The following is a 54,226-nucleotide window of genomic DNA, read 5'->3' on the forward strand; positions in this document are numbered from 1 at the left end:
GAACAGCATCACGCCGAGGAAACCGGCTTCGAGGAAGAAGGCGGTCAGCACTTCATAGGTCAGCAGCGGCCCGGTAATGCTGCCGGCGAACTCGGAGAAGAAGCTCCAATTGGTGCCGAACTGATAGGCCATCACCAGCCCGGACACCACGCCCATACCGAAGTTAACGGCGAAAATCTTTGACCAGAAGAGGTAAAGCTCACGGTAGGCTTCATTGTGCGTTTTCAACCATAACCCTTCCAGCACCGCCAGATAGCTGGCTAAACCGATGGTGATGGCGGGGAAGATGATATGGAAAGACACGGTGAAGGCGAACTGTATTCTGGCGAGTTCCAGTGCATCAAGACCCAGCATGGCGCCTCCTAGGGTTGAACATAAATTAACCTCTTGAGTATAGCTGTCATTTTTATGTGAAATACTTGGCGTTAAGTTAAGCACGGAGTACAGTGACTATAATAGTGACAGTTATTTTACTTTTTCATATAACAGTTAATGGTTATGACCCGATACGAGCAGCTTGCGCAGCAGATTAGAGAACAGATCCAGAACCGGGTGTGGCGGGCGGGCGACAAACTGCCTTCGCTGCGCGAGAGCGGCAAACGCGCCGGACTGAGCCTGATGACGGTGGTGCAGTCCTATCAACTGCTGGAGAGCCAGGGGTGGATCGTCGCCCGCCCGCAGTCGGGCTACTACGTGGCGGCGCGTCCGCAGCCGCTGCCCCAGCCTTCGCGTGGCGAGAAGCTGTTGCTGAGCGAGCAGGTAGACATCAACGCCTTTATTTTCGACGTGCTGCAGGCCTGCAAGGATCCGGATATCGTGCCTTTCGGTTCGGCCTTTCCCGACGCCACGCTGTTCGCCCAGCCGAAGCTGGCGCGGGCGCTGAGCAGCGTAGCGCGCAAGTTCACGCCGCACAGTTCGCTGGCCAACCTGCCGCCGGGCAACGACGCGCTGCGGCGGCACATCGCCCAACGCTATGCGCTGAGCGGCATGCAGGTTGCGCCGGACGAAATCGTCATCACCGCCGGGGCGATGGAGTCGCTCAGCCTCAGCCTGCAGGCGGTGACCCAGCCGGGCGACTATGTGGCGATCGAATCGCCGGCGTTTTACGGCGCGCTGCAGGCGCTGGAACGCCTGCGGTTAAAGGCGGTGGCGATCGCCACGCATCCGCAGGACGGTATCGATCTGGACGCGCTGCAGCAGGCGGTGGAACAGTATCCGATCAAAGCCTGCTGGCTGATGACTCACTTCCAAAACCCGCAGGGCGCCACCCTGCCGGAGGCCAACAAGCAGCGTCTGGTGACGCTGTTGCGCGACCGACAGATTTCGCTGATTGAAGATGACGTTTACGGTGAGCTGTACTTCAGCGCGGAACGGCCGCTGCCGGCCAAGGCGCTCGACAGCGGCGGCCAGATCCTGCACTGCTCGTCGTTTTCCAAATGCCTGGCGCCGGGTTTTCGCGTCGGCTGGGTGGCGGCGGGGCGTTATGCGCAGCAGATCCAGCGTTTGCAGCTGATGAGCACCGTTTCCACCAGCGTGCCGACCCAGATGGCGCTGGCGGATTATCTGCTGCACGGTGGCTACGATACCCATCTGCGGCGGCTGCGGCGCCTGCTGGCCCAGCGCCAAAGCGCGATGCGTCAGGCGATTGCCCATCATTTCCCGCCGACGGTGAAGGTCAGCCAGCCCGACGGCGGTTACTTCCTGTGGCTGGAGCTGGATCCGGCGCTGTCGTCGATGGAACTGTACCGGCGGGCCCTTTCCCGGGGCATCAGCATCGCGCCGGGGCGCATGTTCACCACCGGCGACCATTTCAACCACTGCTTCCGCCTCAACGCCTCTTTTGAATGGAACGACCGCTTTGAAGAGGCGATCAAAACCTTAGCCAAACTTATCCGGGGGCTGGCGGCGGCAGGCTGAACCGCGTTTTGCACGGCGCTTCGCCCCAGAAAAATTCATAATGCTTTTTTCGGCAATGGAATGCCGGTTTCGTTGTTAGACAGCCCTCCAGCCGCCCATTACTCTGCGATAAATTTTGTCACATTTTTATCAACGGGAAGACGAGGGGCTGTGGGTGAGCAGAATAAAAAATAGGTTAAACAAACTGTTGCGATATCGGCTGACGCCGCTGGCGTTGGTCTGCGCGCTGGGGCTGAGCGCCGGCGCGCAGGCGGAAACGCTGGGCGAAGGCATCACGCCGGCCAGCGACGCCGCTCAGGTACCGGCCGCCGCCAAGCTGCGCAAAGACACCGTGGTGGCAGGCATCTCGGAGCCGCAGGGGATTTTCAACCCGTATCTGTTCACCAACGGCTGGGACGAGAACGTGACCGACGTGATCTTCAGCCGCCTGATCGGCCTGGACAGCCAGGGCAAGCCGGAAGGGCGATTGGCGGAGTCCTGGCAGGTCAGCCCCGATAATCTGACCTACACCATCAAGCTGCGGCCGAATCTGGTCTACAGCGACGGCTCGCCGCTGAAGGCCGACGATATCGCCTTTACCCTGACGCTGCTGCACGATCCGGCCTATGACGGCGACACCGACATTACGCCGGCGCACATCCAGGGTGGAGCCGAGTATAAAAACGGCACCGCCGCCGGCATCAGCGGCCTGAAGGTGATCGACGATCGCACCATTCAGATCGTCACCACCCAACCGGGCGCGACTACGCTGCAGCTGATCGGCGGCCCGGTGCTGTCGCGGGCTTACTACGGCAAAGACTATCAGCGCGGCAAGCTTGACGGCGTACGCGCCTTCAACGGCAAGCCGCTCGGCAACGGCCCCTATATTTACGACAAGTACGTGCCGGGGCAGGAGATCCGCTTCCACGCCAACCCGAACTTCTACCTCGGTGCGCCGCCGATGGCGCGCTTTATCTACCGCGTCACCAACCCGGCCACCAACTTCCAGCTGTTCCAGACCGGTGAGACCGACTACGACGCTTTTACCGCCAAGCCGGACGATATCGAACAGCTCAAACTGCTCGGCTTCGCCAATATCAACCTTTACAGCTCAAGCGATTACAGCCGCATCGACTTCAACCTCAGACGTCCGGCGCTGCAGGACAAACGGGTGCGTCAGGCGCTGATCTACGGCCTGGATCGGCAAAGGCTGATCGCCGTGGTGTACCAGGGTTACGGCAAGGTCGCCAACCAACCGATCTCGCCGATCTCTTGGGCTTATGACGCGAACGGCATCAATCCCTACGCTTACGATCTCGACAAGGCCGGGAAGCTGTTGGACGAGGCCGGTTGGCGAGTGGGCGCGGACGGCATTCGGCAAAAAGACGGTAAAAAACTGGAGCTGACGCTGCTGGTGACCAAAAAGCTGATCAACGATGCACTGGTGCCGATCGCCAAGGATAACTATCGCCGACTCGGCGTGGTGCTCAAGCCACAGGTACTGGATTTCAATGCGCTGCTGGCGCAACGTAAGGCGAGCAATTACGACCTGGCGTCCCTCAGCACCAGTACGCTGAACGATCCGCACGATGGCGTGCGCGATTTCATCAGCAGCGAGAGCGAAACCGGTTATCACAACCCGCAGGTAGACGCGCTGATCGCCAGGGCCAACGCCACGCTGGATATCGCGCAGCGCAAGCCGCTGTACCACCAGCTGTATCAAGCGCTGGCGGACGATCCGCCGGTGATCCTGCTCGGCAACCGCGAGATTTTGAGCGCCAGCAGCGCGCGCGTCACCGGCTTTAAACCGGATATCTACAACGGCTTGGTCGGCAGCCTGCCGAACGTCAAACCGGCGCCGTAACGCCCTGACGCCGCCGCGCCACTCCGGGCGGCGGCGATGGAAATCGCGATGAGAAATTTTATCCTGCGCCGTCTGTTGCAGACTATCCCGATGCTGCTGTTGGCTTCCTTGCTGATTTTTTGCATCTTCGCCCTGGCGCCCGGCGACTTTATCGACGGCAACATCAACCTGACCGCGCAACGCGCTGCCGAGCTGCGGGCGCTGTACGGGTTGGATCAGCCGTTGTTCAGCCGCTACCTGCACTGGCTCGGCCGGCTGCTGCAGGGCGATCTCGGTTTTTCGCTGCAGTATCAGATCCCGGTCAGCACGCTGCTTAACCAATACATCTGGAACTCGTTCCTGCTGGCGGCGGTGGCGATGGTGCTGTATTGGGGCATTGCGCTGGCGGTGGGGGTGATCTCGGCGATGAAACCCTATTCGCTGTTCGATCATCTGATCACCGTGGCGGTGTTCGCCGCCATGTCGTTTCCGACGTTCTTTCTGTGTCTGCTGCTGATCAAATGGTTCGCCGTCGATCTGCACTGGTTACCGGCGGGCGGCATGCTGCGCACCGGCAGCGAGGCGAGCGGGCTGGCTTGGGCGCTGGAAGTGGCGGCGCATCTGCTGCTGCCGGTGCTGGCGCTGGTGATGTTGCAGGCCGGCAGCCTGACGCGCTATTTCCGCGCCAGCATGCTGGACGTGATCCGCATGGACTATATCCGCACCGCGCGCGCCAAGGGGCTCAGGGAGAAAACGGTGATCCTCAAACACGCGCTGCGCAATGCGCTGCTGCCGATCGTCACCCTGCTGGGGTTCGAGCTGCCGGGATTGTTCTCCGGCGCGCTGATCACCGAAAAAATCTTCAATTGGCCGGGCGCCGGGCATATCCATATCGATTCGCTGGCGGCGCGTGATTACCCGGTACTGATGGGGTTCACGCTGTTTCTGGCGGCCCTGACCATCCTCGGCAATCTGCTGGCGGACATTCTGTACGCCTACGCCGATCCGCGCATTCGCTTGAGGTAACGCTATGTTGGCCACGTTGTTTTTCGGTCGCCGTCGCCGCTGGCGCCAGGCGCAGCTGCCGGCACTGGCGCAACTGTCGCCGCCGCCCGCCGCGCAGGCCTGGCGACGGCTGCGCCGCCACCGGCCGGCGATGATATCGCTGGCATTGCTGATGCTGTTGGCGCTGCTGTGCCTGATTGGGCCGTCGCTGTCGCCGTGGCGCGACGACGCCGGCGATGTGCTGAATATCAATCAGGCACCGAGCGGCGCGCACTGGTTGGGCACCGATTTTCTCGGCCGCGATATCTGCACCCGGCTGCTGCTGGCGGGGCGGATATCGCTGACCATCGGCCTGGTGTCGATGCTGCTGTCGGTGACGCTGGGCTATGTGCTGGGTGCGCTTGCCGGTTATCTGGGCGGCGTGGCGGATCGGCTGATCATGCGCTTCGCCGATCTGCTGATGACCATTCCCGGCCTGCCGCTGCTGATCATCATGGGGGCGATGCTGACCGAGCTCGATGTCTCGCCGGACTACCGCATCTACATGGTGATGATCATGCTGAGCCTGCTGGGCTGGCCGTCGCTGGCGCGGCTGGTGCGCGGCCAGATCCTGTCGCTGCGCGAGCGGGATTTCATGCTGGCCACCGAGGTGCTGGGGCTCTCCACCCGTCGGCGTCTTTTCGGCCATCTGCTGCCCAACACCGTGCCGATTTTGGTAGTGGTGGCCACCATGGCGGTGGCTAACGCCATCCTCAGCGAATCGGCGTTGAGCTACCTCGGGCTGGGCGTGGTGCCGCCGACGCCATCGTGGGGCAACATGATGGATGCCGCCAACAGCCTGATCGACTTTCAGCGCCGCCCCTGGCTGTGGATGCCGCCGGGGCTGGCGATTTTCGTCACCGTGGTGGCGATCAATATCTTGGGCGACGGCCTGCGGGACGCGCTCGATCCGAAAATGAACGGGGTAACACGATGAGTCAACCGCTGGTGGCGTTCGATCGACTGTCGGTGTCGTTTCAGGGAGAGCAAGGGCCGGTGCGGGCGGTGCAGCAGGTCAGCCTGGAACTGCTGGCCGGGCAAACGCTGGGGATCGTCGGCGAGTCGGGCTGCGGCAAAAGCGTGACCGCCATGGCGCTGATGGGGCTGTTGCCGCAGCCGCTCGCGCAGGTAGACGGCGGTGAAATTCGCTTTGAAGGGCAGAACCTGCTGTCGCTGCGGGCATCAAAGATAGCCGATCTGCGCGGCAACCGGCTGGCGATGATCTTTCAGGAACCGATGAGCGCGCTCAATCCGGTGTTGACCCTCGGCGAACAGTTGGTGGAGCCGCTGATTCGCCACCTGGCCCTGTCGCCGAAAGCGGCCTGGGGTCAGGCGGTGCAACGGCTGGCGGAAGTGGGGTTGGCGCGTGCGGAGGCGCTGATGCGCTGCTACCCGCATCAACTGTCTGGTGGCATGCTGCAGCGTGTGATGATCGCCATGGCGATCGGATGCCGTCCGGCGCTGCTGATCGCCGATGAGCCGACCACGGCGCTCGACGTCACGGTACAGGCGCAGATCCTGGCGTTGCTGCGCGAGCAGAGCCGGCGACACAACATGGCGATGATTTTGATCACCCACGATCTTGGGGTGATCGCCCAGATGGCGGATCGGTTGGCGGTGATGTACGCCGGGCGCGTCGTCGAGCAGGGCACGACGCGGGAAGTGTTGGCCGAGCCGCGGCATCCTTATACTCAGGGGCTGATCGCCTCGCGGCCGGTGCCGGGCCAGCGGCTCCGCCGCCTGTATTCCATTCCCGGCCAGGTGCCGGATCTGGCGCGCTTGCCTGAACACTGTGCGTTTGCCGAGCGTTGTGCGCAGGCCTCCGCTCGCTGCCGCGATGGCATCCCGCCGCTGTACGGCACACCACAGCGCCAGTCCGCCTGTTTCCTCAACGCCGGAGGGCGCCCCCATGTCGACTGAACCTCTGGTGGAAGTGAAAGGATTAAAGAAATATTTCCCGCTGCGCGATGGGCTGTTCGGGCGAACCACCGGCCAGCTGAAGGCGGTGGACGACGTCAGCTTCAGCATTCGCAAGGGCCGCATTTTCGGGCTGGTGGGCGAGTCCGGTAGCGGCAAAACCACCGTCGGCCGCACGCTGCTTGGCCTGCACGACAAAACCGCCGGTGAGGTGATGTTCAAAGGGCAGGCGTTGGATAGCCTGAGCAAAGAGGCGTTGCGCGCCCTGCGGCAGAAAATGCAGCTGGTGTTTCAGGATCCGTACAGCTCGCTGAATCCGCGTCTGCGCGTGGGCGACGCCATCGGCGAAGCGCTGTTGCAGCACGGCCTGGCGAGCAAGGCGGAACTGCGCGAGCGGGTGCTCGATACCCTGTCGATCTGCGGGCTGTCTCCACAGCATTACGGGCGGTTTCCGCATGAGTTTTCCGGCGGCCAGCGCCAGCGTATCGGCATCGCACGCGCGCTGATCCTGCAGCCGGAGTTTATCGTCGCCGACGAACCGATATCGGCGCTCGACGTGTCGATTCAGGCGCAGATCATCAATCTGTTTTCCGATTTGCAGGAACGGCAGGGGGTGACGCTGCTGTTTATTTCGCACGATCTCGGCGTGGTAGAGCATCTGTGTCAGGACGTGGCGGTGATGTACCTGGGGCAAATCGTCGAGAGCGCCGACCGCGATGCGTTATTTCGCCGGCCGCTGCATCCCTACACGCAGGCCTTGCTGGCGGCGGTGCCGACGCTGGATGCGTATCGCTTGCCGCCGCGGGCGGCAAGCGGCGAACCGCCGAATCCCGCCAACCCGCCGCACGGCTGCCGTTTCCATCCTCGCTGCCCGCTGGCCACGGCGCAGTGCCGCGAACAGGCGCCACACCTGCGCAGCGTGGCGCCCGGTCATCAGGTGGCGTGCCATGTGGTCGGCTAGCGTCAGGACAGGTAATGCTTCAACGCGCGTCCGGCCTGATGGATCGCCGAATGCACCGCCGGGACGTGGGCGAGCGGATTCAACAGGCCGTAGTCGTGGATCAGCCCGTTATAGCGGGTGGCGGTGACCTCGACGCCGGCGGCATCGAGTAGACGCGCGTAGGCTTCGCCCTCATCGCGCAGCACGTCCAGCTCGGCGGTTTGCACCAGCGCCGGCGGCAAACCCCGCAGCTGTTCCGGCGTGGCGTTGAGCGGCGAAGCGTAGATGTCTTTGCGCTGCGCCTTATCGGGCGCGTAGCTGTCCCAAAACCACTTCATCATGTTGCGGGTCAGGAAATGGCCTTCGGCGAACTGATGATAGGAGTCGGTATCAAACTGGGCGCGGGTGACGGGCCACAGCAGGATCTGGCAACGCAGCGCCGGTACGCCTTTCTCTTTGGCCATCAGGCTGACCACCGCCGCCATATTGCCGCCGGCGCTGTTGCCGACCACTGCCAGCCGTGAACCATCGACGTTGATCTTCTCGCCGTACTCGGCCACCCATTCGGTGGCGGCGTAAGCCAGGTTAATCGCCTCAGGGTAGCGCACCTCCGGTGAGCGGGGATAGTTGACGAACACCGCCGCCGCGCCTGAACTGTGCACCAGATCGCGCACCAACCGTTCATGGGTGGGAAAATCGCCCAGCACCCAGCCACCGCCGTGGAAGAACATGAATACCGGCAGCGCCTCTTTGACCCTGGCCGGCCGCACCAGCTGCAGCAGAATATCCTGACCTTCTACGTGAATGCTCTTCTCGCTGATCTCGACCTCGCGCAGCGGCACCTCGACGCTGCGTTGCGCGTCCTCCAAAACCCGGCGCGCTTCTTTGGGCTTCATCTGCTCCATGGGTTTACCGCCGCCGGCATTCAGCGCGTCGAGAAACGCGCGGATGTCGTGCTGGGCGTGCGGCTGGCTGAGATCGACGGTTTTCTTGGGCATGGTGACTCCTTGTGCGCAGAAGAGAAGGGGCGGTCAGGATCACAGTGTAGTCGCTGGCGCACAAAGCAGGAGCCGCGGTTAGCGCGGTCCTTTTTCGGGAGCATGGCGGGGGAGATCTCTGCGTCGCTGCCGCGTTGCACCTTTCTGGCGCACCGCTGCACCCGATAGGGGCAAAAAGTGTGATAGCGAGCAAATGGGGTGAAATTTTTTTTGCGAGCCTGATCAGAAATCCTGAAGTTTTTCGTAATTGAATAGGATTTCGCGCGCAATGATGATTTTAGGCCTTATTTTTTAATTTATGCATTACCAATGCATAGAAAATGAATAAATATTCATTATAAGCCGTTGTTTTAACGAAAAAAATGGCAAAATCCGGCAAAAATCCCGTTTTGGCACGATAGCTGCTCTACACTCTTTATCAAACGACATGTATTTTAACTGCTCGTTAACATTTACTTCCCGCTCAGGGACCGGATATACGCCATAAATAGTGAAAAACCGATTTTATGTAACAGATTTGTTTCTAAATCAGCGGTAAGGGACAGCATTTTCTCCGCCGCAAAAGTCGGTTTTGAACAACGGTTTTTTTGCATTGTGGCGGCCTAACCGGGCTTGAACGGCCCTTACAGTCAAAATTCAGCCTTTGCTGAGATTATGAGGTCACTATGGAACAGCCAATCGCAGTTACCCGCCAGTCTTTCGATGACTGGATGGTCCCGGTTTATGCCCCTGCCGATTTTATTCTGGTGCGGGGAGAAGGCTCGCAGGTGTGGGATCAGCAGGGTAAGTCTTACATCGATTTCGCCGGCGGCATCGCGGTTAACGCGTTGGGGCATGCGCACCCGGCGGTCAAGGCGGCGCTGGTGGAGCAGGCGGGCAAACTGTGGCATCTGGGCAATGGCTATACCAACGAACCGGTGCTGCGCCTGGCTAAAAAGCTGATCGACGCCACCTTCGCCGACAAGGTGTTCTTCTGTAACTCGGGCGCTGAAGCCAACGAAGCGGCGCTGAAACTGGCGCGCAAACATGCGCACGACCAGCACGGCGCCGGTAAAGATCAGATTGTGGCGTTCAACAACGCGTTCCACGGCCGCACGCTGTTTACCGTGTCCGCCGGCGGCCAGCCAAAATATTCGCAGGATTTTGCGCCGCTGCCGGGCGGGATCACCCATACGCCGTATAACGATCTGGCCGCGGCGGCCGAGCTTATCAACGATCGCACCTGTGCGGTGATCGTCGAGCCGATCCAGGGCGAAGGCGGCGTGCTGCCGGCGGAAGCCAGTTTCCTGCAGGGGCTGCGTGAGCTGTGCGATCGTCATAATGCGCTGCTGATCTTCGATGAAGTGCAAACCGGCGTCGGCCGCACCGGCCATCTGTATGCCTACATGCAGTACGGCGTGGTGCCGGACGTGCTGACCACCGCCAAAGCGCTGGGCGGCGGCTTCCCTATCGGTGCCATGCTGACCACCGATGCGCTGGCGAAAACGCTGGGCGTCGGCACCCATGGCACTACCTACGGCGGCAACCCACTGGCGACGGCGGTGGCGGGGGAAGTGTTCTCCATCATCAACACCCCGGAAGTGCTGGAAGGCGTCAAACAGCGTCACCAGTGGTTTATCGACGGATTGAACGACATCAACCGCCAGTACCCGATCTTCGCCGAGATCCGCGGCGGCGGTTTGCTGATCGGCTGCCAATTGACGAAAGACTATGCCGGCAAAGCGAAGCAGATCACCCAACTGGCGAACGAAGAAGGCGTTATCGCGCTGATCGCCGGTCCGGACGTGGTGCGTTTCACGCCGTCGCTGATCATCCCTGAGCAGGATGTGAAAGAGGGGCTGGCGCGATTCGCGCGCGCCGTGGCGCGCATTTGCAGCTAATCAGCGGGCTGCGCCTTCACCGGCGCAGCCTGATTCAGAAGAGGTTCGCATTATGATGATTATTCGCCCTATAGAGCGTCGCGATCTGGCGGATTTATTGACGCTGGCCGGTAAATCCGGCATCGGTCTCACTTCACTGCCGCAAAATGAAGATACCCTGTCGGCACGCATTGAGCGGGCGTTAAAAACCTGGCAAGGCGAACTTCCGCAAAGTGACCAGTGTTATTTGTTCGTGTTGGAAGACAGCGAGCGCCGTCAGGTGGTCGGGGTCTGCGCGATCGAAGTGGCCGTCGGCCTGGCGGAACCCTGGTACAGTTTCCGCGTCGGCACGCAGGTGCACGCTTCCAAACAGCTGAACGTCTATAAATCGGTGCCGACGCTGTTCCTCAGCAACGACCACACCGGCCATTCGGAGCTGTGCACGCTGTTCCTCGATCCGGATTATCGTCACGGCGAGAACGGCAAGCTGCTGTCGAAAGTGCGTTTCCTGTTTATTGCCGCGTTCCGTGAGCGTTTCTCCCGGCGCCTGATCGCCGAGATGCGCGGTTTCTCCGATGAAAACGGCCGATCGCCGTTCTGGGAGAGCGTCGGGCGTCATTTCTTCTCCATCGAGTTCGCCAAGGCGGACTACCTGAGCGGCACCGGGCAAAAGGCGTTTATCGCCGAGCTGATGCCGAAACACCCGTTGTATGTCGATTTCCTGGCCGAAGACGCGCAGAAAGTGATCGGCGAGGTGCATCCGCAAACCCTGCCGGCGCGCCGATTGCTGGAAGCGGAAGGCCTGAGCTATCAGGGCTACGTCGATATTTTCGACGGCGGCCCGACGCTGGAAGCCGAGATCGACCACATCCGCGCGGTGAAGCAGAGCCGCCTGGTGAAAGTGGTACTGGATGACACGCCGATGTGCGCCGATGCGCCGGTGCATCTGGTGGCCAACGACAACTATCAGCACTACCGCGCACTGTTGGTCAATGCCGAACTGTATGATGACCGCCTGCATCTCAACGCCGCCACCGCTGCGGCGCTGGGCGTCGAGCAGGGCAGCCCGGTGCGGGTGCTCCCCCTTATTGCACAGGAGAAAGCATGATGTCCCATCCTGCACTGTTGATTAACGGCGTCTGGCGGCAAGGCCGCGGCGCCGAGTTCGGCAAGGCCGATCCGGTTGGTAACCAGCCGCTGTGGCGCGCTAACGCCGCCGATACCGACGACGTCGCCGCCGCCTGCGAGGCCGCACGCGCCGCGTTCCCGGCCTGGGCACGTACGCCGTTCGAGCAGCGCGAACAGCTGGTAAAACGCTTCGCCGTTTTGCTGGAAGAACACAAGCAGTCGCTGGCGGAAACCATCAGCCGCGAGACCGGCAAACCGCGCTGGGAAACGCTGACCGAAATTCAGGCGATGATCGGCAAGGTGGGTATTTCGCTGCAGGCCTATCAGACGCGTACCGGCTTTAGCCAGACGGCGATGGCCGACGGCGCTTCGGTGCTGCGCCATCGCCCGCACGGCGTGCTGGCGGTGTTCGGGCCTTACAACTTCCCTGGCCACCTGCCGAACGGCCATATCGTGCCGGCGCTGTTGGCCGGTAACTGCGTGGTATTCAAACCGAGCGAGCTGACGCCGCTGACCGCCGAGGAGACCCTGAAGCTGTGGCTGCAGGCCGGCCTGCCGGACGGGGTGATCAATCTGGTGCAAGGCGGCCGCGAAACCGGCGAAGCGCTGGCGGCCAGTGCGGATATCGATGGCCTGCTGTTCACCGGCAGCGCCGGCACCGGCTATCACCTGCATCGCCAATTGGCCGGGCAGCCGGAAAAGATCCTGGCGCTGGAGATGGGCGGCAACAATGCGCTGATCGTCGACGGTTTCGACGATCGCGATGCGGCGGTCAACCTGGCTATCCAATCGGCGTTTATCTCCGCCGGCCAACGCTGCACCTGTTCGCGTCGCATTCTGGTGAAGCAGGGGGCGGAAGGCGATGCCTTTATCGCGCGTCTGGTCCAGGTGGCGGGTGAACTGCGGGTCGGCCGCTGGGATGCCGAACCGCAGCCGTTCATGGGCGGGGTGGTGTCGGCAGCCGCGGCGGAAAACATGCTGAAAGCGCAGCAGCACTTGCTGGCGCTGGGCGGCAAGTCACTGCTGACCCTGCGCCTGCTGGAGCCGGGCAGCTCGCTGCTCAGCCCGGGCATCGTCGATCTGACCGGCGTGGCCGGCGTACCGGACGAAGAGTACTTCGGGCCGTTGACCACCATCGTGCGTTACCGCGATTTCGACGAGGCGCTGCAGCTGGCCAACCGGACGCGCTACGGCCTGTCGGTGGGGCTGGTATCGCCGCAGCGCGAGCTGTTCGAGCGATTGCTGCTGGAAGCGCGCGCCGGTATCGTCAACTGGAATAAGCCGCTGACCGGGGCGTCCAGCGCGGCGCCGTTTGGTGGCGTGGGCGCCTCCGGCAACCATCGCCCAAGCGCCTTCTATGCGGCGGACTATTGCGCCTGGCCGATGGCGTCGCTGGAAAGCGAAAGCCTGTCGCTGCCGGCGACGCTCTCGCCGGGCTTGTCGTTCCGTTAATCGTCTGCGGCGGCGCGATGGCGCCGCCGCACGCTATCCCCAGGGGATGAACATGTCAGGATATGAAGTCAATTTCGACGGTTTGGTGGGGCTGACGCACCACTATGCCGGGCTGTCGTTCGGCAACGAGGCGTCGACGCAGCATCAAAACAGCGTATCGAACCCGAAGCTGGCGGCGAAACAAGGCTTGCTGAAAATGAAGGCGCTGGCCGATCTCGGTTTCCAGCAAGGGGTATTGCCGCCGCAGGAACGGCCACATTTGCCGATGCTGCGTCGCCTGGGCTTCAGCGGCAGCGATGAGGCGGTGCTGGCACAGGCGATGCGTCAGTCGCCGCGCCTGCTGTCGGCGCTCAGCTCGGCGTCGTGCATGTGGACCGCCAATGCGGCCACCGTGTCGCCCTCGGCGGACAGCGCCGACGGCAAGGTGCATTTCACCGCCGCCAACCTGAATAACAAATTCCACCGCGCCATTGAAGCGGAAATCACCACCGCCGTATTGCGGGCGATGTTCAGCGACGATCGGCATTTCGCCCACCACGAGGCGCTGCCGCAGGTGGCGTTGTTCGGTGACGAAGGGGCGGCCAACCACAACCGTTTGGGCGGCGACTACGCCAGGCGCAGCGTGCAGGTGTTTGTCTACGGTCGGCAGGAGTTCGGCGGCGAAACGGCACCGGCGCGTTATCCGGCGCGCCAGACGCGCGAAGCCGGCGAGGCGATCGCTCGCCTGCACCAGTTGGACGAGCAGCATACGGTCTTTGTGCAGCAAAACCCGGCGGTGATCGATCAGGGCGTGTTCCATAACGACGTGATTGCGGTCAGCAACCAGAACGTGCTGTTCCACCATCAGCAGGCGTTTTACCGCCAGCAACAGGCGCTGGATGAAGTGCGCCGCAAGATGGCGACGCTGGACAGCGAGCTGGTGGCGATAGAAGTGCCGACGGAGCGCGTCTCGGTGGCGGACGCGGTGGCGACCTACCTGTTCAACAGCCAAATTCTTACCAAGCCGAACGGCAAGATGATGATCGTGGTGCCGGAAGAGTCGCGCCAGCACGCCGGCGTGTGGCGTTATCTGAACGACATGGTCGGCAGCGGTGGCCCGATCGATGAAATCCGCGTGTTTGACCTGCGCGAAAGCATGCGCAACGGCGGCGGCCCGGCCTGCCTGCGGCTGCGGGTGGCGCTTAACGAGCAGGAGCTGCGGGCGGTGAATCCGCGCGTGATGATGAACGAGCGGCTGTTCACAACGTTGAACGAATGGGTCGATCGCCATTACCGCGATCGCCTGACGCAGGATGACCTGGCCGATCCGCTGCTGCTGCGCGAAGGGCGCGAGGCGCTGGATTCGCTGACGTCGATCCTCGGACTTGGTTCCATCTATCCATTCCAACGCTAAGGGAGGCGGCATGATCGATCTACTGCCCCTGACGCTGGAAGGGAACGAACCTGTCGAATGGCAGGGTGAAACGCCATTGCTGCGCTGGCGCTGGCAGGGGGAAGGGGTGCTGGAGCTCACGCCGCGGCAGCCTTACCGCCAGGCGATGGTGATGTCGGCGGGCGTGCACGGCAACGAAACCGCGCCGATCGAACTGCTCAATCAGTTGGTCGGTGATCTGCTGGCCGGCCGGTTGCCGCTGAGGGTGCGGCTGTTGGTGGTGCTGGGCAACCCGGCGGCGATGCGGGCCGGCAAGCGTTATCTGCACAGCGATATGAACCGCATGTTCGGCGGCCGCTACCGCAACTTCGCCGCCAGCGGCGAAACCGTGCGCGCGCAGCAGTTGGAGCGTGCGCTTGCCGCCTTTTTCGATGGGGAACAGGCGGCGCGCTTCCATTACGATTTGCACACCGCCATCCGTGAATCGCGGTTGCCACGCTTCGGCATTTTGCCCTTCCAGAAACGCCCGTACAGTGAGCCGATGTTAAAGCTGTTGGATGCCGCCGATTTGGATGCGCTGGTGGTGCACAGCGCACCGGGCGGGACTTTTAGCCATTACTCCAGTGAACATCTCAATGCGGCGAGCTGTACGCTCGAGCTGGGCAAAGCGCGGCCGTTCGGCAGCAACGATCTGCAGCAGTTCGCCGCCATCGATCGCGCTCTGCGGGCGGCGGTCAGCGAGGGGGCATTGCCGGCGCGTGCGGGCGACGAGATTCGAGTTTTCCGCGTGATGCACTCGTTGATCAAGCACAGCGAAGATTTCAAGCTGTACCTGGATGATGACACGGCCAATTTCACCGAACTGAAGCCGGGCATGTTGCTGTGCGAGCAGCCTCAGGAGGACTATCGCGTTGGCCCAGAGGGGGCGTGGATACTGTTCCCTAACCCCAATGTGGCGCTGGGCCTGCGCGCCGGTATGTTGTTGAACGAGGTTTCCCGCTCTACGCTGTATTGATTTATCCACGGCGGTGCCGTCAGCGCGCCGCCGTTATTCCCTTCATTATTTTACTCTGCTATTTCCCGCTATTTTAATTGCAGTAAGGCGAATTTTATTCGTTCCGAAGATATTCATTTATGCGAATGAATAAAAGGCAGCGTCAGATGATTAGCTGAAGGCCTTAATTGCCTGGTGAGTTTGTTAAGATAAAAATGTGAAATAAGTAACGTTTTTAATAACCATGCTAATTTTGTTGTTACTTTTGAATCGCGCAGAAAGCACGCAAAACGAAACCTAAATGCACTATTTTGGTGCGATGCACCATTTTGGTTATAACTTATGTGATAAAATATTCTTATATTCAATGGGTTGGGTGATTTCTTTTTTGTAATATTTGGTTACAAATAAACATGCTTTCTCCTCGTTGTTTCATGAACTTTTTGATTTTAAGTTTTGATTCATGATGCTAATGTCACATCACCCCCGCATTAGGGGAGCTCATAAAATACCAAAAGATAAAATCACAGCCCAAATTATAAATTGGGCGTGACGGGCAGGGTTCTAATTATAATATCTAGGAAAATAAATGATGAAACGCAGTGTATTAGCCTTAGCTGTCGCCCTCGGGGCGATCACCTCCTTCGCCAACGCGGCTGAAATCTACAATAAGGATGGCAATAAACTCGACCTGTACGGCCGTGTTAACGCCAAGCATTATTTCAGCGACAGTAAATCCAACGACGGCGATATGACCTATGTTCGTCTGGGCTTCAAAGGCGAAACGCAAATCAATGACCAGTTGACCGGTTACGGCCAGTGGGAATATAACGTCCAGGCCAATCACGACGAAGCGCAGGGCACCGCCGGCACCAAAACGCGTCTGGGCTTCGCGGGGCTGAAGTTCGGCAACTACGGTTCTTTCGACTACGGCCGTAACTACGGTGTGGTCTATGATGCCGAGGCTTACACCGACATGCTGCCGGAGTTCGGCGGCGACTCCTACAGCTATACCGATAACTTTATGACCGCCCGTTCCAACGGTTTGGCCACCTACCGTAACCGTGATTTCTTCGGCTTGGTGGAAGGCCTGAACCTGGCGGTGCAGTACCAGGGTAAAAACGACGGCGACGGCCGCAGCGTGACCAAGCAAAACGGCGACGGTTACGGCCTGTCTCTGGACTACCAGGACATCGGCGGTTCCGGCATCGGCGTAGCGGCGGCGTTCTCTGACTCCAACCGCACCAGCAAGCAGAAAGAGCTGCAGTATGGTAAGGGCGACAGCGCCACTGCCTGGACCACCGCGGTGAAATACGACGCCAACCAGGTTTACCTGGCTGCGATGTATGCCGAAACCCGTAACATGACGCCGATCAGCGTCAATGGCACTTCCGGCTTCGCCAATAAAACGCAAAACTTCGAAGTTGTGGCCCAGTATCAATTCGAGAACGGCCTGCGTCCTTCCGTGGCCTACGTGCAGTCCAAAGGCAAGGATATCGAAGGGATCGGTGATGCCGACCTGGTGAAATACGTGGAAGTGGGGGCGACTTACTACTTCAACAAAAATATGTACACCTACGTCGATTATCAAATCAACCAGCTGAGCGACGATAACAAACTGAAACTGGCCAACGATGATATCGTTGCCGTCAGCTTGACGTATCGCTTCTAAGCGGCAATTTCATTACCTTCATCCTGTGTCGGGATTGGTAATCAGGCAGGGCGTAAGCCCTGCCTTAGCTTGCTGACAAAGGAGGGAAAGCGTGGTTTTTCCTTCTCTGTGGTGAGCCGCCGAAAATCAATAAATTGATTTTTCTTTTTTAAATGTTCTCTTCGATAAACCTGGCAATGCCATCAGGTTTGTCATTAACCTCAGGCAGGACGCAGGTCCCGCCTTTGTTTTATCGGGATCTCAGCTTTTGGGCGCCAACCCGACCAGCTCAATGGCGGAACGCAGCGCGGCGAAACGTTGCTGATCCTGCTCACGCTCTATTTCGTTCACCAGCTGTGAAAGAATATTGCCACCGGATACTTTTTTATGGTTTTGGATTAACTGCAACACTGCGTCGCCTAACGCCAGGCTGACGTCGCGCAGCAGAGTTTCATATTGCTCGTTGGAATGAGCCGATGCTGGCATGACCTTTCTCTGCCTCTCTCTTCTTCGGGAGACGCAATTTAGCAAAACAGCGGCCTTATGCCTCGGAGGAAGACGAAGTTTCCGAGGAAATCAGAAATTCCTCAGCATCGCGCGGGGAGGGAATTAAAAATCCGAATATTCACTGGCTGGCAACCAGAAACCGTCGATAAACTCTTCCATGGGATAACAGCCGGCGTGTCGCAAGTTCTGTTCCTTCATCGCGACCAGGCATTGCGGCTCGTCACGCAATATGTCGACCACCATTTCACTGCAGCCACCATCCAGATAACAGACAAACATCACCAATGCGTACATCGTTGCACGCCTCCTTCGTCGAGTTGCCTTGTCTGCAACAGTGTAGGTAAAAAAGCGCGATTTTTCAGCATCATTGCACGATTAATCACCGTTGAAACGCCGCGGACGACACTTTCGGAATACTCTAACCGTTTCTGACGCCGTGAGCGGATGGCATATCCTTTTGTCGATGCTAAGCTTAACAAGCCTTACTTAAACGCATTAGTGCAACCATCAAAAGGAGTGAATATGGGCTTGTTTAACTTCGTCAAAGAAGCGGGAGAAAAACTGTGGGACACAGTCACCGGTAATGCCTCCGCCGAAGATCAAGGCGCCAAACTCAAGGAGCATCTCGATAAGAGCGGCTTGCCGGGCACCGACAAAGTCGAGGTGCAGGTGATCGATGGTAAAGCCGTAGTGACCGGCGACGCCGTCAGCCAGGAGTTAAAAGAGAAGATTCTGGTGGCGATTGGCAACGTGGCGGGTATCAGCGGCGTGGAAGACAAGGTGGCGGTGGCGCAATCCGATGCCGAGAGCCGTTTCTATACCGTGAAGAAGGGCGATACGCTGAGCGCGATCTCTAAAGAGATGTACGGCAACGCCAATCTGTACAACAAGATTTTCGAAGCCAACAAGCCGATGCTGTCGAGCCCGGACAAAATTTATCCGGGGCAGGTGTTGCGTATCCCGCAATAACGCGTTGGCCTGCCATAGCCCGGTTACGTACCGGGCTTTTTTTTGTCCTCTGTAATAGGCGTCTCTTATTTCCCTGCGCTCCCTATGCCAGTTACATCTCCCCTGTGTCCCTGCTCGCTCGCCGGCAGGGGCGGTGTTGACCCTGATGGGGAAAATTGATAGCGTCATCCCCCGGTTGAGGCCGGAACGACCCAGGCGGCAACGTTGGCGCCTTATTCTGAGGGGATGTTTTGCCCCGTCAAACAGCAATGCAGCAGTTGAACGAGTGAAAACCGATTTAGTGAAACAACAGCGTAACGCCTCAACGGATAAAAATTATCGAGAAACCTTGGGTGATGCGCAATTTGCGATCGTCGTGTTGGCGGTGGCGTCCTGCTCACTGATTATCTTTACGCTGGCGGTCACGCTGTGGGTGACCTGACGCGATTAACTAGGGGAGATAAAATGGAGCCTAATCTCCATGATGAAACCAAACTGCTGGCGATCATCGGCCTGTTGGTGTCCGTGCTGCTGGTGGTATCAATTCTCTTTGGCGTGACCTATTTCTCCGATCTCAGGCACGCGCACGACGATATAGACATCAAGAGCTGCTATATCAAAGCGTCCTGATCCGCGCGAACGCGCCTGAGCGTCGCCGCTCTGTCGGGGAGCTGTCCTGTGTTAAGCTTGGGCGGTTACCCTTGGCCAATCGGCGCCATTCAGGAGGTCTTTGCGATGAGTCAGTCACGCCCTACGCTCTCTTCACCTTCACGCGAGTGCCCTGTCGTTGACGGCGTGCGCCAGATACAACGTATTGCCGTGCGTAACGCCGAAGTGGGAGGTATTCCGATCAACCGTGCGTTGCCAACTCGGGAGCGGCGCACCGTTGGCGCCTGGTGTTTTCTCGATCACGCCGGGCCGACGGTATTCAACGGCGCCTCGCCCGGCATGGATGTGGGGCCGCATCCGCACATCGGGCTGCAAACGTTCACCTGGATGATAGAGGGGGAGGTGCTGCACCGAGACAGCCTCGGCAGTGAGCAGGTGATTCGCCCGGGTCAGGTTAACCTGATGACCGCAGGGCACGGCATTGCGCATACGGAACAGTCGGTGGGTGAGCAACGGCGATTGCATGCTGCGCAATTATGGATCGCGCTGCCGGCCGAACATGCCAATATGGCGCCACGCTTCGATCATTATCCTGACTTGCCGCAATGGCAGAATAACGGCGTGAATCACCGTTTGTTGGTTGGGGAATTTGGCGCTTACCGTTCACCGGTGTTTACTCTTTCGCCATTAATCGCCATTGATCTGGAATGGGAGGAAGCGGCGAGAATCGAATTGCCGTTGCGCGATGATGATGAAGTCGGCTTTTTGCCCCTTATTGGTGCATTTGAACTTAATGGTGAAACCTTTTCACCTGATGAGTTCGCCTATTTGGGCATGAAGAATAACTCTATTGAGTTAAATGCACAGAAGGGCAGCCGGGGATTATTAATCGGTGGGGCGCCATTAAACGAAGAGATCCTTATCTGGTGGAATTTCGTTGGCCATACCAAGGCTGAAATTACTCGGGCTCAGCATGATTGGGAACAAGGGGCGCCGCGTTTCCCGGCGGTTAGCGGTTATTCTGGTGAGCGCATGACCGCACCGCGCCTGCCCTGGAGCGATGTTTGATAGCGTTCGGCTATAATCGCCGCGATTATTCGGCTTATTTCGCTCTAATAAGGCGTAATTAATGTGATCGCGGCTCCAGCTTTACGACAATATAAGGTTTCTCGGCGGAAAAGTGATCTGGCGCAAATAATGACAACGAGAAGAAGTTTAGGATAATCCTCAGGAAGTCAAGTTGTCTCCCGTTAGTCAGATGTCAGTGAGGTCATTATGAGCCAGGTACTTTATCGTGCAAGACTGTCCCATGTCGTGGTTGCCACGGCGCTGTTTTGGGTCTCTGTCGCGGCATTGTTGGTCGCCGTATTAAACTAACCTCAGAAAATGACTCCTGCATAAACCCGCTTCGGCGGGTTTTTTTTATCTCCGCCGATGGGGAGATGAGAGGTAGCGTTTATAATTAATGACATCTTCAATAAATGACAGGGACCTTCATGAAGCTGTTTGCCGATATCTTGCTGCTGCTCATCGCAGCGCTCCATCTTTATATCCTGGTGCTGGAAATGTTCCTGTGGCGTACGCCACTCGGCAGGCGCGCATTCGGCACGACGGCGGAGTTCGCCGCAGCCACGCGGGTGTTGGCCGCTAATCAAGGGTTGTACAACGGCTTTCTGGCGTTGGGGTTGGTATGGAGCTATTGGCGTGGGGATATGGCACTGCAGCTGTTCTTTCTCGGGTGTGTGTTGGCGGCCGGGGTGTTCGGCGGGTTGACCGCCAGCCGCAAAATTCTGTGGGTGCAGGCGCTGCCGGCCGCGATCGCGATACTGGCGGTTTGGGGGGCGCGTTAACTCGTCGGTTTGCGGCGGGCGTCAGGCAGATTTTTGGTGAATGACGTGCAAAGGTGGAGCGATGTGCAGATCGACGCTCAAGTCCTGGCGGAAATCATAGGGCGTGATATTAAAACGCTTTCTGAACATGTAGGTGAAGTGGGACTGTGAACCGAAGCCAAAGTCCAGGGCGATATCGAAGATCGACGCTTCACTGCTGCGCAGTTGATAGACCGCGCCGGCCAGACGGCGTTCGCGAATGTATTTGCCGAGCGAAATCCCTGTCGCTTCTTTGAACAACTTCTGCATGTGCCACAGCGAGTAGCCGGAGTATTCGGCCAGCTCTTCGAGATGGATCACTCGTCCGAGGTGAGTTTCGACCCATTTGCTGAGGGCGCAGACCAACGAGAGGTGGTGTTCTTGTATCATCAGTGCGTCAGTGTGAGACCTACATAGCGGTGAAGTATACACAACTTGCCGCCGTGGACAAAAACGCCGTCGGTGACGGGGGGAAATTATTCGGAAAAACCGTTTAACCGCCGCTTGTCAGCCGAAAGGAAAAACGGCTAATCTGAGACTGTCGCCGCCGCGGTGGGGGACGCAAAGCAGGTCGCAGCAAGTAACCGCCAAAACAGAGTCAGCCGTAACAACTCAACGTTGATGGGGTGATCGCATGTTAATGACAGTGATTATTACTCTGGTTGTAATCGTGGGCGTCGGCGCTTTTATGGCGATGCCGGTGATGAACATGAAAAATGCGGAAGGTGTAGGAGGTGAAGAACCGTGAGAGCAAAAGACATTGCACGCCGCTGAGCGGGGCGATCGCGAATCGGGAAAGCCTGGGTCAGAAACCCGGGCTTTTTGTTGTGTAACCGCTCAAACGTTTTTCCGCTCGACGGTTTCCTCTCCCCAATAAAGCTGGTCGGCGGTGGTTTTGGCAAAGGCCTTCTCCAGCGCTTCGTCGCTGCCTTCTTCCCAGATTTTCTGCGCCAACACTTCGTCGTTTCCTGCCAGCTCAAAAATGGCTTCGGCGATTTCCACCGAAGTTTCACGCACTGTCGCCCAGGATTTCACATTGTGATTCGCCATAACTTTCTCCTGTTGGTTGTGGCTGCGGGGGGTTTTATCACCGTCTTGCTGCAAGTATAGGCTAATCCGCCGCAGGCTTTTGCCCGGCGGTGCGCAGAAGGGGGAAAAAAATGGGGAGAGCGGGTAATGGCGCGGACGTCATGCTATTCTGTGCGGCGTTTGAATCAAGAGGGAAAGTTATTATGTCTGACATGCTGAGCAACGAGCAGGAACTGGCTTCCGATCTGGTCGCTTGCCAACTGGTCATCAAACAGATTCTGGACGTTATCGACGTGATTGCGCCGACCGAAGTGCGCGACAAGATGGCGGGTCAGCTCAAAAGCATCGATTTCTCCACGCACCCTGCAGGCGCCGATCCGGTGACCCGCCGAGCGATTGACAAGGCGATTGCGCTGATCGAAATGAAGTTTACCCGTAACTGAGGCGGGGCCGCCGCAGAGCGGCGGCGTCGGGCGGTGGCGGTTAATCCACCACCGTTTCGATTTTCTTGAACAGCGGGCAGTCGGCTACGCCGATGAAACCGTTGTCGCCATTCACATACTGGGCGATCGCCACGTTGCGCGCCGTCAGGTATTTGCATTGCAATCCCAACCCGCCAACGTTTTTGTTGCTACCGATCAGCACGCCGTAGCCCGAGATCAAAAAGCCGCCGTAAATGACCGCCAACACCAGTACCCACTTAATCAATCTGCTCATTGTGCATCCTCGTTATCCCTGAGAGGGCATCTAGCCACGGCCCCCCCTGCGAGAACAAGGGTAACAGTCTGAAAACCGGGCGATAGCCAGAAATCTAAACGACAAGTTAAACTTCGTTTAACTTCGTTGTGATAACATGCGCGATAGATTACCCAGATAACAATGAGGCTGCTAAATTTGTTGCGAAAAAAAATCCTCGTGATAATGACGGCCGTCGCTGCCTGCCTGTTTTTCTACCTGCTGGCGCTGGACAGCTATTGCGACGATGGTGGAAATTTTGCGTTGGGCATCTGTTCGGTGACCCGCTTCGTGCCCTGGTAAGCAATTTTGGGCGGGGATGTTCGCACGGTCGCCGCGAGTGTTAAGATGGCGGCCTGAATGTCGCAGTAGATAGGGTTGTCCATGTACGATTTAGGTTTTGGCCAGAACGGCCTGTTGTCGCTGGCTCTCGCCGCCGTGGCGTTGCTGGTTGGGCTGTGGGTTTGGTTTCTGGTGAACCGCGCCAGCGTGCGCGCCAACGAGCAGATTCGCCTGCTGCAGGAGATTGCCGAGCAACAACGCCAACAAACGGCGTTGTTGAAACGCCTGGCGCACCGCGCTGGCGCTGATGGTGGCGATGCAGCTGACGAAGACGATCTCAGCCCCGCGCTGGATTTCAAAGGTTTTATCCCCGAACGTTGAGCATGATGCTCCGGCCGGCGGCAGCGCCGCCGGGGCGCCTCAGTAAAACACCATGCCCTGATACGGTTTTTCCCGGCATGCCGCCAGGCGGCTGGCCAGATCGCCGGCATGGATCTCCAATTGATGCCCGTCAGGATCGAGAAAATAGAGCGATTCGCCTTCGCTGCGATTGCTTTTCCACTCTTTGACGCCGTTCTGGCGCAGCCGCTCGCTGACCCGCTCAATGTGTTCCGGCGCTACGCTGAAAGCGTAATGAGTGTAATCGCGCTCGCGTTGTTGCGTACGCGATTCATCCAGCGACAGGCACAGCCACAACGCCCCCAACGAGAGATAGGCGCCGCCTTGCCAGCGGGCGTGCGGGGTAAACCCCAACAGATGGCGATAAAATTCGACGCTGCGATCGAGATCGCTGACGGCAAGCGTCAAGTGATTGAGGCCGGTCAACATGCATGCATTTCCTGGGCGCTGAACAGAGAGAAAAGTGTACGCAGGCGTTAAGGAAAGATAAAGGGGACAAAGCATTAGTAGAGATAATGTGAAAACCGGCGGCGCTGTCATAAAACTGTCGTACAGACATCGTAATGTAGCGCGAACCTTACGAAAGATGGATAAAGCCGATGATTAAATGGTACGAAGAAAGCGATGCCGAAGTGAACCGCAGCATCGCGCTGCTAACCGGGGAGAACCCGGACAAGTGGTATCCCTACGGTGGTGTGAAAGGTAAAGATTACTGCAAGAATCCCTCCGATGCCTGGCCGATCATTTGCGCCAACAAAATCAGTCTGAACCCCGACAACCAAAGCGACAGCCCGCAGTGGCAGGCACGCATGAGCACCCAGGGCGGTGAATGGCAGGCGGACAGCGCCAGCCCGCTGCGCGCGGCGATGATCTGCTTCCTGATGAGCCGACAGGCTAACTGAGTCGAACAATACCGGTGATTGGTAAGAGTTTCTCCTTTTTCTAATAACAGAACTGTCGTTGGCGGAGGCTGTTTATGAAGCGCATTATCAAAGGTGATAAAAACTTGTCTCATCTGGTGATTGCCCATGCGGCGATCGATCGTCATGCCGAAAGCTTCGGCCAGCGCCGTCAGGGCTGGCCCTCGACCTACCTGATAAAATATCAAAACGATCGCGTGGCGGTGGAAGTGGTCACGCGTAGCCAATCTTATGTCGCCACGCTGATGATCGGCGCGCGCAACCTGACCAAACTGTGCGGAATGCCTGGCTAAACGCTGCCCTTATCCGCTTTCTCTCGGTAAAAAAATCGCGCTCCGGCCTGCCGTCTCGGGGCGCTTCTCCTTGATGCTCACGGGGTTAAGTGTTAAAAAGCCGCCCGCAGATACATTTATTGATTGGTGAAATCTTGGCCGATAGCGGCAAGGGTGTACGCCATATGAGGATAAGATGGGCGGTCAGCATCAGGATACTCCGCTAAAACGCGGTTTAAAAAACAGACACATACAGCTTATTGCCCTCGGGGGCGCCATCGGAACCGGTTTATTTCTCGGCATTGCGCAAACCATTAAAATGGCCGGCCCCGCCGTGCTGTTGGGCTACGCCATCGGCGGTTTTATCGCGTTTTTAATCATGCGCCAGCTGGGCGAAATGGTGGTGGAAGAACCGGTCGCCGGCTCTTTCAGCCACTTTGCCTATAAATATTGGGGCGACTTCGCCGGCTTCCTTTCCGGCTGGAACTACTGGGCGATGTTCATTCTGGTCGGCATGGCGGAATTGACCGCCGTCGGCATCTACATTCAGTACTGGTGGCCGGAGATCCCCACCTGGGCCTCCGCCGCGCTGTTCTTCGTGCTGATCAACCTGATTAACCTGGTAAACGTGCGTCTGTACGGCGAAACCGAATTCTGGTTCGCCATCATCAAAGTGGTGGCGATTGTCGGCATGATCGTGTTCGGCGCCTGGCTGTTGGCCAGCGGCAACGGCGGCCCGCAGGCCAGCATCACCAACCTGTGGCAGCAGGGCGGCTTTATGCCGCACGGCTTCTCCGGACTGGTGATGGCGATGGCGGTCATCATGTTCTCGTTCGGCGGGCTGGAAATGGTCGGCATCACCGCGGCGGAAGCCGCCGATCCGCGTCGCAGCATTCCCAAAGCCACCAATCAGGTGGTGTACCGCATTCTGATCTTCTATATCGGCTCACTGACCGTGCTGCTGTCGCTCTATCCTTGGGGGCAAGTGGTTGAGGGCGGCAGTCCGTTCGTGCTGATCTTCCATGCGCTGAACAGCAATCTGGTGGCGACCGTGCTCAACGTGGTGGTGTTGACCGCCGCGCTGTCGGTCTACAACAGCGGCGTTTACGCCAACAGCCGCATGCTGTTCGGGCTGGCCAGCCAGGGCAATGCGCCGCAGGCGCTGACGCGCGTGAATAAACGCGGCGTGCCGGTGCTGTCCATCGCGCTGTCGGCGTTGATTACCTCGATTGGCGTGCTGATTAACTACCTGATGCCCGGTAAGGCGTTTGAGCTGCTGATGGCGCTGGTGGTGTCAACGCTGGTGATCAACTGGGTGATGATATGCCTGGCGCACCTGAAATTCCGTGCGGCCAAGAACCGCCAGGGCGTCATCCCCAGCTTTAAGGCGCTGTGGTATCCGTTCGGCAACTACCTGTGTCTGGCGTTCCTCGGCCTGATTCTGGTGATTATGTATTTCAGCGAAGGGATCCGCATTTCGGTGTTGCTGATGCCGGTGTGGATTGCGGTGCTGTGGTGCGGGTTTATGCTGACGCGCCGCAAAGACGCCAAGCGTTAATCTGTGTGCTGCGGAGGCGTATGGCGCGCCTCCGCCTCTCTTCTCGTCAGCCGCGCGGCATAAAGGCGCGCCCCTCACCGTGACCCCGCCCCAGCAGTTTCCGGCACAGCAGCAGCAGGGTGCTGATCACATCGATGACCACCACGCTGAGCATCAGCAGGGTCAACATGAAGAATCCGAGCAGCGAACCGCCCAGCACCACCAGCGGTGCAGGTACGCGCAGACGGCGCAACTTCATGGCGAAATACATTTTCCAGTATTGCTTCTGCGCCAGCAGCGCGCTGCGAATACGGCGCCCCAGGCTTGAGCCTGATTTGCGGGATGTAGAACGACTCATAACTTCTCCTTTTCTGTATGCCCTACAAGTCAATCACAAAGATCTTAAGAGAGTCTTAACGGGCTCTTGGCGGCCCTGGCTGTCTCACCGGAGTGAGACAACAGCATAAGGCAAAAGGTCCCGAGATGCAGCGCACGGCTGACAAAGTGCGAGCTTCATCGGGTTTGTTACACTGAAAGTCATGCCCGTGCAGGGCGCAGTGGTCGGGAGAAAAGGCTGGATGAAAAGAATCAAACGTTATTACGACGCGGCCAAGGCGCATCACACGCCGGAGGGATTTCGCAACCCGGAGCCCTCGCTGCGCCAGGAGGGCGACCTGCAGCGTTGGCAGGATGAGCGCAAGCGGCAGGGGCTGCCCAGGCCGCCGCAGCACGGCTATGCGCAATTTACCGAACGCTGGTGGCAACCCGCCGATCTCAGCGGCAGCGATGACAGCATCTGGTGGTTGGGGCATGCGTCAATGCTGTTGCGGCTGGGCGGCCGCTATATTCTGATCGACCCAGTGTTGTCCGAACGCGCCTCGCCGCTGAGTTTCTACGGTCCGAAGCGCAGAACGCCGACGCCGCTGACGGTGGGGCAACTGCCGGCGGTGGATGTGGTGCTGATCTCCCATAATCACTATGACCATCTCGACAGGCGCACGGTACGGCAGCTGGCGCGGCGCTTCCCACAGGCCGAGTTTATCGTGCCGCTCGGCTTGAAGCGCTGGTTCCGCCGCTATCGGCTGAAGGTGCATGAACTGGACTGGTGGCAGAGCCTGCCGCTGGGCGAACTGACGGTCTATGCCACGCCGGCGCGGCACTGGAGCATGCGCACGCTGTGGGATCGCAATCGCTCGCTGTGGTGCGGTTGGGTGATCCATCATCCGGCGCTGCGGTTCTATTTTTCCGGCGACAGCGGCTATTCGGCGCAGCTGGCGGAAATCGGTCAACGGTTGGGACCGTTCGACGTGGCGGCGTTGCCCATTGGCGCCTATGCGCCGCGCTGGTTCATGCAGGAACAGCATATGGATCCGCAGCAGTCGGTGACGCTGTATCGCGAGCTGAATCAGCCGCGAGCCATTCCCATCCATTGGGGGGTATTCGAACTGGCAGACGAATCGCTCGACGAACCGCCGCAGCAGCTGAACCTGGCGCTGAACGAGGCGGGGTTGGAGCAGCATCAATTCCACCCGCTGAAGATTGGCGAGCGCATCGCGTTGCAGGACTCACCGCAAGCGTTCTCTCTTCGCCCTGTGAGACAGGGGAAAGAATAAGAGCAACGGTTTGAAAGCGTGGCAGTAATTAGCAAAATTGATAAGTACGGGTGGCGATTCAAATAACCACCCGATTTTCAGGATTTAATTCAGCGCTGCACTTTTGCAATTCATAAGGTTATTCCGGCTATTCAGAGTCATGGCTTTCGGATTATTTAGGATGAAACAACCGGCCAGCGGGAGCGGCATCAGGACGTTGCATGCTTATGCAACCGTTGCCTGTTGTACCCGTGTCACCTCCGGCTTCCGACGAGATGGGGTTCGCACCCCGAGGGGGCAGGGCTGAAAGCCGACGATGAATGCGCTTTCCGGCGGTAAAGGGGCGGAGGAGCATTGAATAAATTGGCCCCCGTTCATCGATATTCAAATGTTGCATATGACATTCCATAAAGATTCAAATTTTTTAACGCTATAAGCGACGAAAAAGCGAAAATGCCGACAAGGAGATGCGTCAAAACGATGAAAGTTTTGTTAAAACGCTATCAGAATGCGGGGTCTGGCGCAGTGAGTTTGGCAAGCAGAAAATAGCCGATGCTTCAACATCTTTTGGCCTATTTAAGCAAATGTGGCGCTCGACCGTTTCAAATATGTGCGACATGTCGTTCAGTGATTAAAAATGGCTTGCCATCGCATACAGAGTATGTGATAACGCATCTGGGTAAAACGAGGTACAGTTCTGTATATGTGTGGCATTTTCAGTAAAGAAGTTCTGAGTAAAGACGTTAGCGTTGAATACCGCTTCTCTGCCGATCCTTATCTTAGTGCCTCAAGCAGTAACGACTCTAGTTTGTCTATGTAACGCCCTCGGGCGGTTTAAACAATCCAAAGGAAATACTCAAGATGGCAAAGATCAAAGGTCAAGTTAAGTGGTTCAACGAGTCTAAAGGTTTCGGTTTCATCACCCCGGCTGACGGCAGCAAAGACGTGTTCGTACACTTCTCTGCAATCCAGGGTAACGGCTTCAAAACCCTGGCTGAAGGCCAGAACGTTGAGTTCGAAATCCAAGATGGCCAGAAAGGTCCATCTGCAGTAAACGTTACTGCTATCTAATCAGCGTCAGCTGTACAAAAAGCCCGCCTTCGAGCGGGCTTTTTCGTTTCCGTCATCCGGCGGCGATGATGATGCCGGCGTACTGGTTGCGGCCTTTGATCCCCGGATGCGTCGGATCCTGCGCGCGTCGGTGGCTGTTGCGGCGATAGCTGGTGTATTTGAAGCGCTGTGGCCGCTGTGGGTCGACGTCCGGCGTGCAGATGGTGCAACTGCCGGCGCGGTCAACGGCGGCGAAGCCGAGCGCCGTCAGCTTGTATTCGGCAATTGCGGCCAAATCGAGATGACGGTAATGCGGGCTGATCAGCGTGGCGGGCAGCGGCAGGCGTTGTTTAAAATTTTCCACCAGCGCTTCATCCACTTCGTAGCAGCACGGGCCGGCGGCAGGGCCGATAGAGGCCACCCAGTCGGCGGCATCGCCGTCCTGGCGAATGCGCGCTGCCATCTGTTCCAGAATGCCGTCCAGCAACCCGCGCCAGCCGGCGTGTACCGCCGCGATAGCGCCGCCGTCACGGCGGCTGAACAGCACCGGCAGACAGTCCGCCGTCAGTACGCTGAGCAGAATGCCGGGTTGGCGAGTATAGAAACCATCGGCCTCGCCGCACGCCTGCGCCGGTTGCAGCACGTCGACAATGCGGGTGCCGTGCACCTGTTTTTTTTCCGGCAGCGTGGCGCTGTAGGGCAGTAGATGCCCGGGCAGCAGCGCGAGTTTGCTGCCGAAGCCGTGCTGAATGTGGGGCACCGCATCGAGCAGCGCGGAACGATCGCTCATAAGTTATGTTCACCTGCGTGAGAAAACAGACTCTCAGTGTAGCCAGCTTTTTCCCCGCTTGGCCAGGCGTTGTTGGCGGAGAAAGCGAGCGGGGATGCGCCTTGCATCGAGCCGACGCCTTCTTTAGACTAGCCGCGCCCTGTCTCTTTGGAAGCCCATTCATGTCTTATCAATGCCCTCTGTGTCATCAACCGCTGCATTTTTCATCGCAACACTGGCGTTGCGACGGCAATCATCAGTTCGATCAAGCCAAAGAGGGCTACGTCAATCTGCTGCCGGTGCAGCACAAACGATCGAAGCAGCCGGGAGACAGCGCGGAAATGATGCAGGCACGGCGCGCGTTTCTCGACGGCGGTTATTATCAGCCGCAGCAGCAGCAGGTGGCCGAGTGGCTGGATTTGGCGCTGGCGGCCGATGCAGGCGCGTTGTTGGATATAGGCTGTGGGGAAGGGTATTACACCGCCGCCGTGGCCGCACGCCTGGCGCAGGCGCGCAATATGGCGGTCTATGGGCTGGACGTCGCCAAGGTAGCGATCCGCTACGCCGCCAAACGTTATCCTGCGGTCTCGTTCTGCGTCGCCTCCAGCCACCGTCTGCCGTTCGCCGATGGGGCGCTGGATGCGGTCTTGCGCATTTATGCGCCTTGCAAGGCGCAGGAGCTGGCGCGGGTGGTGAAGCCGGGTGGCGTAGTGGTGACGGTCTCGCCGGGCCCGCGTCATCTGTACCAGTTGAAAGAACAGGTCTACCAGCAGGTGCAGCTGCATGCCGAACAGGACGAGCAGTTCGCCGGATTTGAGTGTGAGCGTAAAGAGGCGTTAGCCTACACGATGACCCTGCCGGGCGCGCAGGCCGCCAACCTGCTGCAGATGACGCCGTTCGCCTGGCGCGCTACGCCGGAGGTGCAACAGGGGTTGGCGGATGGCGCCGAGTTCGTGTGCGAAACGGATTTCGTGTTGGCGCTGTACCGACGCCGCGCTTAACGGGCGCACTGAGCCCAGAAACAAAAAAACCTGCCGCGGCAGGTTTTTTTGCAGAGCGAGCGCCTCAGGCCAGGTAGCCGAGATGCTCCAGCAGAATGTTGAAGCCGATACCTATCAGCACCACGCCGCCGAGGATCTCGGCGCGTTTGCCCAGCAGTGGGCCGATAAAGCGGCCAATCATCATGCCCAGCGTCGCCATGATCATGGTGGCGCAGCCGATGGCCATGGCGGTATGCACGATATTGACCTGCAGGAAGGCCAGACCGACGCCGATAGCCATGGCGTCGAGGCTGGTGGCGATAGCGGTGGCCACCAAGATCCAGAAGCCGTGGCGTTTGACCTTCTCTTCCTCATCGGGCCTGTTGCGCACCCCTTCGACGATCATGCGCATGCCGAGAATGAACAGCAGGGAAAAGGCGACCCAGTGGTCCCATTCCATGATGTATTGGCTGGCGAACAGACCGATGGCCCAACCGATGAGCGGGGTGATCGCTTCAACCACGCCGAAGATCAGGCCGGTACGGATCGCTTCGCGGAAACGGGGTTGATGCAGGCTGGCACCTTTGCCGATCGAAGCGGCAAAAGCATCCATGGACATGCCGAAAGCGAGAATGAGTGTAGCTGAAAGGTTCATGTGAAATAGCCTCGGCCGGGTGGCTCCATATACACGTAACCCACCCCCAACCTAACGACGGAGTTACGTGTCTATGGTCTCGCCAACCTTACCTGGCTGCCCGCACCACGTTTCATACGGCGAAACGAGTATGTTGATACGGGCGTTTCTGGCGTTTTATTCTCCAGAAACCGGCTACTCCCCAATGACGGCGCAACCATATCATATTATTTCCGCCACCGACAACTTTATTCTGGAGTCATGTTCGCTCTTAATTGAGACTCGTTTTCATTAATCCAAGTTGATATGGGAATATAATGTAGACGTGGGTAACAATGTTGCGGAAATAATAGTCAGAAAGGAAATGGCGCTGCCGATTAATTATCCACAAGCAGCGCAAGGTTTGAGCGAAAGTAAAATGATTTTTTCTTTATTTATTGATTATCAATGAAAAAGTGGTAAATCTTCTCCAGGTCGTCCAGGTGCGTCACCTGAACCAACAGCCGGCGCTGTTCCAGGTCGACGGCCAGAATGCCATCCTCCGATAAATTCATGGCTTTAATGCGGTTATATTCGACAAACACATTGGCGAAGAAAAATCCGTGCGTTTTAAACACCATCTTGGGAGCGCGAATATAAGAAACATAGATAGCGAGCAGCGCCAAAGAAATAAGCAGATAGGTGGTTAATACCGCACCACTGTCGGTGACATTGCGGTAAATCAGAATGACGATCAGGCCAACGAAAATCAGGCTGTCGAGGCGGTTACGGCGTTTGAGCGGCACTTTGAGCCGCGTTTTGCCTTTCAGCAGATCCATGCCGAATTCGTCGTACAGCGAATACAGCAACAGCAGGGCGATAAACAGCATCAGTACGGCGTCGGTCAGTGACATCTCTTGCTCCACACATAAAAAAGCCGGGGGTTGCCCCCCGGCCGTTTCGAACGATTACAGGCCCAGCAGGCCAATCCAATAGCCAAAGATACCGATGACGAAGAAGCCGATGATGATCCACAGCGCATTGACTTTTTTACGCAGCAGCCACATACAGGCGAAGGTCAGCAGCAACGGCACCAGGCCCGGCATCAGCTGGTCGAGGATGGTCTGCACCGTGGTGACGTTGGTATGCCCGGTCTGGTCGGTGATCTTGGACACCACCAGCGGGATATTCACGTGCGTCCACTTGTTGACCAACGCGCCCATGACAAACAGGCCGAGAATGGACGCCCCTTCCGTCAATTTCTGCAGGAAGCCGCCGCCCATGTCATTGACGATATCCACCCCTTTACGGTAACCGTAGGCCACGCCGTAGTAGCGGGTCAACAGGCGCACCAGGTTGAACAGCACGAAGAACAGGATCGGCCCGAGCAGGCTGCCGCTCATGGCGATGCCGGCGCCGAGCGCGGCGAATACCGGCCGCACGGTGCCCCAGAAGATCGGGTCACCGACGCCCGCCAATGGCCCCATCAGACCGACCTTGATGCCGTTGATCGCGCCGTCGTCGATCGGCGCGCCGTTGGCGCGTTGCTCTTCCATTGCCATGGTCACGCCGAGCACCGGCGCCGCCACGTAAGGGTGGGTGTTGAAGAACTCGAGGTGGCGCTTGATCGCCTGTTTGCGATCGTCATTGTTTTCCGGATACAGGCGACGGATCACCGGGACCATCGAGAAGCAAAAACCCAGCGCCTGCATGCGCTCGAAGTTCCACGAACCCTGGAACAGGTTCGAGCGCAGGAATACGCCGCGAATATCGGCCGGCGTGAGTTTCTTTTGAGCAGTTGTATCAACCATTTCTCTCACCTATTCCTAGTCGAGTTCGTTATCGAGATCGTTCGCATTAGCCGGGCCGGCCTGGACAACCTGAGACTTGTTGTATTTCGGGCTGAGCTGGATGTACAGCACGGCCATCACCACGCCGATGACGCCGAGCGCCACCAGGTTGAAGTTGGTGAAGGCGGCGGTCACGAAACCCAGGTAGAAGAACGGCATCAGGTAGCCGGCGCGCATCATGTTAATCACCATCGCGTAACCGACCACCACGATCATGCCGCCGGCGATGTTCAGGCCGCTGGTGACCACTTCCGGGATCGAGTTGAGCAGGGCGTGTACCCCGGCGGTGCCAACCGAGATGGCGACGATGACCGCCGGGATGGCGATGCGCATCGCCTGCAGCAGCAGGGCGCCGATGTGGATCCAGGTGATGGCGCGCAGGCTGCCGCGCTCCGCCGCGCTGTCCGCCGCGTGCTGGAAGGCCACGGTGAGGGTACGCACGATGATGGTCAACACCTGGCCGGCCGCCGCCAGCGGAATGGCCAGGGCGATACCGGCGCCGACGCTTTGCCCGCCGGCGATGACCAGAATGGTCGAGATGATGGACGCCAGGGCGGCATCCGGCGCGACTGCCGCACCGATGTTCATCCAGCCCAGGGCGATCATTTCCAGCGTACCGCCGATAATGATGCCGGTTTTCATATCGCCGAGAATGAAGCCGATCAGGGTACAGGCGACCAGCGGACGGTGGAACTGAAACTCGTCGAGGACGGAACCCATCCCGGCGATACAGGCAACGATAAATATCAGCACAATCTGAAGAGTGGTGATCTCCATTGCACTTCTCCTATGACCAAAAAAGCTCTGAGTAAAATAATCAGCGGCTGGCGCCACTAATTGAGTTTGTTAATCAGGTCCATCATTTTTAGCCGGCTGTCGGACGAGACCTTACGCACCTCCAGCTCGATACCGCGATCGTTCAGTTTCTTAAACGCTTCGATATCTTTTTCATCGACGGAAACGGCGTTGTTCACCTGGGTTTTCCCCTGACGGAACGCCATGCCGCCGATATTGACGGATTGAATATCCACGCCGCCTTCCACCAGGCGCAAGACGTCGGTCGGGTTGGTAAACAGCAGCATCACGCGGTCGTTGGCATATTTCGGGTTGTTCCAGACGCGGATGGCCTTCGCCACGTCCACCACGTGAGCGGTGACGCCCGGCGGGGCGACCTGGGTCAGCAGGGTTTTGCGCACATGGTCGGCGGCGACTTCATCGCTGACGACGATAATGCGGCTGACGTTGGTTTCTTTGGTCCAGCGGGTGGCGACCTGGCCGTGAATCAAACGGTCATCGATGCGCGCCAGGCCGATTTTCATGTGGTCGTTCGGCCCCAGCGGCGCCTGAGGGGCAGCGGCTTTGGCGATGGGTGCTGCGGGTTTTGCGGGTTCTTCCTGCGGTTTTTTCAGCGCTTTCACGCCTTCTCGGCCGGTTTCCAACGCCAGCGCCACCAGTTCATCGAAAGCGGGGTTGTCGTCCCGCGCCATGAAGGTTTCCACCAGCATCGGGATGTTGACCCCGGTGACGACCTCATAGTTTTCTTTGTCGACCGCAATGCGGCTGGCGGCGTTGAACGGGCTGCCGCCCCAGGTATCCACCAGAAACAGCACGCCGCCGCTGGTATCCAACCCACTGATTTTTTCGTTGTACTTGACGATTAACGTTTCGGCATTCTCACCGGGAACGAAGTCTATAAAGGCGACGTTGTCCTGCTCGCCCAATAGCATCTCCGCCGTTTTCAGCAGTTGTTCCGCTGCAGCCCCGTGTGTGCCGATGATAATAGCTATTGCCACTCGCTACCTCCTCGTTGAACTCCAGACGCGGTTTGTGTCGTTTCTCCGCGCCGTCTTGGCAGTCACTTCCGCGGTTCAGATACATTATGGTAGAAAAAAAGAAACGCACGCCTAACATTTCTCACGCAGTTTCAAGTGCCTGTGCGTGATGCTTCACGAACGCGAGATTTATTTTAGTGAGTGAAAAAATATTTTTTGTGACGCTGCTCTGCTATTGAATGCTCGGAGAAATCTTAGCTGTCGCAGACGATATGACGTAGCGCCATGCTAAACCGCCGTTGAAAAAGCCGCTTTGTCCCCCAGAAAAATCCTGATACAGTAATTTCTTCTTTCATCACTAAGGAGTGAAGGGCCTCAGCCCTCCCTATGGACTGTCACCGAAGTTACTGTTTTTCCAGGTTTCATCCGCCACCTGCTGGCGTTGCATATGCTGTTCGGCCCTTCGGCCATCTCCCGGTAACCCCATTCCGTCACTTTGCTAGTGTCGACTGCGCCCACGCAGCGGCGGCATCGTCACGTCTGCGCGGCGTGCGCGCATTCCCACTTTTCGCTGGAGTCTGATATGGAATTTTTAATGGACCCCTCTATTTGGGCGGGGTTGCTTACGCTGGTGGTGCTGGAAATCGTGCTGGGCATCGACAACCTGGTGTTCATTGCCATTCTGGCCGACAAACTGCCGCCGAAGCAGCGCGATAAGGCGCGCATCATTGGCCTGTCGCTGGCATTGCTGATGCGTTTGGGCCTGCTGTCTGTTATCTCCTGGATGGTGACCCTGACCACGCCGCTGTTCAGCGTCGGCGATTTCAGCTTCTCCGGCCGCGATTTGATCCTGCTGTTCGGCGGGGTGTTCCTGCTGTTCAAGGCTACCATGGAGCTGCATGAACGACTGGAAGGGCAGACGCACCAGGACGGCGCCAATCGCGGTTACGCCAAGTTCTGGGCGGTGGTGGTGCAGATCGTGATCCTTGACGCCGTGTTCTCGCTCGATGCGGTGATTACCGCCGTGGGTATGGTGAACGATCTGCCGGTGATGATGGCGGCGGTGGTGATCGCGATGGCGGTGATGCTGTTGGCGTCGAAGCCGTTGACCAACTTCGTCAACGCGCATCCGACCATCGTGGTGCTGTGCCTGAGCTTCCTGCTGATGATCGGTTTGAGCTTGATCGCCGAAGGCTTCGGCTTGCACATTCCTAAAGGCTATCTGTACGCAGCGATCGGCTTCTCGATCCTGATTGAATTGTTCAACCAGATCGCGCGCCGCAACTTCATCAAGCATCAAGCGCGCCGCCCGATGCGCGAGCGCACCGCGGAAGCGATCATGCGCCTGATGGGGCAGCAACGTGCGCAGCAGACGGACGATGAGGTCGCCTTGCCAAGGGACGAAACCTTCGCGGCGGAAGAGCGTTATATGATCAGCGGCGTGTTGACACTGGCCTCGCGCTCATTGCGCAGCGTGATGACACCGCGCACCGACATCTCCTGGGTCGACTGCGAGCGCTCCCGAGAGGAGGTGCGCGCACAGCTGCTGGATACGCCGCACAGCCTGTTCCCGGTGTGTCGCGACTCGGTGGATGAGATCGTCGGCGTGGTACGCGCCAAGGATCTGCTGGTGGCGCTGGAGCAAGGGGAGGATATCGCCGAGTTCGCCGCCCGTACGCCGCCGATCGTGGTGCCGGAAACCATGGACGTCATCAAGCTGCTGGCGGTGCTGCGCCGCGCCAAAGGACGTTTGGTGGTGGTCACCAACGAGTTCGGCGTCGTGCAGGGGCTGGTGACGCCGCTGGACGTGCTGGAAGCGATTGCCGGTGAGTTCCCGGACGAGGATGAAACGCCGGACATCGTGGCGGAAGGCGACGGCTGGCTGGTGAAGGGCGGAACCGATCTGCACTCGCTGGAACAGGCGCTGGCCTGCGATGACCTGGTCAGCCCCACCGCCGATTACGCTACCCTGGCGGGGCTGCTGTTGGCTCACTATGGCCAGATGCCGGTGGTGGGGGACACCATCGAACTGAACCACCTGCGTTTCGATATCGTCGATGTCTCCGACTATCGCATCGAGTTGGTGCGTGTCACCCGCGTCGTCTTCGACGAACCGACGCATTCGTAACCCTCCCGCCGGGGGCTCAGGCCTCCGGCGGATCCTCTTCCGCTTTCCTGACGCGCGATTCGTACTGCTGCAACCACAGCGGGAAAACGTGGATCGGCATCGGCTTGGCGAAATAATACCCCTGCAGGGCATTGACCTCGCGTGCGCGCAGATAGTCGGCCTGTTCCTCCGTTTCCACCCCCTCTGCCACCAGTTTCAGCTTCAGCCGCTGCGCCAGCGTAATGATGGTGTCGGTCACCGTGGCGTTGACCGCGTCGGTGCCGATGGCGGCGGTAAACCCGCGATCGATCTTCAACACGTCCGGGCTGAGGTTTTTCAGGTAGCTCAGCGAGCTGTGGCCGGTGCCGAAATCGTCAATGGCCAGCATGATCCCCATGTCTTTCAGCGTGCGAATCTGGTCATACTGGATCGCCGACAGCGCGGTGCGTTCGGTCAGCTCCAGCATCAGCGAGGGCATCGGGTGCGCCGGCAGCCAAATCTGGCGGATATCGTCGATGATGTTGAGCGTTTTAAAATGCTCGGCGGCGACGTTAATGCTGATGTAGAACGACGGTCGTGGCGGGAACAGCTGCAGATTTTCCGCCACGGTGTTCATCAAATAGCGGGTGAGCGGAATGATGAGGTCATGCTGCTCGGCCAACGGAATAAACACGTCAGGCGAGATCCATCCTTGTCGCTTCTTTTTCCAACGCAGCAGCATCTCGACGCCGGCGCAGCGCCCGGTGTCGCTGTGGATGATCGGCTGGCAGTAGACGCGGAACTCGCGATGAGTGATGGCATGGCCGATGTGGTAAGACAGGCTCATGCGGTTGGCGGTGAGCAGATAGACCACATAGGCCGCCAACAGACTGATCAGCAGCGCCAGCGGAATATGGCGCGGCAGTGCGGAAAGTGCCAGCATGCCGATCTGCGGGCCGAACAGAGAAATCGAGAACGGATACAGCGCAGAGCCGGCGGTGTAGCGCAGATCGTTGGTCAGGGTGTCCCGGCTCAGGATTTCGCGTCGGCCGTATTCCAGGCTGCTGTCGGCTACGTTCAGCACCACGCGCTGAACGTAAGGCTCCTGCGGCTCGAGTAAAAAGTTGGACAGCAGCTCGATATTGAATACGTGCAGCACGCCGCTGGTGTTATCGCGGGGGGATGGCGTCCACATCACCAGCGTGGGCAGACCTTTGCTGACCGCCAGCGAGGGGCGCAGCGCCAGCCTGGCGTCGCTGTTGACGAAGGTGGGCATCACCGCGGCCAGCTGATAATGACGGGCGCCAAATAGGCTGGAGCAGTAAATAATGCCGTTTTTTACCAGCAGCATGGCGCGCAACGCCTGATTTTGCGCGGCGCGAAAGCGCAGGGTCGATGAGACGTTCTCGCAGGGTTGGTCCAGCATGTCCATGCTGCGTTCCGCCTGCAGCTGCGCCGGCGTCAGCAACTGGTTGAGCTTGCCGACGGTTCGGGTGGCCAATGTCTGTTGGCTCAGCTCGATGCTTTTGACCTCTTGATAGTAACGGGTATACAGCGATACCAACAGAATAGCCGCGCCCACCGCTCCGGCCAGCAGCCAACGGTAGTAACGATATCGGGACGCGGCGAGGTGGGTCATCAACATCCGGTAAATCCTTGTTCGGTAATCCAGCTCCGAGTCACAGTCAGGCCATAGCTCCTTAAGTTGCGCTCGGCTAATTCTAGCCTGAGGTTATACAAGATTGATGGTAACTCAGTAAATTATTTCAGTTTGGTAAAACAGAAGGCCAATTTGCAGGTTAACCGTCGGATCGATGAGAAAAATGCAGGATATTTTCTGGTGACATTGTCACTAAAGAGGGGCAATGAATTGATTATCCATAAAAAACCCCGCCGGGCGGCGGGGTTGTCTGTCAGTCGCATTGCACCTTGATTGCCAGGCCACCGCGTGACGTTTCCCGGTACTTGGCGTTCATGTCTTTGCCGGTTTCGTACATGGTCTCGATCACCTTATCCAGCGAAACGCGCGGTTCGCTGGTGCGGCGCAGCGCCATGCGGGCGGCGTTGATCGCCTTGACCGAGGCGATGGCGTTGCGCTCGATGCACGGCACCTGTACCTGGCCCGCGACCGGGTCGCAGGTCAGCCCCAGGTTGTGTTCCATGCCGATTTCCGCCGCCACGCATACCTGCTCAGGGCTGCCGCCCAGCAGTTCGGCCAGGCCGGCTGCCGCCATGGAGCAGGCCACGCCGACTTCGCCCTGACAGCCGACTTCGGCGCCGGAAATGGAAGCGTTCATCTTGTACAACGCGCCGATGGCGCCTGCCGCCATAAAGTAACGGATGTAGATATCCGGGCTAACGGACTCGATGAAGTGATCGTAGTAAGCCAGCACCGCAGGGACGATGCCGCAGGCACCGTTGGTCGGTGCGGTGACCACGCGGCCACCGGCGGCGTTCTCTTCGTTAACCGCCAGCGCGAACATGTTGACCCAGTCGATCACGTTCATCGGATCGTTGGACAGTTTGTCCGACGCCACCAGCATGCGGCGCAACGCGGAGGCACGGCGCGGTACGCGCAGCGGCCCCGGGAGCACGCCTTCGGTGTTCAGACCGCGATCGATACAGGCGCGCATGGTTTGCCAGACGTTGCCGAAGTAGGTCTCGATCTCTTGCTTGCTGTGCAGCGCCAGTTCGTTCTGCATCACCATGCCGGACAGCGACAGCCCGGTCTCGCGGCAGTGATCGAGCATTTCGCGCGCGGAGTTGAACGGATAGGGCATTTGCAGCTCTTGCTCGGCGTCCTTACCGAAGTTCTCCTCGTCGACGATAAAACCGCCGCCGATAGAGTAATAGGTCTTGCTGTACACTTCTTTATCGCCGGCGAAGGCGTGGATCTGCATGCCGTTTTCGTGCAGCGGCAGGTTGTCGCTGCGGAAGACCATGCCGCCGTCGCGTGGGAAATCGACTTCATGCAGGCCGTTGGCCAGCATCAGGCGTTGACGTTGTTCTACATCGCGAATAAAACCCGGAATGCTATCGATATCGACGGTGTCCGGCATGTTGCCGGCCAGGCCGAGAATGATGGCGATATCGGTATGGTGACCTTTACCGGTCAATGAGAGTGAGCCGTAAACGTCTACGGCAACACGCGTGATAGAAGGCATCAGGCCTTTATTTACCAGATCGTCGACAAACTGTTTGCCGGCTTTCATCGGTCCAACCGTATGAGAGCTGGACGGGCCGATGCCGATCTTAAACATGTCGAAAACGCTAATCACGCTAAAACTCCTTAAAGAGACGTATTGTTATGGCTGCAGCGGTTAAAAACCGCGCAGGGAACAGCGATATTGTAAAAGGGCCGTGCGGGTTCGGCTGCCTTTTTCGCATGAAATTAAATAATCCGTGGTGTCGCTTTTTTTACTGATTACCCGGGGCGAACCCTTAAGCGGGGTATCCGCTTTCGCCCAAGCTCCATTAACGGTAATCGCGCCAGCCTTCCGTGCTGAACGCCGCCGGCTTAATCCCTGTTTCTACAGTGGTTTATCTCGGACGGTGGTATTTTACAGGTATTTCGTAAGGTTTAAGAGAGGGTTTACAGTTTTTTTAAAACCATTCAACCGGAACGGTAGTTGAAAAAGCGATCAAATGAAGTGATTTCGATCGCTTTACCTGCAGTGGACGCCGACGGCCATGCCAGATTGCGAGTCAGATCACGCAATACGGGTTAAATACTGACCTGCTGCGCCAGGCGGCGAATGATGGCGGCGGTCAGCCCCCAGATAAATTGGCTGTGATACCAGGAGAGGTAAATGCGGTGCGTATGGCCGGCGCGATGAATATCCAGCGGGTAGTAACGCGACAGGGTCAGCGCTTCCTGCAGGGGCATCTCGAACACGTCCGCCACTTCGCCCTCATTGGCGTGGAACTGCACGTCCGGCGAGATGAGGCCGACGATTGGCGTGACCTGAAATCCGGTGCTGCTGTCGAGCGGCGCCATTTGGCCGAGGACGGTCACCGCGTGCGGCGGTATCGCCACTTCTTCCTGCGCTTCTCGCAGCGCCGTGACGATCGCCGATCCGTCTTCGGCATCGGTTTTACCGCCGGGGAAGGCCACCTGGCCGGCATGTTTGCGCAGCGAGTCGGCGCGCCGGGTCAACAGCAGCGTCGGCTCGGCGCGGCAGACGATTGGGATCAGCACCGCCGCCGGGCGCACATTGTGCGAGATCTGCGCCGCCTGCGGCAGCTGCAGTTGAAAACGGCTGATAAAGGCGTGCAGTGAGGCCGGTGAGTTCGATGGGATCACGACAGGGCATACTCCCCAAGCTGCGGCAAAATACGACCAACCTTGTCGAAGGTTTCCTGGTATTCCGCCTGCTCCTGGCTGTCCGCCACGATGCCGCCGCCAGCGGAGCAGTGGATGCGGCCGTTTTCGGTGACGAGCGTGCGGATGGTGATATTGGTGTCCATCGTGCCGCAGGCGCTCAGGTAACCGATGCTGCCGCAATAGGCATTGCGGCGCTGCGGCTCCAGCTCTTCGATGATTTCCATCGCTCGCACCTTGGGCGCGCCGGTGATCGACCCACCGGGGAAGCAGGCGCGCAGCAGTTCGGCCGCCGAGGTATGCGCCGGCAGGGTCGCTGTGATGGTGCTCACCAGGTGATGCACGGCGGGAAACGGTTCCACGGCAAACAGTTCCGGCACCCGTACGCTGCCAGGTTGGGCGACGCGGCCGATATCGTTGCGCAGCAGATCGACGATCATCAGGTTTTCAGCGCGATCCTTGGGTGAATCGGCCAAACGGCGAGCCTGCGCGGCGTCCTGTTCCGTGTCCGCCAGCCGCGGCAGCGTGCCCTTAATCGGGCGGGTTTGGATACGCTGCTGCTCCAGCCAGAGGAAGCGCTCGGGAGAGACGCTCAGTACGCTGTTGTGCGGCAGGCGCAGGAAGGCCGAGAACGGCGCGCGGTTGCAGGCGCTCAATCGACAGAATGCCTCCCATTCATCTCCCTGATAGTTGGCGGAGAACCGTTGCGCCAGATTAATTTGGTAACAGTCGCCGCTGCGCAGGTAGCGCTGAATACGTCGGAATTTCTCGCCGTATTGCCGCCGGCTCATATTGGCGCGCCAGCCGCTCAGCAGCGTGAAAGGGCGTTCCGTCGGCGCGGTTTGGCTATTGAGCCAACGCCAGCGCTGTTCTACGTCGCCATAGCTGATCAGCGTCAGGGTCTGCAAATGGTGGTCGGCGATCGCTGCCCAGTCATAAATGCCGACCGCCATGTCCGGCAAAGCGAGGTCGGCTTCGGCCAACTGCGGCAAGGTTTCCACCCGGCGCCCGAGATCGTAGCCGAACAGCCCCAGGGCTCCGCCCTGAAACGGCAGATCCGGGTTAAACGCCGGCTGCCAGCCTTGCGCCGACAATTGTTGCTGCAGCAGGGAGAACGGATCTTCCTGCGATTGAATAGTGACGCCGTCACTTTCGATTTTCGTGCTGGCACCCTGAGTGGTGAGCGTAACGCGCGGCTGCGCGACCAGGATGTCGAAGCGGTTATGCGAATGGTCGGCGAAGCCCGAATGCAGCAGCATCGCCCACGGGTGGGCTGAAAGCGGGGCGAAGAGCTTCATCAGGGCACCGCGGCTGTAGGGCAAAGATTTTATGTTTGGGGCGGTTACGCTCATGAACGTCAATAAACCTGGCTGTGAGGACGGCGATAGATATCTGGCAGCTAGTGTGCCATAGACGGTCACGTCATGCATGTTTTGCCATGCGCGACATGAAGCACAGTTCACATAAACGGCAGTTCAATAAACCTGAAATAAGGCATTTTTTGCGCCATTGATTATACTTCGATATGTTAAAAATTTAACGTCAAATGCACTGGAAGCCTATTTATCGAGGGCGCAAGACCCGAGAGATATAAAAAAGATTCGTTGATTTCATAAATTTATTATTTCTGCTTGTTATTAGATGCGGGAGCGGCGTGGCGTTGCCTGATTTTAACCAGCGTCGCCGCCCTTTGGAATTAATGGATTAATTACTCAGCGCTTTTCTGGCGCTGGTTTGAAAAAGAAAGCCAAGTTCGGCCCCATTGCCACTGCGGCAATTTAGAGGTTTCACGCCTATTTCAAGCGTGCGCCGAACCGAATGAGTCTTTTAGAAAAATAAAATTATTATTTTGTTACATTATCATTGAAGAGCAGCCTATGTCGTTAATGCTGAGCGTGATCGTCCCGATGCACAATGCGGGGGAGTTATTGGAGCCTTTCCTGGCTTCGCTGCTGGCCCAGCGCGAGCAACGGTTGGAGGTGATCATCGTCAACGATGGTTCCACCGACGGTTCGGGGGAAATAGCGCACCGTTACGCGGCGGTGCATCCGCATATTCGTGTGATCGATCAGGCTAACGCCGGCGTTTCTAACGCGCGTAATGCCGGGCTCGCCGTTGCCCGGGGTAAATACGTGGCGTTTCCCGATGCCGACGATTTGCTGGCGCCGGACATGTATTCTACGCTGCTGGAACAGGCGGAGCACCACCAATTAGACGTAATGCAATGTAATGGCGAGCGCTATTTCACCAGCCAAGACGAATTGCAGCCGATTTTTCCACAGGGTCGCTTACAGACCACCGACGTTATCACCGGCGTACAGTGGTTTGAACGTGCGCTGAAATCGCGAAAGTTTATTCACGTTGTATGGCTGGCAATATATCGTCTCGACTTTATTCGCCGGCATCGGCTTTATTTCGAGCCGGGGTTACATCATCAGGATATTCCCTGGACGACGGAAGTCATGTTTAATGCCCAACGGGTCAAATATTTAAGTACGCCGCTGTACCGCCAACGGGTACACGACAAATCGATCAGCAACCGTCGTCGCACCGGCAAGGCGAACGTGGATTATCAACGCCACTATATGAAAATCGTCGAAATGTTGGAGCGGCTCAACCGGCGCTATGCGGGCACTGTCGCCATTCGCCCGGCTTTCCATTGGCAAATCACCCGCGAAGCGCTGGGCATTTGCCACAGCATTCGTCGTGAACCGGATCCGGCTGCCCAGAGTCAAATCACCGAAGAGTTCTATCAGCGCGGCATCGACAGAGCGATGTTCGCTAATGCGCGCGGCCTGAAACAGGGGTGGCATGTCATGCTGTGGCGGCATCGGCTGAAGCAGTGGCGCAGCGATAGCGGCTGTTCGCAACCGGTCTGAGGCACAAGACGTTGGGATCCGCCGCGTTAGCGCGTATACTCCTTCTCCCTTTTGCCGGAGAGAACGACACATGCATGCAGGTATGCCATTACTGAGTCACGCGGAGCAGCAGGAAGCGGCGGATCGTATCCATCAACTGATGGAGCAGGGCATGAGCAGCGGTGAAGCCATTGCTCGCGTTGCGCAGGAAATTCGCGAGAAGCATCAGGGCGCTCAGGTTGCGGTACTGTTCGATGAGGATGATGAAGACGAGCAGCATGAGGCCGCACCGGAGGCGTCGCGGGATGACGATGCTGAAGATGACGAAGACTATTGACGTTATCGGGGCCGCGTAAGCGGCCCCGTGAGTATCAGCCGTTGACCGCCACGGCGGCGGCGGCTTGTTTTGCTTGCTCCACCGCCTGTTCCGTCGTGCTCGCCGTCGCCAGTGCTACGCCCAGGCGACGCTGCCCGGCGATCTCCGGTTTGCCGAACAGGCGCAGCTGGTTGTGCCCGCGCAGCGCGTTTTCCAGGCCGCTGAAGCGCACATCGCTGCTGGTAAGCTGTGGCAGGATCACTGCCGAAGCGGAAGGGCCGAACTGGCGGATGGCGCCAATCGGCAACCCGAGAAAGGCGCGAACGTGCAGAGCGAACTCGGACAGATCCTGTGAGATCAACGTGACCATGCCGGTATCATGCGGGCGCGGTGACACCTCGCTGAAGATCACTTCGTCGCCACAGACGAACAGCTCCACGCCGAACAGGCCGAAACCGCCCAGGGCTTTCACCACCTTCTCCGCGATAGCCTGAGCACGGCTCAACGCCGCGGCTGACATGCGCTGCGGCTGCCAAGATTCGCGGTAGTCCCCATCCTCCTGACGATGGCCGATCGGCTCGCAGAAATGCACGCCGTCCACGGCGCTGATGGTCAGCAATGTAATTTCAAAATCGAATCTTACCAGCCCTTCGACGATCACCCGGCCGCCGCCGGCGCGGCCGCCCTGTTGGGCGTAATCCCAGGCGCTTTGCAGCTGCTCAGGCGTGCGGATCAGGCTTTGTCCTTTGCCGGAAGAACTCATCACCGGTTTGACGATGCACGGGTAGCCGATGTGCTCGACCGCCTGCCGGAAAGTCGCCTCGCTGTCGGCAAAGCGGTAGCTGGAGGTGGGCAGGCCAAGTTCTTCCGCCGCCAGACGGCGGATGCCTTCACGGTTCATGGTCAGGCGCGTGGCTTCGGCGCAGGGCACTACGCGGTGACCCTGGCGTTCAAGTTCGACCAGCATGGCGGTAGCGATCGCTTCGATTTCGGGAACGATATAGTCCGGCCGCTCTTGTTCGATAACGGCTTTCAGCGCGTCTCCGTCCAGCATATTGATGACGTGGCTGCGGTGCGCCACATGCATGGCGGGGGCGTCGGGATAGCGATCGACGGCGATCACTTCCAGGCCGAGGCGCTGGCATTCAATGGCGACTTCTTTACCCAGCTCCCCGGAGCCGAGCAACATAACGCGGGTGGCGGAAGGGCGCAGGGCGGTTCCAATCGTTAACATAGTTTCGTACCTGGATCGGTGAAAGTAAGCGGATTGATGATCGGCGGGCAGTATATACGAAAACGATTGCGTGCACAGCCGCCATGCCAAGTTTGTTGCTAACTTACTGTTTTTATGACAAGCAGAAATATTTGCCCTGTATGGACGATTGTGCGTTAATAAGCGACGGCGAAAGAAGGCCTACATATAGCAAGGTTTTCGCGTCTCGTGCCGTCAAGGCAGGTTTATCAAGTAAAGGAAACACAAATGAGCAAGATCACCGGTCACGTAAAATGGTTCAACGAAAGCAAAGGCTTCGGCTTCATCACGCCTGCCGACGGTTCTAAAGACGTTTTCGTTCATTTTTCCGCTATCGTTAGCGATGGTTTCAAGACCCTGGCTGAAGGCCAGCAGGTTGAGTTCTCCATCCAGGACAGCCAACGTGGCCCTGCCGCCGCCAACGTCGTTGCTATTTAACGACTGAGCCGCCGAGAAACCCGCCGCCGGCGGGTTTTTTTATGCTCGCACCCCGTAACGCCGCCCATCTCTGTTATCATTTAGCGCTGATTCGGCGCCAACCTGCGGGCGCGCCGCCATTCCATTCGTCATATAAGAGTTATCGCCGTGAGCACAGTTTCTTTTTCTTCCCTGCCGCTGCCAGCCGAACAGTTGGCCAACCTCAACGAACTGGGGTACGCCAAAATGACGCCGGTACAGGCCGCCGCGTTGCCCGCCATCCTGCAAGGGAGAGACGTGCGCGCAAAGGCGAAAACCGGCAGCGGTAAAACGGCGGCATTCGGCATTGGTCTGCTAAATAATATCGTCGTCGCTCAGGTCGCCACGCAGGCGCTGGTGCTCTGTCCCACCCGTGAGTTGGCCGATCAGGTGAGCAAAGAGCTGCGTCGCCTGGCGCGTTTCACGCAAAACATCAAAATCCTGACGCTGTGCGGCGGTCAACCGATGGGGCCACAGCTCGATTCGCTGGTGCACGCGCCACACATCGTGGTGGGGACACCGGGACGCATTCAGGAGCATCTGCGCAAGAAAACGCTGCTGCTGGACGAGCTGAAGGTGCTGGTGCTGGATGAGGCCGACCGCATGCTGGACATGGGCTTCGCTGACGACATCGACGATGTGATCAGCTATACGCCGCCGCAGCGTCAGACGCTGCTGTTTTCCGCCACCTACCCGACAGGCATCGAACGCATCAGCGATCGCGTTCAGCGCCAGCCGCTGAGCGTCGAAGTGGACGATGACGAAGCGCAGACTGCCATCGAACAACGCTTCTATGAAACCACGCGCGATCAGCGCCCGGCGCTGCTGGTGTCGGCCATTCGTTATCATCAACCCGCGTCCTGCGTGGTGTTCTGCAATACCAAACGCGATTGTCAAACGGTGCTTGAGGCCCTGGAGGCCCGCGGCATCAGCGCACTGGCGCTGCATGGCGATCTGGAGCAGCGCGATCGCGACCAGGTGTTGGTGCGCTTCGCCAACCGCAGTTGCCGGGTGCTGGTGGCGACCGACGTCGCCGCTCGCGGGCTGGACATCAAAGAACTGGAGCTGGTGGTTAACTACGAACTGGCGTTCGATCCCGAAGTGCATGTGCACCGTATCGGTCGTACCGGGCGCGCCGGCATGAGCGGGCTTGCGATCAGCCTGTGCACGCCGCAGGAAATGGCGCGGGCGCATGCGATTGAAGACTACCTGCAGATGGCCGTCGATTGGGCACCGGTTTCCGAGCTGAGCGGGGCGGCCAACGGCTCGCTGGAGGCGGAGATGGTAACGCTGTGCATCGACGGCGGTCGCAAGGCGAAGATCCGCCCCGGCGATATCCTTGGTGCGCTGACCGGCGATGCCGGGCTGACGGCGGCGGAAGTGGGCAAGATCGACATGTTCCCGGTGCACGCCTACGTCGCGATCCGTAAAGCCAGCGCGCGCAAGGCGCTGCAACAGCTGCAACAGGGCAAAATCAAAGGCAAGAGCTGCAAGGTGCGGCTGCTGAAATAAGCCGAAGGCGGGCGGCGGTTTGCCTTCCCGCCACTATCTATTTATACTGTATATATTTACAGTAATTTGAGTATTTGAGGACGCACGCATGGCGGTTGAAGTTAAATATGTGGTGGTGAGAAACGGTGAGGAAAAAATGACTTTCGCGAGCAAGAAAGAAGCCGACGCCTACGACAAAATGCTGGATTTGGCGGATAACCTCGGAGAGTGGCTGCAACAGGCGCCGCTTAACCTGGACGACGAACAGCGCGAAGGGCTGAGTTTCTTCCTGGCAGAGAATAAGGATGCGCTGGGTCTGATTCTGCGCGGCGCATCGCCGGCGGAAACCGCCAAAAAACCGGCGGAAAACAAAGCCAAAAAAACGGTCTCTAACTCAAAAGAGGGATCTGCGTCAGAAAAGCAAGCGGCATAATGACTTATGTTGCGGTGTTGTGATGAAAAAGGATCTAAAATGAGCCGTGAAATAACTTTCTTCAGCCGCTTTGAGCAAGACATTCTGGCCGGGCGTAAAACCATCACCATTCGGGATGCCAGTGAATCGCACTTCGAACCGGGCGAGGTATTGCGCGTAAGCCGCAATGAAGACGGCGTATTTTTCTGCTTTATCGAAGTGCTGTCGGTAACGCCGGTGCGTCTGGATGCGCTGACCGAACGCCACGCACAGCAGGAGAACATGTCGCTCGGCGAACTGAAGCAGGTGATCAAGGAAATCTATCCGGGCCTGGATGCGCTGTTTGTCATCGAGTTTGTCAAACGGTAAACCCGTTGCCGAAACCCTGTTGTGAGCCAGGGATGGGCGCCCGGATAGCGCTAATCACAACGGGAGGAGAGATGAAAAAAACGGGTTTGGCTATCGCCTTGTTGGCCATGATGGGAGCATCGACTGCGGTGTGGGCGCAGGATCAAGAGCAACGCACCGCCAAGGTGGGGCAGTGTGCCGGTCTGCAGCCGGCGGATATTGCCGCCCAGGTCAAGCGTGATTTCTTGCAGAACCGCATTACGCGCTGGGAGGCGGACAAAAAACTGTTGGGCACCGCTACCCCGATCGCCTGGGTCAGCCCGGATGCCATCACCGGCAAGGATCAGGTATGGCAGGTGCCGCTGACGGTGCGTGGCACCAAAGTGGATAAAACCTACCATGTGACGCTCAACTGCAACACGGGCGAGATCGCCTACAGCGCGCCGCAGTAATCGTTTTCCGCAATAAAAAGCCCGCCTGGCGGCGGGCTTGATGCATCAAGACGCGGTCAGTCGCTAAACGGTATCACCAACTCACCCGGTTTCACTTCCAATCCCTTCGCCAGTTTTTTCGCCAGCGCTTCGGTTTTGCTGTTGTCAGGATTCAGCACATAAGCCGGCTTTTGGTCGAAATAAGACTTCAGCGACTGGTTCAGATATGGCGTCAGCGCTTTCATCACCGTCTGCATTTTTTCCGGCTGCACGCTGTAATCGGTCAGTTCCATGTCTTTCAGGTAAATGGCGCCCTGTGCACGGTCGTACACCGGCTGCGCTTTCAGCGTCAGTTTCAGATCCGCCGCCTGCGGGCCGAGAATCGACGTGATGTTGACTTTGGCGTCGCCGGAAAGGGTGACTTTACCCGGCTCGCTGCGGCCGATCTGGCTTTGCAGCTGCGTCAGCACGATGTTGGCGTCCACCAGGCCGGGCACGCCGATCTGCTTCTGATAGTCGTTGTGCTTTTGCAGGTAATCATTCACTTCCTGCTCGCTCAGAGTGTACTGGGTCAGTTGATTGCAACCGGCCAATACGCCGGCGAACAGCAGGGCGGCTGCGCCCATCAGGATCTTCTTCATTAATGCCTCATTGCGACTGCTGGCGAAAAGTGCTGCAGATAATTGATTAATCATTATAAACGTTCCACCTGTGCGTGAAAACGGCAGAAGGCGATGTGCTGAGGATAGTGCGCGCAAAAGCGGGCGACACCTATCGGATAACGCCGAAACCGTCAGCGCCGCAATCGCAGCGCCAAGAGCACCACGCCGGCCAGGCAGGCCGCGCTCCCCAACAGCGGGAACAGCGGAATGCCCCACAGCCGCAGCGACGAATGCATCAGATAAGGCGCAAGCCCCAGGGCAAAAGCGGCGGTGACGATGGCGATAGCCAGGGTGACGGCGGCGCGTTCCAGCGCTTTGCTCAACTGGCCAAGATTACTGACGTTAATATCGGCATTGAGCTGCCCGCGTTTTAGGCGGCGAACCAATAGCCGCAGGGTTTGCGGCAGCTCTTCTCCGGCGTCGAGCGCTTCCCCGCCTAAGGCCAACAACCGCTGGCGCACGGCAGCGGGGGCATAGCGTTGCAGCACCGTGTGTTGCAGCATCGGTTTGAGCGTGGCGACGATGTCGAAGGCCGGATCCAATCGGTGCAGCACGCCGTCGGCGGTGATTAACGCCTTGAACAGCAACACCAGATCGGGCGGCAGCGCCAGCTGGTGTTCACGTGCCATCACCAGCAGATCGGTCAGGGCCTTGCCCAACGTCAGGGTGGCAGCGGCCTGTTTGTCGAGAAAGTTTTGCGCCGCCAGCTCCAGATCCATCAGATCCAGCGGTTCGCTGTCCGACCAGGCGATCAGCGTGTTGACGATACCTTCGGACTGACGATCGGCGATGGCCTGCAGCAGCAGGAGCAACTGATTGCGTCGCCGCTCGGACAGCTGGCCCACCATGCCGAAGTCGATAAAGCCGACGCGGTCACCGCTCAGCGCCATGACGTTGCCGGGATGTGGGTCGGCGTGATACAGCCGATGTTCCAGCACCATGCTCATAAAGGCGCGGGCGCCGCGTTGCGCCAGCAGCGGTCCGTCAAAGCCCGCAGCCGCCAGCTGCTGAGGGTTTTCCGGCGCGGTGCCGGGCAAGTATTCCTGCACTAGCAGGCGTGGGGAAGACCATTGCCAATAGATTTTCGGCACGACGACGTCAGGTTGACGCGCAAACATCCCGGCGACGCGGTCGCAGTTATGCCCTTCGTGGGTCAAATCCAGTTCATGATTGAGCGCCGTCGCCAGCGCTCTGACCATCTGCCGCGGCCGATAGCGCGCCAGCGCGGGGCTCTGCTGCTCCACGGTTTCCGCCAGCGAGGCCAGCAGCCGCAGATCGGCGTGGATGGTTTTCGCCAGGCCGGGCCGCAGCACTTTGACCACGACCTGTTCGCCGCTGCGCAGGCGTGCGCGGTAGATTTGCGCCATCGACGCCGCCGCCAGCGGCGTACGATCGAATTCTGCGAACAGCCGCTCGGGCTCGCCGCCCAGGTCGGCAACGATCTGCGGCGCCAGCGTTTCCCATGGCAACACCGCTGCCTGGCTGTGCAGGCGATCCAGTTCGTCGGTCCAGGCCGGATCCAGCAGGTCGGAACGCGTGGCCAGGATCTGACCGAATTTGACGAAGGTAGGGCCCAGCGCCTCGAGCGCTTCGCGCAGCCGCTTAGGCAGGGTTTGTGCGTCCTGTTGGGCGGATTCAGCGCGGGCGCCGCGCAGCAAAGCCCCCAAGCCCAGCAGACGCAGAACGTCTTGCAGGCCATAACGAATCAGAACGGAGGTAATTTCCTTCAGCCGCGCCCGATCGCGAGCGGTGGCGAGCACCATTTTCAACATCAGTACGCCATATCCTTATTTGTCATTCTTGAACGTTATTGTTCCATATCCAGCAGCAACGGCACCTCGCTGCGCTGTGCCATGCGGTTGCGGTAGGCCTCCACGTTATCCGGCAGCGCAACGCCGGCGACGATCGACAATGAGCGCAGCAGCGGGAACAGGTGGATATCGTCCTCGGACAGTTCGCCGTTCACCGCGTCGGCGGAGGCGATCAGCGGCGACAGCGTTTGCAGGTCGGCTTCCAGTTCGGCGATCAGATCGGCACTGTTGGCGAGATGCTCGGCAAAATCGCCGATAGACGCCTGCTTTTTATCGATAAAGTAACGGCGGGCGCTGTCGGTGGCAAACTCTTCGAAATCGGCATGCGCAATACGCGGCAACAGCAATTTTGCGCTGTAACCGCCGACCCGCTGCAGCCACTCGGCAATGGCCGGGTTGATGCGGCCGGTCAGCACCGGCTTGCCGTCAAGGTTGTCGACATAGCGCACGATATCCAGGCTTTCCGGCATCGCATCGCCGTTGTCTTTGACCAGGATAGGCACCATTTTTTGGCCGATCAGGTTGAACGGGGTCGCCTCATCGTCGTTGAGCAATGTGACCAGGCGAATCGGCAGACGTTTCAGGCCAAAAATCATGCGGGCTTTAACGCAGAATGGGCAATGATCGTAAATGAACAGTTTCATGCTTGCTCCGGGTTGTCAGGTTTTAACAGCAATAGTTACCACAGCTTATCGAGGCTGTCTTGACGTGCGTGTGTTGGATGGTGCGTTATTGCGATATTGCCCGCGCGCCGGCGCGGGCTAGGGGGCGTTATTTCTTGGCCGGTACTGAGTTGAGCACATCGATCAGGTGATTGCGAGCTTCTTCGAGGTCGATTCTGTCACGTTCGTTGGTGGCGGTGACGACCTGCAGCTGTTTGATAATATCGTTTTTCAGGCCGACGTCGCTGGCGAGGATATGGGCCAGTGCCTTTTCCACCAGGGTGGAACGCGCATAAATCATGCGCAAGTTCAGTATCATATGTTCGAGTAGTTGCGGTAATTTTGCTTCTTCGCTCATGCCGACGGGCTCCTGTGGGTGTTTTTACTAACAGGATAGCAGCTGTTGCCGATTCGGCCGGAGTTCTATGGCATTAACCGCCGGGAAGCAGCATCGACGCACTGCGCCGCGGGCTGAACTGCCAGTACAGCGCCAGCAACGTAGCGAAGCCCACTGCCCCCAGCAGCAACCAGGGTAGCTCCGGCATGTTCATCGTCCGCCCGGTATCGTACATCCAACCGCCGCCGGTATAACCCAACGCGCCGCCCAGCGCCAGACCCAGGCGACTAAAGCCCATATAGCTGCCGCGCGCACGCGGGTCGGCCAGCGAAGCGCTCAGCGTTTCGCGCGCCGGTTCGGCGATGATCGATCCCAGATAGAAGCAACAGATCAGCGTGAACACGCCCTGCAAACTGGTGGCGAGGCCGATCGGCAGCAGGCTGAGCGTCATCAGCAACAGGCCCGCCATCAGGCGCTGCTCAAGCCGGAAGTGTTTTTCTCCCCAACGCGCCAGCGGATAGAGCAGCGACAACGACAGCGCCGCTTCAATCGCATACATCCATTTTACCGCCGCCGGTGAACCGGCGATTTCGTTGACCACGATCGGCATCATCAGCATCACCTGTACCGCTAACATGTAATAACCGGTCAGCGTCAGGACATAGGTGAGGAAGCGGCGATCGCGCAGGACCCGCAACATGCCTTCCTTCATCGGAATGCGCACGGTAGAGATGCGGTAAGCCGGCAGTAGCCAGGCGTTCCAGCCGGCGGCCAGCACGAAGATCGCCGCCCCAACCCAGCAGACAAAGTGGAAATCGTACTGCAGTAGCCAACTGCCGATCAGCGCGCCGATTACCGCTCCGGCGCTATCCTGCATCATCAGCAGCGAGAAAAAACGGCCGCGTTCGTGCGGGCGGGTCAGCTTGATCACCAAAGCGGTGCGCGGCGGATCGAATAACGTGCCGCCGAGTGCGGACAGGGCACAAGAGAACCACAGGATCCAGGGTTCATCGGCCATCGCCATGGTGGCGAAACCGGCGGCGCGCAGCAGCATGCCGGTGACGATCATCGGCTTGGCGCCGAAGCGATCGGCGATGGCGCCGCCAAAGATGCCGAGCCCTTGTTGCAACAGCTGGCGCAAACCCAGCGCGATGCCGACGATCAGCGCCGCCCATCCTAATTGATCGACAAAGCGGATCGAAATAAGCGGAAAAACGACAAAGAAGCCTAAAACCACCAGCAGGTTATCGAGCAACAGAAAATATTTACCCAAGCTGCGCGCTTGCGACACCAGAGACATGCTTCACCATGAGCAATCAAGAAAGAAGGAGAGACAGCCGTTCCATTCTCTACCCAATTCCCGTACGGCGACAGGGGCGGCATAGATAATATTTTTTTATCGTCAAGGTGTTACCTAAGCAGCAAAATTGGCGGAAAAACGCCGTAAAACGCGTATTCGGCGATTTACTGAGCGGCCGGTATTTTACCTCGGGGGCGGGCTACGGTTATATTGAATGCAGGGAAGTGCAGTTCTGCGGTGCTATTGGCAAAATAAAACCATGGCAAAAGATCGGCACAGGATAATGATCCGCTCGGCTTCCTAATAAATACTTCTTATCGAACCGTTTTGACTGCGGGGGAAATGATGTTCGGCTATCGCTCTGCATCGCCAAAAGTACGTCTTACTACCGACCGGATGGTGGTCCGTTTAGTGCATGAACGGGATGCCTATCGCCTGGCGGACTATTATGCCGAGAACCGGACCTTTCTCAAACCCTGGGAGCCGGTGCGCGACGAAAGCCATTGTTATCCTTCCGGCTGGCAGGCGCGCCTGGGCATGATCACCGAAATGCAAAAGCAGGGCAGCGCCTACTATTTTATTCTGCTCGATCCGGAAGAACAGGAAGTGCGCGGCGTGGCGAACTTCAGCAACGTGCTGCGCGGTTCGTTTCATGCC

At 58.5% G+C, this 54,226-nt stretch carries 61 protein-coding genes and 1 riboswitch (2 of these 62 cut by a window edge); of the genes, 36 read left to right on the top strand and 25 right to left on the bottom strand.

Going from position 1 to position 54,226, the window contains the following annotated elements:
* A protein-coding gene (locus ACYF6X_RS05940; protein ID WP_130018768.1) for a cytochrome ubiquinol oxidase subunit I crosses the window boundary here: on the bottom strand, positions 1-354 show its 5' end (the start). 1,047 nt of this gene lie to the left of the window's left edge; the window shows 354 of its 1,401 coding nt (coding positions 1-354); it begins with the start codon at positions 352-354; the stop codon falls past the left edge of the window.
* Between the two features lie 144 nt (positions 355-498).
* Between ACYF6X_RS05940 and ACYF6X_RS05945 the strand changes: the two genes are divergently transcribed.
* The 6 genes from ACYF6X_RS05945 to ACYF6X_RS05970 all read left to right on the top strand — a co-directional run bounded on the left by ACYF6X_RS05945 (position 499) and on the right by ACYF6X_RS05970 (position 7,661).
* Positions 499-1,917, top strand: a complete 1,419-nt coding sequence (locus ACYF6X_RS05945) for an aminotransferase-like domain-containing protein (protein WP_107226590.1) — start codon at positions 499-501, stop codon at positions 1,915-1,917.
* A gap of 187 nt (positions 1,918-2,104) precedes the next feature.
* Positions 2,105-3,760: an ABC transporter substrate-binding protein gene (locus ACYF6X_RS05950; protein ID WP_063990203.1), complete on the top strand. Its 1,656-nt coding sequence runs from the start codon at positions 2,105-2,107 to the stop codon at positions 3,758-3,760.
* A gap of 48 nt (positions 3,761-3,808) precedes the next feature.
* The gene (locus tag ACYF6X_RS05955; RefSeq protein ID WP_048234726.1) at positions 3,809-4,765 is read left to right on the top strand and encodes an ABC transporter permease; all 957 of its coding nucleotides are present in this window, start codon (positions 3,809-3,811) and stop codon (positions 4,763-4,765) included.
* 4 nt (positions 4,766-4,769) lie between these two features.
* Positions 4,770-5,720: an oligopeptide ABC transporter permease gene (opp4C, locus tag ACYF6X_RS05960; protein WP_063990202.1), complete on the top strand. Its 951-nt coding sequence runs from the start codon at positions 4,770-4,772 to the stop codon at positions 5,718-5,720.
* On the top strand, positions 5,717-6,703 hold the full coding sequence (locus tag ACYF6X_RS05965; RefSeq protein ID WP_130018749.1) for an ABC transporter ATP-binding protein: 987 nt from the start codon (positions 5,717-5,719) through the stop codon (positions 6,701-6,703). Before opp4C ends, ACYF6X_RS05965 begins: the two co-directional genes overlap by 4 nt.
* The gene (locus tag ACYF6X_RS05970) at positions 6,693-7,661 is read left to right on the top strand and encodes an ABC transporter ATP-binding protein (protein ID WP_130018750.1); all 969 of its coding nucleotides are present in this window, start codon (positions 6,693-6,695) and stop codon (positions 7,659-7,661) included. The genes ACYF6X_RS05965 and ACYF6X_RS05970 overlap by 11 nt, the downstream gene beginning before the upstream one ends.
* Before the next feature lie 2 nt (positions 7,662-7,663).
* On the opposite strand, the gene ACYF6X_RS05975 is transcribed toward ACYF6X_RS05970, so the two are convergent.
* The gene (locus ACYF6X_RS05975) at positions 7,664-8,638 is read right to left on the bottom strand and encodes an alpha/beta hydrolase (RefSeq protein WP_460925285.1); all 975 of its coding nucleotides are present in this window, start codon (positions 8,636-8,638) and stop codon (positions 7,664-7,666) included.
* Between the two features lie 665 nt (positions 8,639-9,303).
* Here ACYF6X_RS05975 and ACYF6X_RS05980 point away from each other — a divergent pair.
* The 6 genes from ACYF6X_RS05980 (at position 9,304) to ompC (ending at position 17,115) form a co-directional block, all read left to right on the top strand.
* Complete coding sequence (locus ACYF6X_RS05980) at positions 9,304-10,518, top strand: aspartate aminotransferase family protein (RefSeq protein WP_063990198.1); 1,215 nt, start codon at positions 9,304-9,306, stop codon at positions 10,516-10,518.
* Positions 10,519-10,570: 52 nt separating this feature from the next.
* Entirely contained in the window at positions 10,571-11,605 is a 1,035-nt protein-coding gene (gene astA, locus ACYF6X_RS05985; protein WP_130018752.1) for an arginine N-succinyltransferase, read from the top strand.
* Positions 11,605-13,077 (top strand): succinylglutamate-semialdehyde dehydrogenase, encoded by a 1,473-nt coding sequence (gene astD / locus ACYF6X_RS05990; protein ID WP_130018754.1) that lies wholly within the window; start codon positions 11,605-11,607, stop codon positions 13,075-13,077. The genes astA and astD overlap by 1 nt, the downstream gene beginning before the upstream one ends.
* 52 nt (positions 13,078-13,129) lie before the next feature.
* Positions 13,130-14,470: an N-succinylarginine dihydrolase gene (gene astB, locus ACYF6X_RS05995; RefSeq protein WP_130018753.1), complete on the top strand. Its 1,341-nt coding sequence runs from the start codon at positions 13,130-13,132 to the stop codon at positions 14,468-14,470.
* Positions 14,471-14,480: 10 nt separating this feature from the next.
* Positions 14,481-15,464: a succinylglutamate desuccinylase gene (astE, locus tag ACYF6X_RS06000; RefSeq protein ID WP_063990196.1), complete on the top strand. Its 984-nt coding sequence runs from the start codon at positions 14,481-14,483 to the stop codon at positions 15,462-15,464.
* A 568-nt stretch (positions 15,465-16,032) separates the two neighbouring features.
* Entirely contained in the window at positions 16,033-17,115 is a 1,083-nt protein-coding gene (ompC, locus tag ACYF6X_RS06005) for a porin OmpC (RefSeq protein WP_046687263.1), read from the top strand.
* Between the two features lie 240 nt (positions 17,116-17,355).
* Here the strand turns inward: ompC and ACYF6X_RS06010 are convergent, their stop codons facing one another.
* The gene (locus tag ACYF6X_RS06010; RefSeq protein ID WP_063990195.1) at positions 17,356-17,580 is read right to left on the bottom strand and encodes a biofilm development regulator YmgB/AriR family protein; all 225 of its coding nucleotides are present in this window, start codon (positions 17,578-17,580) and stop codon (positions 17,356-17,358) included.
* A gap of 123 nt (positions 17,581-17,703) precedes the next feature.
* Entirely contained in the window at positions 17,704-17,895 is a 192-nt protein-coding gene (locus ACYF6X_RS06015) for a YdfD/YebW family protein (protein WP_004934567.1), read from the bottom strand.
* Positions 17,896-18,123: 228 nt separating this feature from the next.
* On the opposite strand from ACYF6X_RS06015, the gene lysM reads away from it, so the two are divergent.
* From lysM to ACYF6X_RS06040, 5 genes are all read left to right on the top strand, one after another.
* Positions 18,124-18,570, top strand: a complete 447-nt coding sequence (gene lysM, locus ACYF6X_RS06020) for a peptidoglycan-binding protein LysM (RefSeq protein WP_107226346.1) — start codon at positions 18,124-18,126, stop codon at positions 18,568-18,570.
* 265 nt (positions 18,571-18,835) lie between these two features.
* Complete coding sequence (locus ACYF6X_RS06025; protein ID WP_016927390.1) at positions 18,836-18,991, top strand: hypothetical protein; 156 nt, start codon at positions 18,836-18,838, stop codon at positions 18,989-18,991.
* Between the two features lie 23 nt (positions 18,992-19,014).
* The gene (locus ACYF6X_RS06030) at positions 19,015-19,179 is read left to right on the top strand and encodes a hypothetical protein (protein ID WP_162837923.1); all 165 of its coding nucleotides are present in this window, start codon (positions 19,015-19,017) and stop codon (positions 19,177-19,179) included.
* Positions 19,180-19,284: 105 nt separating this feature from the next.
* Positions 19,285-20,226 carry a pirin family protein gene (locus ACYF6X_RS06035; RefSeq protein WP_063990193.1) on the top strand — a complete coding sequence of 314 codons (942 nt, stop codon included), beginning with the start codon at positions 19,285-19,287 and terminating at the stop codon, positions 20,224-20,226.
* Positions 20,227-20,660: 434 nt separating this feature from the next.
* On the top strand, positions 20,661-21,008 hold the full coding sequence (locus tag ACYF6X_RS06040; RefSeq protein WP_233221877.1) for a DUF1304 domain-containing protein: 348 nt from the start codon (positions 20,661-20,663) through the stop codon (positions 21,006-21,008).
* A gap of 21 nt (positions 21,009-21,029) precedes the next feature.
* On the opposite strand, the gene ACYF6X_RS06045 is transcribed toward ACYF6X_RS06040, so the two are convergent.
* The gene (locus ACYF6X_RS06045) at positions 21,030-21,416 is read right to left on the bottom strand and encodes a helix-turn-helix domain-containing protein (RefSeq protein WP_063990191.1); all 387 of its coding nucleotides are present in this window, start codon (positions 21,414-21,416) and stop codon (positions 21,030-21,032) included.
* Positions 21,417-21,863: 447 nt separating this feature from the next.
* On the bottom strand, positions 21,864-22,076 hold the full coding sequence (locus tag ACYF6X_RS06050) for a YccJ family protein (RefSeq protein ID WP_004927694.1): 213 nt from the start codon (positions 22,074-22,076) through the stop codon (positions 21,864-21,866).
* Positions 22,077-22,258: 182 nt separating this feature from the next.
* Here ACYF6X_RS06050 and ACYF6X_RS06055 point away from each other — a divergent pair, with 182 nt between their 5' ends.
* Positions 22,259-22,498 (top strand): DUF2766 family protein, encoded by a 240-nt coding sequence (locus ACYF6X_RS06055; protein WP_004927692.1) that lies wholly within the window; start codon positions 22,259-22,261, stop codon positions 22,496-22,498.
* A gap of 40 nt (positions 22,499-22,538) precedes the next feature.
* On the opposite strand, the gene ACYF6X_RS06060 is transcribed toward ACYF6X_RS06055, so the two are convergent.
* A complete protein-coding gene (locus ACYF6X_RS06060; protein ID WP_038877047.1) occupies positions 22,539-22,772 on the bottom strand; it encodes a YobH family protein in 234 nt (77 codons plus the stop codon).
* 177 nt (positions 22,773-22,949) lie between these two features.
* On the opposite strand from ACYF6X_RS06060, the gene mgrB reads away from it, so the two are divergent.
* On the top strand, positions 22,950-23,093 hold the full coding sequence (gene mgrB / locus ACYF6X_RS06065; protein ID WP_016927395.1) for a PhoP/PhoQ regulatory lipoprotein MgrB: 144 nt from the start codon (positions 22,950-22,952) through the stop codon (positions 23,091-23,093).
* An 81-nt stretch (positions 23,094-23,174) separates the two neighbouring features.
* Positions 23,175-23,453 (top strand): YebO family protein, encoded by a 279-nt coding sequence (locus tag ACYF6X_RS06070; protein WP_130017578.1) that lies wholly within the window; start codon positions 23,175-23,177, stop codon positions 23,451-23,453.
* Positions 23,454-23,492: 39 nt separating this feature from the next.
* On the opposite strand, the gene fos is transcribed toward ACYF6X_RS06070, so the two are convergent.
* Positions 23,493-23,900, bottom strand: a complete 408-nt coding sequence (fos, locus tag ACYF6X_RS06075; protein WP_063990189.1) for a fosfomycin resistance glutathione transferase — start codon at positions 23,898-23,900, stop codon at positions 23,493-23,495.
* A 170-nt stretch (positions 23,901-24,070) separates the two neighbouring features.
* Here fos and ACYF6X_RS06080 point away from each other — a divergent pair, with 170 nt between their 5' ends.
* The 3 genes from ACYF6X_RS06080 to ACYF6X_RS06090 all read left to right on the top strand — a co-directional run bounded on the left by ACYF6X_RS06080 (position 24,071) and on the right by ACYF6X_RS06090 (position 26,221).
* Positions 24,071-24,373 carry a phage protein NinX family protein gene (locus ACYF6X_RS06080; RefSeq protein WP_004927682.1) on the top strand — a complete coding sequence of 101 codons (303 nt, stop codon included), beginning with the start codon at positions 24,071-24,073 and terminating at the stop codon, positions 24,371-24,373.
* A gap of 74 nt (positions 24,374-24,447) precedes the next feature.
* Entirely contained in the window at positions 24,448-24,684 is a 237-nt protein-coding gene (locus ACYF6X_RS06085; protein ID WP_004927680.1) for a DUF4060 family protein, read from the top strand.
* A gap of 175 nt (positions 24,685-24,859) precedes the next feature.
* The gene (locus ACYF6X_RS06090) at positions 24,860-26,221 is read left to right on the top strand and encodes an amino acid permease (protein WP_107226344.1); all 1,362 of its coding nucleotides are present in this window, start codon (positions 24,860-24,862) and stop codon (positions 26,219-26,221) included.
* Positions 26,222-26,267: 46 nt separating this feature from the next.
* Here ACYF6X_RS06090 and ACYF6X_RS06095 read toward each other — a convergent pair whose 3' ends face one another.
* Complete coding sequence (locus tag ACYF6X_RS06095; protein ID WP_063990187.1) at positions 26,268-26,558, bottom strand: hypothetical protein; 291 nt, start codon at positions 26,556-26,558, stop codon at positions 26,268-26,270.
* 220 nt (positions 26,559-26,778) lie between these two features.
* On the opposite strand from ACYF6X_RS06095, the gene ACYF6X_RS06100 reads away from it, so the two are divergent.
* The 3 genes from ACYF6X_RS06100 to cspE (ACYF6X_RS06110) all read left to right on the top strand — a co-directional run bounded on the left by ACYF6X_RS06100 (position 26,779) and on the right by cspE (ACYF6X_RS06110) (position 28,863).
* Positions 26,779-27,813, top strand: coding sequence for an MBL fold metallo-hydrolase (locus tag ACYF6X_RS06100; protein WP_406879983.1), 1,035 nt, complete (start codon positions 26,779-26,781; stop codon positions 27,811-27,813).
* A gap of 682 nt (positions 27,814-28,495) precedes the next feature.
* Positions 28,496-28,612 (top strand): DUF2627 domain-containing protein, encoded by a 117-nt coding sequence (locus ACYF6X_RS06105; RefSeq protein ID WP_002211058.1) that lies wholly within the window; start codon positions 28,496-28,498, stop codon positions 28,610-28,612.
* A 41-nt stretch (positions 28,613-28,653) separates the two neighbouring features.
* Positions 28,654-28,863, top strand: a complete 210-nt coding sequence (gene cspE, locus ACYF6X_RS06110) for a transcription antiterminator/RNA stability regulator CspE (protein WP_002221949.1) — start codon at positions 28,654-28,656, stop codon at positions 28,861-28,863.
* A 52-nt stretch (positions 28,864-28,915) separates the two neighbouring features.
* Here cspE (ACYF6X_RS06110) and pgeF read toward each other — a convergent pair whose 3' ends face one another.
* Positions 28,916-29,632, bottom strand: a complete 717-nt coding sequence (gene pgeF / locus ACYF6X_RS06115; protein WP_063990185.1) for a peptidoglycan editing factor PgeF — start codon at positions 29,630-29,632, stop codon at positions 28,916-28,918.
* 161 nt (positions 29,633-29,793) lie between these two features.
* Between pgeF and rlmA the strand changes: the two genes are divergently transcribed.
* Positions 29,794-30,612, top strand: a complete 819-nt coding sequence (rlmA, locus tag ACYF6X_RS06120) for a 23S rRNA (guanine(745)-N(1))-methyltransferase (protein ID WP_460925297.1) — start codon at positions 29,794-29,796, stop codon at positions 30,610-30,612.
* Between the two features lie 64 nt (positions 30,613-30,676).
* On the opposite strand, the gene mntP is transcribed toward rlmA, so the two are convergent.
* The 5 genes from mntP to manX all read right to left on the bottom strand — a co-directional run bounded on the left by mntP (position 30,677) and on the right by manX (position 34,847).
* Entirely contained in the window at positions 30,677-31,246 is a 570-nt protein-coding gene (gene mntP, locus ACYF6X_RS06125) for a manganese efflux pump MntP (RefSeq protein WP_063990183.1), read from the bottom strand.
* Positions 31,247-31,257: 11 nt separating this feature from the next.
* Positions 31,258-31,441, bottom strand: a riboswitch (yybP-ykoY riboswitch).
* Positions 31,442-31,659: 218 nt separating this feature from the next.
* Complete coding sequence (locus tag ACYF6X_RS06130; RefSeq protein ID WP_130017581.1) at positions 31,660-32,118, bottom strand: DUF986 family protein; 459 nt, start codon at positions 32,116-32,118, stop codon at positions 31,660-31,662.
* Positions 32,119-32,172: 54 nt separating this feature from the next.
* Positions 32,173-33,015: a PTS mannose transporter subunit IID gene (locus ACYF6X_RS06135; RefSeq protein WP_033634889.1), complete on the bottom strand. Its 843-nt coding sequence runs from the start codon at positions 33,013-33,015 to the stop codon at positions 32,173-32,175.
* A gap of 15 nt (positions 33,016-33,030) precedes the next feature.
* The gene (locus tag ACYF6X_RS06140) at positions 33,031-33,831 is read right to left on the bottom strand and encodes a PTS mannose/fructose/sorbose transporter subunit IIC (protein ID WP_033634888.1); all 801 of its coding nucleotides are present in this window, start codon (positions 33,829-33,831) and stop codon (positions 33,031-33,033) included.
* Between the two features lie 56 nt (positions 33,832-33,887).
* Positions 33,888-34,847, bottom strand: a complete 960-nt coding sequence (gene manX, locus ACYF6X_RS06145; protein WP_107226339.1) for a PTS mannose transporter subunit IIAB — start codon at positions 34,845-34,847, stop codon at positions 33,888-33,890.
* 562 nt (positions 34,848-35,409) lie between these two features.
* Here manX and ACYF6X_RS06150 point away from each other — a divergent pair.
* A complete protein-coding gene (locus ACYF6X_RS06150; protein ID WP_063990181.1) occupies positions 35,410-36,954 on the top strand; it encodes a TerC family protein in 1,545 nt (514 codons plus the stop codon).
* Between the two features lie 16 nt (positions 36,955-36,970).
* On the opposite strand, the gene ACYF6X_RS06155 is transcribed toward ACYF6X_RS06150, so the two are convergent.
* The 4 genes from ACYF6X_RS06155 to pabB all read right to left on the bottom strand — a co-directional run bounded on the left by ACYF6X_RS06155 (position 36,971) and on the right by pabB (position 42,585).
* Positions 36,971-38,557 carry an EAL domain-containing protein gene (locus ACYF6X_RS06155; protein WP_130017582.1) on the bottom strand — a complete coding sequence of 529 codons (1,587 nt, stop codon included), beginning with the start codon at positions 38,555-38,557 and terminating at the stop codon, positions 36,971-36,973.
* A gap of 268 nt (positions 38,558-38,825) precedes the next feature.
* Positions 38,826-40,190 (bottom strand): L-serine ammonia-lyase, encoded by a 1,365-nt coding sequence (gene sdaA, locus ACYF6X_RS06160; RefSeq protein WP_025303156.1) that lies wholly within the window; start codon positions 40,188-40,190, stop codon positions 38,826-38,828.
* 446 nt (positions 40,191-40,636) lie between these two features.
* Positions 40,637-41,215, bottom strand: coding sequence for a CoA pyrophosphatase (locus ACYF6X_RS06165; protein WP_130017583.1), 579 nt, complete (start codon positions 41,213-41,215; stop codon positions 40,637-40,639).
* Positions 41,212-42,585 (bottom strand): aminodeoxychorismate synthase component 1, encoded by a 1,374-nt coding sequence (gene pabB, locus ACYF6X_RS06170; protein WP_130017584.1) that lies wholly within the window; start codon positions 42,583-42,585, stop codon positions 41,212-41,214. Before pabB ends, ACYF6X_RS06165 begins: the two co-directional genes overlap by 4 nt.
* Positions 42,586-43,110: 525 nt before the next feature.
* Between pabB and ACYF6X_RS06175 the strand changes: the two genes are divergently transcribed.
* Complete coding sequence (locus ACYF6X_RS06175; RefSeq protein WP_130017585.1) at positions 43,111-44,112, top strand: glycosyltransferase; 1,002 nt, start codon at positions 43,111-43,113, stop codon at positions 44,110-44,112.
* A 70-nt stretch (positions 44,113-44,182) separates the two neighbouring features.
* Positions 44,183-44,428 (top strand): YoaH family protein, encoded by a 246-nt coding sequence (locus tag ACYF6X_RS06180; protein ID WP_063990176.1) that lies wholly within the window; start codon positions 44,183-44,185, stop codon positions 44,426-44,428.
* A gap of 34 nt (positions 44,429-44,462) precedes the next feature.
* Here ACYF6X_RS06180 and purT read toward each other — a convergent pair whose 3' ends face one another.
* Positions 44,463-45,641: a formate-dependent phosphoribosylglycinamide formyltransferase gene (gene purT, locus ACYF6X_RS06185; protein ID WP_063990175.1), complete on the bottom strand. Its 1,179-nt coding sequence runs from the start codon at positions 45,639-45,641 to the stop codon at positions 44,463-44,465.
* Between the two features lie 246 nt (positions 45,642-45,887).
* On the opposite strand from purT, the gene cspE (ACYF6X_RS06190) reads away from it, so the two are divergent.
* The 5 genes from cspE (ACYF6X_RS06190) (at position 45,888) to yebF (ending at position 48,818) form a co-directional block, all read left to right on the top strand.
* Positions 45,888-46,097, top strand: a complete 210-nt coding sequence (gene cspE / locus ACYF6X_RS06190; protein WP_004927572.1) for a transcription antiterminator/RNA stability regulator CspE — start codon at positions 45,888-45,890, stop codon at positions 46,095-46,097.
* Between the two features lie 147 nt (positions 46,098-46,244).
* The gene (gene dbpA / locus ACYF6X_RS06195; protein WP_063990174.1) at positions 46,245-47,627 is read left to right on the top strand and encodes an ATP-dependent RNA helicase DbpA; all 1,383 of its coding nucleotides are present in this window, start codon (positions 46,245-46,247) and stop codon (positions 47,625-47,627) included.
* Between the two features lie 88 nt (positions 47,628-47,715).
* On the top strand, positions 47,716-48,039 hold the full coding sequence (locus ACYF6X_RS06200) for a YebG family protein (RefSeq protein ID WP_063990173.1): 324 nt from the start codon (positions 47,716-47,718) through the stop codon (positions 48,037-48,039).
* Between the two features lie 39 nt (positions 48,040-48,078).
* Positions 48,079-48,387 (top strand): N(4)-acetylcytidine aminohydrolase, encoded by a 309-nt coding sequence (gene yqfB / locus ACYF6X_RS06205; protein ID WP_004927562.1) that lies wholly within the window; start codon positions 48,079-48,081, stop codon positions 48,385-48,387.
* Between the two features lie 71 nt (positions 48,388-48,458).
* Positions 48,459-48,818 carry a protein YebF gene (gene yebF / locus ACYF6X_RS06210; RefSeq protein WP_130017586.1) on the top strand — a complete coding sequence of 120 codons (360 nt, stop codon included), beginning with the start codon at positions 48,459-48,461 and terminating at the stop codon, positions 48,816-48,818.
* A 56-nt stretch (positions 48,819-48,874) separates the two neighbouring features.
* On the opposite strand, the gene ACYF6X_RS06215 is transcribed toward yebF, so the two are convergent.
* The 5 genes from ACYF6X_RS06215 to mdtH form a co-directional block, all read right to left on the bottom strand.
* Positions 48,875-49,438, bottom strand: coding sequence for a lipoprotein (locus ACYF6X_RS06215; RefSeq protein WP_004927555.1), 564 nt, complete (start codon positions 49,436-49,438; stop codon positions 48,875-48,877).
* A 152-nt stretch (positions 49,439-49,590) separates the two neighbouring features.
* Positions 49,591-51,231: an ABC1 kinase family protein gene (locus ACYF6X_RS06220; RefSeq protein ID WP_130017587.1), complete on the bottom strand. Its 1,641-nt coding sequence runs from the start codon at positions 51,229-51,231 to the stop codon at positions 49,591-49,593.
* Positions 51,232-51,266: 35 nt separating this feature from the next.
* Positions 51,267-51,914 (bottom strand): glutaredoxin 2, encoded by a 648-nt coding sequence (gene grxB, locus ACYF6X_RS06225; protein WP_130017588.1) that lies wholly within the window; start codon positions 51,912-51,914, stop codon positions 51,267-51,269.
* 127 nt (positions 51,915-52,041) lie between these two features.
* Positions 52,042-52,290, bottom strand: a complete 249-nt coding sequence (locus tag ACYF6X_RS06230; protein ID WP_063990169.1) for a hypothetical protein — start codon at positions 52,288-52,290, stop codon at positions 52,042-52,044.
* Between the two features lie 73 nt (positions 52,291-52,363).
* Positions 52,364-53,569, bottom strand: coding sequence for a multidrug efflux MFS transporter MdtH (gene mdtH, locus ACYF6X_RS06235; RefSeq protein WP_063990168.1), 1,206 nt, complete (start codon positions 53,567-53,569; stop codon positions 52,364-52,366).
* 345 nt (positions 53,570-53,914) lie between these two features.
* Between mdtH and rimJ the strand changes: the two genes are divergently transcribed.
* Positions 53,915-54,226: the 5' portion of a ribosomal protein S5-alanine N-acetyltransferase gene (rimJ, locus tag ACYF6X_RS06240; RefSeq protein WP_063990360.1), read on the top strand. 273 nt of this gene lie beyond the right edge of the window; 312 of the gene's 585 nt are visible here — the first part of the coding sequence; its start codon is at positions 53,915-53,917; its stop codon lies beyond the right edge, outside the window.

This window comes from Serratia sp. ID 25-353 (assembly GCF_054792795.1).

Bases quoted from the DNA above. Each gene is read 5' to 3' on its own strand.
- ACYF6X_RS05945 (WP_107226590.1), top strand. From the start codon at position 499: ATGACCCGATACGAGCAGCTTGCGCAGCAGATTAGAGAACAGATCCAG.
- ACYF6X_RS05955 (WP_048234726.1), top strand. From the start codon at position 3,809: ATGAGAAATTTTATCCTGCGCCGTCTGTTGCAGACTATCCCGATGCTG.
- opp4C (WP_063990202.1), top strand. From the start codon at position 4,770: ATGTTGGCCACGTTGTTTTTCGGTCGCCGTCGCCGCTGGCGCCAGGCG.
- ACYF6X_RS05965 (WP_130018749.1), top strand. From the start codon at position 5,717: ATGAGTCAACCGCTGGTGGCGTTCGATCGACTGTCGGTGTCGTTTCAG.
- ACYF6X_RS05970 (WP_130018750.1), top strand. From the start codon at position 6,693: ATGTCGACTGAACCTCTGGTGGAAGTGAAAGGATTAAAGAAATATTTC.
- ACYF6X_RS05975 (WP_460925285.1), bottom strand. From the start codon at position 8,638: ATGCCCAAGAAAACCGTCGATCTCAGCCAGCCGCACGCCCAGCACGAC.
- ACYF6X_RS05980 (WP_063990198.1), top strand. From the start codon at position 9,304: ATGGAACAGCCAATCGCAGTTACCCGCCAGTCTTTCGATGACTGGATG.
- astA (WP_130018752.1), top strand. From the start codon at position 10,571: ATGATGATTATTCGCCCTATAGAGCGTCGCGATCTGGCGGATTTATTG.
- astD (WP_130018754.1), top strand. From the start codon at position 11,605: ATGTCCCATCCTGCACTGTTGATTAACGGCGTCTGGCGGCAAGGCCGC.
- astB (WP_130018753.1), top strand. From the start codon at position 13,130: ATGTCAGGATATGAAGTCAATTTCGACGGTTTGGTGGGGCTGACGCAC.
- astE (WP_063990196.1), top strand. From the start codon at position 14,481: ATGATCGATCTACTGCCCCTGACGCTGGAAGGGAACGAACCTGTCGAA.
- ompC (WP_046687263.1), top strand. From the start codon at position 16,033: ATGATGAAACGCAGTGTATTAGCCTTAGCTGTCGCCCTCGGGGCGATC.
- ACYF6X_RS06010 (WP_063990195.1), bottom strand. From the start codon at position 17,580: ATGCCAGCATCGGCTCATTCCAACGAGCAATATGAAACTCTGCTGCGC.
- ACYF6X_RS06015 (WP_004934567.1), bottom strand. From the start codon at position 17,895: ATGTACGCATTGGTGATGTTTGTCTGTTATCTGGATGGTGGCTGCAGT.
- lysM (WP_107226346.1), top strand. From the start codon at position 18,124: ATGGGCTTGTTTAACTTCGTCAAAGAAGCGGGAGAAAAACTGTGGGAC.
- ACYF6X_RS06030 (WP_162837923.1), top strand. From the start codon at position 19,015: ATGGAGCCTAATCTCCATGATGAAACCAAACTGCTGGCGATCATCGGC.
- ACYF6X_RS06035 (WP_063990193.1), top strand. From the start codon at position 19,285: ATGAGTCAGTCACGCCCTACGCTCTCTTCACCTTCACGCGAGTGCCCT.
- ACYF6X_RS06045 (WP_063990191.1), bottom strand. From the start codon at position 21,416: ATGATACAAGAACACCACCTCTCGTTGGTCTGCGCCCTCAGCAAATGG.
- ACYF6X_RS06050 (WP_004927694.1), bottom strand. From the start codon at position 22,076: ATGGCGAATCACAATGTGAAATCCTGGGCGACAGTGCGTGAAACTTCG.
- ACYF6X_RS06055 (WP_004927692.1), top strand. From the start codon at position 22,259: ATGTCTGACATGCTGAGCAACGAGCAGGAACTGGCTTCCGATCTGGTC.
- ACYF6X_RS06060 (WP_038877047.1), bottom strand. From the start codon at position 22,772: ATGAGCAGATTGATTAAGTGGGTACTGGTGTTGGCGGTCATTTACGGC.
- ACYF6X_RS06070 (WP_130017578.1), top strand. From the start codon at position 23,175: ATGTACGATTTAGGTTTTGGCCAGAACGGCCTGTTGTCGCTGGCTCTC.
- fos (WP_063990189.1), bottom strand. From the start codon at position 23,900: ATGTTGACCGGCCTCAATCACTTGACGCTTGCCGTCAGCGATCTCGAT.
- ACYF6X_RS06080 (WP_004927682.1), top strand. From the start codon at position 24,071: ATGATTAAATGGTACGAAGAAAGCGATGCCGAAGTGAACCGCAGCATC.
- ACYF6X_RS06085 (WP_004927680.1), top strand. From the start codon at position 24,448: ATGAAGCGCATTATCAAAGGTGATAAAAACTTGTCTCATCTGGTGATT.
- ACYF6X_RS06090 (WP_107226344.1), top strand. From the start codon at position 24,860: ATGGGCGGTCAGCATCAGGATACTCCGCTAAAACGCGGTTTAAAAAAC.
- ACYF6X_RS06095 (WP_063990187.1), bottom strand. From the start codon at position 26,558: ATGAGTCGTTCTACATCCCGCAAATCAGGCTCAAGCCTGGGGCGCCGT.
- ACYF6X_RS06100 (WP_406879983.1), top strand. From the start codon at position 26,779: ATGAAAAGAATCAAACGTTATTACGACGCGGCCAAGGCGCATCACACG.
- ACYF6X_RS06105 (WP_002211058.1), top strand. From the start codon at position 28,496: ATGTGTGGCATTTTCAGTAAAGAAGTTCTGAGTAAAGACGTTAGCGTT.
- cspE (WP_002221949.1), top strand. From the start codon at position 28,654: ATGGCAAAGATCAAAGGTCAAGTTAAGTGGTTCAACGAGTCTAAAGGT.
- pgeF (WP_063990185.1), bottom strand. From the start codon at position 29,632: ATGAGCGATCGTTCCGCGCTGCTCGATGCGGTGCCCCACATTCAGCAC.
- rlmA (WP_460925297.1), top strand. From the start codon at position 29,794: ATGTCTTATCAATGCCCTCTGTGTCATCAACCGCTGCATTTTTCATCG.
- mntP (WP_063990183.1), bottom strand. From the start codon at position 31,246: ATGAACCTTTCAGCTACACTCATTCTCGCTTTCGGCATGTCCATGGAT.
- ACYF6X_RS06130 (WP_130017581.1), bottom strand. From the start codon at position 32,118: ATGTCACTGACCGACGCCGTACTGATGCTGTTTATCGCCCTGCTGTTG.
- ACYF6X_RS06135 (WP_033634889.1), bottom strand. From the start codon at position 33,015: ATGGTTGATACAACTGCTCAAAAGAAACTCACGCCGGCCGATATTCGC.
- ACYF6X_RS06140 (WP_033634888.1), bottom strand. From the start codon at position 33,831: ATGGAGATCACCACTCTTCAGATTGTGCTGATATTTATCGTTGCCTGT.
- ACYF6X_RS06150 (WP_063990181.1), top strand. From the start codon at position 35,410: ATGGAATTTTTAATGGACCCCTCTATTTGGGCGGGGTTGCTTACGCTG.
- ACYF6X_RS06155 (WP_130017582.1), bottom strand. From the start codon at position 38,557: ATGTTGATGACCCACCTCGCCGCGTCCCGATATCGTTACTACCGTTGG.
- pabB (WP_130017584.1), bottom strand. From the start codon at position 42,585: ATGAGCGTAACCGCCCCAAACATAAAATCTTTGCCCTACAGCCGCGGT.
- ACYF6X_RS06175 (WP_130017585.1), top strand. From the start codon at position 43,111: ATGTCGTTAATGCTGAGCGTGATCGTCCCGATGCACAATGCGGGGGAG.
- ACYF6X_RS06180 (WP_063990176.1), top strand. From the start codon at position 44,183: ATGCATGCAGGTATGCCATTACTGAGTCACGCGGAGCAGCAGGAAGCG.
- purT (WP_063990175.1), bottom strand. From the start codon at position 45,641: ATGTTAACGATTGGAACCGCCCTGCGCCCTTCCGCCACCCGCGTTATG.
- cspE (WP_004927572.1), top strand. From the start codon at position 45,888: ATGAGCAAGATCACCGGTCACGTAAAATGGTTCAACGAAAGCAAAGGC.
- ACYF6X_RS06200 (WP_063990173.1), top strand. From the start codon at position 47,716: ATGGCGGTTGAAGTTAAATATGTGGTGGTGAGAAACGGTGAGGAAAAA.
- yqfB (WP_004927562.1), top strand. From the start codon at position 48,079: ATGAGCCGTGAAATAACTTTCTTCAGCCGCTTTGAGCAAGACATTCTG.
- yebF (WP_130017586.1), top strand. From the start codon at position 48,459: ATGAAAAAAACGGGTTTGGCTATCGCCTTGTTGGCCATGATGGGAGCA.
- ACYF6X_RS06215 (WP_004927555.1), bottom strand. From the start codon at position 49,438: ATGAAGAAGATCCTGATGGGCGCAGCCGCCCTGCTGTTCGCCGGCGTA.
- ACYF6X_RS06220 (WP_130017587.1), bottom strand. From the start codon at position 51,231: ATGTTGAAAATGGTGCTCGCCACCGCTCGCGATCGGGCGCGGCTGAAG.
- grxB (WP_130017588.1), bottom strand. From the start codon at position 51,914: ATGAAACTGTTCATTTACGATCATTGCCCATTCTGCGTTAAAGCCCGC.
- ACYF6X_RS06230 (WP_063990169.1), bottom strand. From the start codon at position 52,290: ATGAGCGAAGAAGCAAAATTACCGCAACTACTCGAACATATGATACTG.
- mdtH (WP_063990168.1), bottom strand. From the start codon at position 53,569: ATGTCTCTGGTGTCGCAAGCGCGCAGCTTGGGTAAATATTTTCTGTTG.